This is a genomic window from Mogibacterium pumilum (assembly GCF_002243385.1).
GTDB classification, from domain to species: domain Bacteria; phylum Bacillota; class Clostridia; order Peptostreptococcales; family Anaerovoracaceae; genus Mogibacterium; species Mogibacterium pumilum.
Genome location: NZ_CP016199.1, coordinates 629,393 through 677,490, shown reverse-complemented (window position 1 = coordinate 677,490; position 48,098 = coordinate 629,393). Strand labels below are relative to the sequence as shown.

The 48,098-nt window shown below is 42.3% G+C and carries 46 protein-coding genes and 1 pseudogene; 4 read left to right on the top strand and 43 right to left on the bottom strand.

Translation table 11 applies throughout. The features are described 5' to 3' along the window. Window positions 1-325 precede the first annotated feature (325 nt). The 10 genes and pseudogenes from AXF17_RS03300 to AXF17_RS03255 form a co-directional block, all read right to left on the bottom strand. Window positions 326-1,264: a TIGR03943 family putative permease subunit gene (locus AXF17_RS03300; RefSeq protein ID WP_094233790.1), complete on the bottom strand. Its 939-nt coding sequence runs from the start codon at window positions 1,262-1,264 to the stop codon at window positions 326-328. After that, window positions 1,261-2,376 carry a CobW family GTP-binding protein gene (locus tag AXF17_RS03295; RefSeq protein WP_094233789.1) on the bottom strand — a complete coding sequence of 372 codons (1,116 nt, stop codon included), beginning with the start codon at window positions 2,374-2,376 and terminating at the stop codon, window positions 1,261-1,263. The genes AXF17_RS03300 and AXF17_RS03295 overlap by 4 nt, the downstream gene beginning before the upstream one ends. A 248-nt stretch (window positions 2,377-2,624) precedes the next feature. Further along, window positions 2,625-3,950 carry a replication-associated recombination protein A gene (locus tag AXF17_RS03290; protein ID WP_094233788.1) on the bottom strand — a complete coding sequence of 442 codons (1,326 nt, stop codon included), beginning with the start codon at window positions 3,948-3,950 and terminating at the stop codon, window positions 2,625-2,627. A 359-nt stretch (window positions 3,951-4,309) separates the two neighbouring features. Next, complete coding sequence (locus AXF17_RS03285) at window positions 4,310-4,957, bottom strand: hypothetical protein (protein ID WP_094233787.1); 648 nt, start codon at window positions 4,955-4,957, stop codon at window positions 4,310-4,312. After that, window positions 4,942-5,469 (bottom strand): annotated as a pseudogene (locus AXF17_RS03280) (DUF3114 domain-containing protein); the annotation flags it as partial. The pseudogene AXF17_RS03280 and the gene AXF17_RS03285, both read right to left, overlap by 16 nt. A 128-nt stretch (window positions 5,470-5,597) precedes the next feature. Beyond that, window positions 5,598-6,242: a hypothetical protein gene (locus tag AXF17_RS03275; protein WP_094233785.1), complete on the bottom strand. Its 645-nt coding sequence runs from the start codon at window positions 6,240-6,242 to the stop codon at window positions 5,598-5,600. Next, window positions 6,239-7,591: a DUF3114 domain-containing protein gene (locus AXF17_RS03270; protein ID WP_094233784.1), complete on the bottom strand. Its 1,353-nt coding sequence runs from the start codon at window positions 7,589-7,591 to the stop codon at window positions 6,239-6,241. Before AXF17_RS03270 ends, AXF17_RS03275 begins: the two co-directional genes overlap by 4 nt. Before the next feature lie 66 nt (window positions 7,592-7,657). Next, window positions 7,658-8,041, bottom strand: coding sequence for a hypothetical protein (locus tag AXF17_RS03265; RefSeq protein ID WP_094233783.1), 384 nt, complete (start codon window positions 8,039-8,041; stop codon window positions 7,658-7,660). A gap of 242 nt (window positions 8,042-8,283) precedes the next feature. Then, a complete protein-coding gene (locus tag AXF17_RS03260) occupies window positions 8,284-9,336 on the bottom strand; it encodes a SpoIIE family protein phosphatase (protein WP_330398537.1) in 1,053 nt (350 codons plus the stop codon). Window position 9,337: 1 nt separating this feature from the next. Then, window positions 9,338-11,008, bottom strand: a complete 1,671-nt coding sequence (locus AXF17_RS03255) for a [Fe-Fe] hydrogenase large subunit C-terminal domain-containing protein (protein ID WP_094233782.1) — start codon at window positions 11,006-11,008, stop codon at window positions 9,338-9,340. Between the two features lie 197 nt (window positions 11,009-11,205). On the opposite strand from AXF17_RS03255, the gene AXF17_RS03250 reads away from it, so the two are divergent. After that, window positions 11,206-12,033, top strand: coding sequence for a hypothetical protein (locus tag AXF17_RS03250; RefSeq protein ID WP_094233781.1), 828 nt, complete (start codon window positions 11,206-11,208; stop codon window positions 12,031-12,033). Between the two features lie 120 nt (window positions 12,034-12,153). On the opposite strand, the gene AXF17_RS03245 is transcribed toward AXF17_RS03250, so the two are convergent. The 20 genes from AXF17_RS03245 to AXF17_RS03155 all read right to left on the bottom strand — a co-directional run bounded on the left by AXF17_RS03245 (window position 12,154) and on the right by AXF17_RS03155 (window position 29,490). Continuing rightward, window positions 12,154-12,351 (bottom strand): PTS ascorbate transporter subunit IIC, encoded by a 198-nt coding sequence (locus AXF17_RS03245; RefSeq protein ID WP_094233780.1) that lies wholly within the window; start codon window positions 12,349-12,351, stop codon window positions 12,154-12,156. 109 nt (window positions 12,352-12,460) lie between these two features. Next, window positions 12,461-13,453, bottom strand: a complete 993-nt coding sequence (locus tag AXF17_RS03240; protein ID WP_094233779.1) for an SPFH domain-containing protein — start codon at window positions 13,451-13,453, stop codon at window positions 12,461-12,463. A 243-nt stretch (window positions 13,454-13,696) separates the two neighbouring features. After that, window positions 13,697-13,945 (bottom strand): heavy-metal-associated domain-containing protein, encoded by a 249-nt coding sequence (locus AXF17_RS03235; protein ID WP_094233778.1) that lies wholly within the window; start codon window positions 13,943-13,945, stop codon window positions 13,697-13,699. Between the two features lie 50 nt (window positions 13,946-13,995). Next, the gene (locus AXF17_RS03230) at window positions 13,996-14,166 is read right to left on the bottom strand and encodes a FeoB-associated Cys-rich membrane protein (protein ID WP_094233777.1); all 171 of its coding nucleotides are present in this window, start codon (window positions 14,164-14,166) and stop codon (window positions 13,996-13,998) included. A 213-nt stretch (window positions 14,167-14,379) separates the two neighbouring features. Continuing rightward, on the bottom strand, window positions 14,380-16,536 hold the full coding sequence (gene feoB / locus AXF17_RS03225) for a ferrous iron transport protein B (protein WP_094233776.1): 2,157 nt from the start codon (window positions 16,534-16,536) through the stop codon (window positions 14,380-14,382). A 99-nt stretch (window positions 16,537-16,635) separates the two neighbouring features. Next, window positions 16,636-16,866, bottom strand: a complete 231-nt coding sequence (locus AXF17_RS03220) for a FeoA family protein (protein ID WP_094234729.1) — start codon at window positions 16,864-16,866, stop codon at window positions 16,636-16,638. Between the two features lie 74 nt (window positions 16,867-16,940). After that, the gene (locus AXF17_RS03215) at window positions 16,941-17,153 is read right to left on the bottom strand and encodes a FeoA family protein (protein WP_094233775.1); all 213 of its coding nucleotides are present in this window, start codon (window positions 17,151-17,153) and stop codon (window positions 16,941-16,943) included. A gap of 228 nt (window positions 17,154-17,381) precedes the next feature. Next, window positions 17,382-17,534, bottom strand: a complete 153-nt coding sequence (locus tag AXF17_RS08955) for a hypothetical protein (protein WP_157682548.1) — start codon at window positions 17,532-17,534, stop codon at window positions 17,382-17,384. Between the two features lie 24 nt (window positions 17,535-17,558). Beyond that, complete coding sequence (locus tag AXF17_RS03210; protein ID WP_157682547.1) at window positions 17,559-18,536, bottom strand: hypothetical protein; 978 nt, start codon at window positions 18,534-18,536, stop codon at window positions 17,559-17,561. Between the two features lie 64 nt (window positions 18,537-18,600). Then, window positions 18,601-19,293: a LytR/AlgR family response regulator transcription factor gene (locus tag AXF17_RS03205; RefSeq protein WP_094233773.1), complete on the bottom strand. Its 693-nt coding sequence runs from the start codon at window positions 19,291-19,293 to the stop codon at window positions 18,601-18,603. Next, the gene (locus AXF17_RS03200; RefSeq protein WP_257789618.1) at window positions 19,290-19,739 is read right to left on the bottom strand and encodes an RrF2 family transcriptional regulator; all 450 of its coding nucleotides are present in this window, start codon (window positions 19,737-19,739) and stop codon (window positions 19,290-19,292) included. The genes AXF17_RS03205 and AXF17_RS03200 overlap by 4 nt, the downstream gene beginning before the upstream one ends. Window positions 19,740-19,885: 146 nt before the next feature. Then, the gene (gene cysK / locus AXF17_RS03195) at window positions 19,886-20,818 is read right to left on the bottom strand and encodes a cysteine synthase A (RefSeq protein WP_094233771.1); all 933 of its coding nucleotides are present in this window, start codon (window positions 20,816-20,818) and stop codon (window positions 19,886-19,888) included. Window positions 20,819-20,971: 153 nt separating this feature from the next. After that, a complete protein-coding gene (locus tag AXF17_RS03190) occupies window positions 20,972-21,766 on the bottom strand; it encodes a 5'-methylthioadenosine/adenosylhomocysteine nucleosidase (protein ID WP_094233770.1) in 795 nt (264 codons plus the stop codon). Continuing rightward, entirely contained in the window at window positions 21,750-22,226 is a 477-nt protein-coding gene (locus AXF17_RS03185; protein ID WP_330398535.1) for an S-ribosylhomocysteine lyase, read from the bottom strand. Before AXF17_RS03185 ends, AXF17_RS03190 begins: the two co-directional genes overlap by 17 nt. 132 nt (window positions 22,227-22,358) lie before the next feature. Then, window positions 22,359-23,549: a pyridoxal phosphate-dependent aminotransferase gene (locus AXF17_RS03180; RefSeq protein WP_094233769.1), complete on the bottom strand. Its 1,191-nt coding sequence runs from the start codon at window positions 23,547-23,549 to the stop codon at window positions 22,359-22,361. Window positions 23,550-23,622: 73 nt separating this feature from the next. Beyond that, window positions 23,623-26,280 (bottom strand): heavy metal translocating P-type ATPase, encoded by a 2,658-nt coding sequence (locus AXF17_RS03175; RefSeq protein WP_094233768.1) that lies wholly within the window; start codon window positions 26,278-26,280, stop codon window positions 23,623-23,625. Window positions 26,281-26,299: 19 nt separating this feature from the next. Continuing rightward, window positions 26,300-26,593: a metal-sensing transcriptional repressor gene (locus AXF17_RS03170; RefSeq protein ID WP_094233767.1), complete on the bottom strand. Its 294-nt coding sequence runs from the start codon at window positions 26,591-26,593 to the stop codon at window positions 26,300-26,302. 291 nt (window positions 26,594-26,884) lie between these two features. Beyond that, complete coding sequence (locus AXF17_RS03165; RefSeq protein ID WP_094233766.1) at window positions 26,885-28,015, bottom strand: aldo/keto reductase; 1,131 nt, start codon at window positions 28,013-28,015, stop codon at window positions 26,885-26,887. Between the two features lie 95 nt (window positions 28,016-28,110). Then, window positions 28,111-28,686 carry a uracil-DNA glycosylase family protein gene (locus tag AXF17_RS03160; RefSeq protein ID WP_094233765.1) on the bottom strand — a complete coding sequence of 192 codons (576 nt, stop codon included), beginning with the start codon at window positions 28,684-28,686 and terminating at the stop codon, window positions 28,111-28,113. A 15-nt stretch (window positions 28,687-28,701) separates the two neighbouring features. Then, window positions 28,702-29,490: a ZIP family metal transporter gene (locus AXF17_RS03155; RefSeq protein WP_330398534.1), complete on the bottom strand. Its 789-nt coding sequence runs from the start codon at window positions 29,488-29,490 to the stop codon at window positions 28,702-28,704. 113 nt (window positions 29,491-29,603) lie between these two features. Here AXF17_RS03155 and AXF17_RS03150 point away from each other — a divergent pair, with 113 nt between their 5' ends. After that, on the top strand, window positions 29,604-30,974 hold the full coding sequence (locus tag AXF17_RS03150) for a BaiN/RdsA family NAD(P)/FAD-dependent oxidoreductase (RefSeq protein WP_094233764.1): 1,371 nt from the start codon (window positions 29,604-29,606) through the stop codon (window positions 30,972-30,974). A 331-nt stretch (window positions 30,975-31,305) separates the two neighbouring features. On the opposite strand, the gene AXF17_RS03145 is transcribed toward AXF17_RS03150, so the two are convergent. From AXF17_RS03145 to AXF17_RS03135, 3 genes are all read right to left on the bottom strand, one after another. Beyond that, complete coding sequence (locus tag AXF17_RS03145; protein ID WP_094233763.1) at window positions 31,306-31,818, bottom strand: nitroreductase family protein; 513 nt, start codon at window positions 31,816-31,818, stop codon at window positions 31,306-31,308. Window positions 31,819-32,009: 191 nt separating this feature from the next. After that, a complete protein-coding gene (locus AXF17_RS03140; RefSeq protein ID WP_094233762.1) occupies window positions 32,010-34,268 on the bottom strand; it encodes a Tex family protein in 2,259 nt (752 codons plus the stop codon). A gap of 1 nt (window position 34,269) precedes the next feature. Then, on the bottom strand, window positions 34,270-34,902 hold the full coding sequence (locus tag AXF17_RS03135; RefSeq protein ID WP_094233761.1) for a hypothetical protein: 633 nt from the start codon (window positions 34,900-34,902) through the stop codon (window positions 34,270-34,272). 229 nt (window positions 34,903-35,131) lie between these two features. Here AXF17_RS03135 and trxA point away from each other — a divergent pair, with 229 nt between their 5' ends. Continuing rightward, complete coding sequence (trxA, locus tag AXF17_RS03130) at window positions 35,132-35,440, top strand: thioredoxin (RefSeq protein ID WP_094233760.1); 309 nt, start codon at window positions 35,132-35,134, stop codon at window positions 35,438-35,440. Between the two features lie 89 nt (window positions 35,441-35,529). On the opposite strand, the gene AXF17_RS03125 is transcribed toward trxA, so the two are convergent. Next, window positions 35,530-36,411, bottom strand: a complete 882-nt coding sequence (locus AXF17_RS03125; RefSeq protein WP_094233759.1) for a hypothetical protein — start codon at window positions 36,409-36,411, stop codon at window positions 35,530-35,532. Window positions 36,412-36,614: 203 nt separating this feature from the next. Between AXF17_RS03125 and AXF17_RS08950 the strand changes: the two genes are divergently transcribed. Then, window positions 36,615-36,788 (top strand): hypothetical protein, encoded by a 174-nt coding sequence (locus AXF17_RS08950; protein ID WP_157682546.1) that lies wholly within the window; start codon window positions 36,615-36,617, stop codon window positions 36,786-36,788. 100 nt (window positions 36,789-36,888) lie between these two features. Here the strand turns inward: AXF17_RS08950 and AXF17_RS03120 are convergent, their stop codons facing one another. From AXF17_RS03120 to AXF17_RS03080, 9 genes are all read right to left on the bottom strand, one after another. Then, window positions 36,889-37,677: an NYN domain-containing protein gene (locus AXF17_RS03120; RefSeq protein WP_094233758.1), complete on the bottom strand. Its 789-nt coding sequence runs from the start codon at window positions 37,675-37,677 to the stop codon at window positions 36,889-36,891. Window position 37,678: 1 nt separating this feature from the next. Then, window positions 37,679-39,379, bottom strand: coding sequence for a phospho-sugar mutase (locus tag AXF17_RS03115; protein WP_094233757.1), 1,701 nt, complete (start codon window positions 39,377-39,379; stop codon window positions 37,679-37,681). Between the two features lie 120 nt (window positions 39,380-39,499). Continuing rightward, the gene (gene glmS, locus AXF17_RS03110; RefSeq protein ID WP_094233756.1) at window positions 39,500-41,332 is read right to left on the bottom strand and encodes a glutamine--fructose-6-phosphate transaminase (isomerizing); all 1,833 of its coding nucleotides are present in this window, start codon (window positions 41,330-41,332) and stop codon (window positions 39,500-39,502) included. Between the two features lie 99 nt (window positions 41,333-41,431). Next, on the bottom strand, window positions 41,432-42,787 hold the full coding sequence (gene glmM / locus AXF17_RS03105; RefSeq protein WP_094233755.1) for a phosphoglucosamine mutase: 1,356 nt from the start codon (window positions 42,785-42,787) through the stop codon (window positions 41,432-41,434). A 109-nt stretch (window positions 42,788-42,896) separates the two neighbouring features. Beyond that, window positions 42,897-44,096 (bottom strand): CdaR family protein, encoded by a 1,200-nt coding sequence (locus AXF17_RS03100; RefSeq protein ID WP_094233754.1) that lies wholly within the window; start codon window positions 44,094-44,096, stop codon window positions 42,897-42,899. Beyond that, window positions 44,086-44,934, bottom strand: a complete 849-nt coding sequence (gene cdaA, locus AXF17_RS03095; protein WP_094233753.1) for a diadenylate cyclase CdaA — start codon at window positions 44,932-44,934, stop codon at window positions 44,086-44,088. The genes AXF17_RS03100 and cdaA overlap by 11 nt, the downstream gene beginning before the upstream one ends. A gap of 188 nt (window positions 44,935-45,122) precedes the next feature. Next, a complete protein-coding gene (locus AXF17_RS03090; RefSeq protein WP_094233752.1) occupies window positions 45,123-46,448 on the bottom strand; it encodes a HAMP domain-containing sensor histidine kinase in 1,326 nt (441 codons plus the stop codon). Further along, window positions 46,445-47,101 (bottom strand): response regulator transcription factor, encoded by a 657-nt coding sequence (locus tag AXF17_RS03085; protein WP_094233751.1) that lies wholly within the window; start codon window positions 47,099-47,101, stop codon window positions 46,445-46,447. The genes AXF17_RS03090 and AXF17_RS03085 overlap by 4 nt, the downstream gene beginning before the upstream one ends. A gap of 14 nt (window positions 47,102-47,115) precedes the next feature. Further along, window positions 47,116-48,098: ABC transporter permease (locus AXF17_RS03080; protein ID WP_237049074.1), on the bottom strand; the 983-nt coding region annotated here is incomplete at its 5' end.

Genomic DNA, 48,098 nt, shown 5'->3' with positions numbered 1-48,098 from the left:
CCTCCGGATTTACTGTCTCGGTGATACGTTTACCTTTTGGGCTTCGGTTTGTGTAGCAACCTCACCCACCGTTTAGCCTTGTATCCGGTTTCTGTTCGTAGGCTCGATGGCTTTGCTACACCGCTTCCTTCACTTGAGCATTACTGCTTTCCGCTTGCGGTTCGCTACACTTGGCGGTAAATACCCGTGACTGGACTCTCACCAGTAAGAACTGTGCCATGCCAGGCACACTACATAATCAAAATGCCACTATGTAAAATAGTGGCATTTTGCGTCCAAAAGATTGTATAAAATTGTTTTGTCTAATATAAATGATATTACCTTGTTAAAATGTCGCAACTTCAGGGTTACATGGCTCGCACGCCTCTACCGACTTACAATGAAGCACCGGTCCCTTCTCACCGTAGGCATCTACATACTCGATTCTAACCTTGGCTTTAATCTGAACCCAATCTCCATTTTTAAAGTCATCGATTCTATCATAAATGCCCATCAGTGCTGCAAACTGCATATCCTCTACACAGCATGTCATGAGGTGGCGTCCAAATCCAAACTCTCCGTGCTTCATGTCTCCGCCCTTAACGACTCTCCCCTTTAGAATCAGAGTCTTGTTCTTGTACTCATCCTGATTTTCGTTGATGTCACGATACCAGTCAGCATACATATCGTCGGCGATTTCAATCGTGCTTGCCTTCTTATCGAAAGGCAACTCATCCACTATGTCATCCACCTCGATATCGTGCGGACCGAACTCGTAAACAATCTGAGAACGTCTATTCGCTACGCGCACTTCCTTGTGAAACGGCATCTTGTCGGCACCCTTCTCGAATCTGTTAAATACTACAAGCTCTGCATTCTGCATCTTGTTAAAGCAGAGCTGCCTCATATTCTTATTGTACAAGTCGAACATAGTCGCGTCGAAGAATGTCATCTCCTGTGCGATTATCCAGTTACGAGGCATATTCTCAAACAGCGTCTGTGTCATCCACATACCGTTATACTCTACCATTACTCTGTCAAATACATACCTCGATGCGATGCCGTTGAGTTTTGCTTCTGTGAGATCTGTCTCCTTCTCGATTCTTTCAACGTATACCTTGTCGGCAAATTTGCTTTCATCATAAGACACTTCACCTGATTCACACACTAGAAGCAGTGTGTTTACACCTTCACCGAACTCAGGTGTCTCTAGAGTATCCTGTATGAATGTTGACTTGCCCGAACCTAGAAATCCTGTAAATAGATAGACCGGTTTCTCTCTCATATTCCGAACAGCTCCTTGATTTTATCCTTGTTGAGTCCAACTCCGATTACGCAGATTACTCCTGTTGTCTCCGCCTCACCGGCAGTTCTAACTTCTGGCTCACCTGGGATATAGTCGAACTCATACCATTCGCCGTCTGTACCTGCTACGAATCCCTTCGCTCTCAGCACCTGCCCGCACTGCTCGGAATCCATGAGGCCTGCTAGAGCTTGCTCGAGCTGGCTGCGTTTGAAGCGGTGGGCAGTCTCCACGCCCATTTCGTCGAAGACTTCGTCGGCGTGGTGGCCGTGGTCATGATGGTGGTGCTCATGGTCGTGGCGGTGTCCGTGACCGCAGCACTCATGTTCTTGGTCATCGTGGTGATGATGCTCATGGTCGTGGTGGTGTCCATGATTGCAGCACTCATGCTCTTTGCCATCATGATGATGGTTGTGATCATGATGGCGATGCTCTGCCTCGTGAGCTTCCTGTTCTCTATAAGCCTCTTCTCTTAGTCGATCAAGCTCAGTTGAGAGAGTCTTTTTCTGCTCCATAATCTCTAGGATTTTAGCCCCGTCAATTTCCTTCCAATCTGTCGTAACGATTGATGCTTCCTTGTTGTGTTCACGGAGAAGCGCGATGCACTTATCGATATCTTCCTGAACCATTCCCGCTGTATGACTTAGAATGATTGAGCTTGCATGCTCTACCTGATTCTCATAGAATTCACCGAAGTTACTCATGTACATCTCAGCTTTCTTGGCATCTACGACAGTCGTAAATCCATTTAGCTCGATTTTGTCATTCTTAAGATCCTGCACCGCGATAATTACATCTGATAGCTTTCCAACGCCTGATGGTTCGATGAGTATTCTCTCTGGATTATACTTCTCGATTACTTCATTCAGTGCCTTTCCAAAATCGCCAACCAGGGTACAGCAGATACAGCCAGCATTCATCTGGTTAATCTCGATTCCAGTATTCTGAAGAAATCCCTTATCTACTCCAATCTCACCGAACTCATTCTCGATGAGAACTATTTTGTCCGTTCCATATGCTTCCTCAATCAGCTTCCTAATCAGAGTGGTTTTGCCTGCCCCTAGGAAACCTGAGAAAATATCCACTTTAGTCATGTGTCTCAATCCTTTCTATATATAAATAATTATTTCTATTGCCTAATTGTCAGTATGAGTTAACTAACTATATCTTGAGATTATATCATACAAAACCATATATTTTTGACACTGGTGTGTTAATTTGAGAAAATAAATAAGCCACGTGCAAAGTCATGTACTGACTGTACTCGTGGCCATTATTGTATATGAATGTCACCGTTCAATTCCGCATTTGTTCTTGGCAAATTCACTATTCATTCACGCATTTACTTATGTGATTTCTTCCATTCCTTGATATTCTTCAGGCGTTCCTTAAACCTTCCCTCAACGCCCTGTTCAGTCGGCTTATAATACTCACGACCAACCAGAGAGTCTGGTAGGCACTGCATAGATGTAATCTTATCATCATAGTCATGAGCGTACTTATACCCCTTGCCGTACCCGATGTCTTTCATGAGCGAAGTAGGTGCATTTCTGATATTAAGCGGAACTGGCTCTGCCATGTGCTCCTGCGCATCGTCCCTCGCCGCAAAATATGCAATCTCCATTGCGTTAGACTTCGGCGCCAGCGCCATGTAAATCACTGCTTCTGTGAGATGAACCGAACATTCAGGCATTCCTATAAAATGACACGCCTGGTAAGCCGCTATCGCTATCTCAATTGCCCGAGGATCCGCAAGCCCTACATCTTCCGAAGCAAATCTGGCAACTCGCCTCGCCACATAGAGTGGATCTTCGCCAGCTTCGAGCATCCTCGCAAGCCAATATACAGCTGCATCAGCATCCGAGTTTCTCATCGACTTGTGAAGTGCGGATATGATGTTGTAATGCTCTTCACCATTCTTATCATAAAGTAGCGACTTCTTAGAGATGCACTGCTCAAGTGTATCTATTGTTATATCTATCGTTCCGTCAGCTTGGATATCTCCGTTGAGCACCACCATCTCTAGTGTAGTTAGCGAGCTTCTTGCATCGCCGTTGGCAAACTCGGCAATCATGTGAATCATGTCGTCAGTTATATTGACTCTCTCATCGCCGAAACCTCTCGGATCCGTAATTGCCCGCTTTAGAAGCTGCTCTATATCGCTAGTCTCGAGATTCTTGAGCACAAAAACCTTGCAGCGAGATAAAAGCGCGCCATTTACCTCAAAAGACGGATTTTCAGTAGTCGCCCCTATCAAGGTGATGCTGCCCTTCTCTACAAAAGGTAGGAATGCATCCTGCTGTGCTTTGTTGAACCTGTGAATCTCGTCGATAAACACTATTGTTTTTTCGCCGAATCTTGTATACCTGTCAGCCTGCTGCATTACTGTGCGAATTTCTTTGATTCCGCTAGTAACAGCAGAAAAAGTAATGAAATTTGCCTTGGTTTTACTAGCGATAATCTGTGCGAGTGTCGTCTTCCCTACCCCTGGCGGACCCCAAAAAATCATCGATGGCACCTTGTCCGACTCGATAAGCTTGCTGAGGATTTTGCCTTTCCCAACCAGATGCTGCTGACCTGCGAATTCGTTGAGATCCCTCGGTCTCATACGTGCAGCTAACGGCTCATCTTTATTATTCTCATTTTCAAATATCGAAATTTGTTCCATTTAATATCCTTTCATCATAACACTTTACAAACTATAGACATACATTCATAACCTAATAGTAGTTACTGCACGCTTTGCCACATGCACTCTGCAATTTCTTCTCTTTTTATCCGCTATTGTTCCGCCTTCTTGTCCATCTGTATACTGCTCCCCATTGTTATACGACTTCAGATGCAGTCTTGTAGATTCCTCCGCTGTCCAGTTTCAGATTTTCTCTTTTACTATATAGTTGATTAGTTTTTCTTCATTTGTACGGCTGTACTATCTCCAATACTAAATGGATTCTTTGTAGTATTTTCTATATCGTAATTCCTTAATAAGAAATTAGAAAGCTCGAATGCGAGCTTTCTGAAAATCATCTACTGATTTTGCCCCGTTAGACGCTCCTGCTCAGCCTTCTTGTCCATCTTGAACTGTTTGCGGAATTCCTCTACGGAGCTAGGTAGTTTCTTGATGTCTGATTTGTTGTATAGCCAGTAATAAAATGAATGTTCATCATGTGATTTGCCTGAACTATCTAGGTAACCGAGCAAATAGTTTCCTTTTTTTGTTAATATAACCATTAATTTTATCTTTTTCCCATCTTTGTATTTTTTATAACTAAACTTATTAATTTTCTTGTTTTTTACTGCTTTTACATCTTTAAACTCTACACCTGCTATGTCTATCATTGTAAGTACATAATTACCATTTTTTATCTCATAACTACCAGATAAGAATTCAATCTCTGGGCAGCTTCCATCACCATCCTCATTATAATTTTCTTGATGTCTTCTGCTATCATCTTTCATCAATATATATGTTTTATCATCTTTAAACTCAATATAATATCTTGAAAAATTACTTTTAGGATAATATTTTCCACTTCCTCCAATATATACCATATTAGTTTTAATTTCTCTGACTGGTTGTGGATCTATCACCTTTTTCTTTATTACGATAATTGACACAATTACTATAATCGCAATTATAAATATTTTAGACTTTAAGTTCATTGTTTTATGCATGCAAATACCTCTCTTTTGAAGTTATCTTGTCTACGTTTTATATCTTTATTATATTTCCACATATCATCAAGTTTTGGTGCCTGAAATACTCCACTATTTCCCTTATTATCTTTTACCTGATTCCCACTATTATCAAGCACATTTTTAGCTTCCTCTCTAAACTGAGGTTCATACTTGCATCTTGGGTCAGCAGGATCTACATCTAGCACCGTATGTACTTTGTCATTGCTACGTGTATAGTTAAAGCTAGAACAGTTTACTTTAGCATCCTGTGTAGCGCCTTTGTCCAGGAGTGTAAGAAATTTACCATCTCCATTAATTATAAACTCTGAACGAAATCTACCATTTGTAACAACTTTGAGATTGATTTCTCCATTTGCTGTACTGTGTCCATTTGGATAAATATATTTTTCATTTTTTGAATCGTAGTATGACTTCAGATGCAGCCTTGTAGACTCCTCCGTCGTCCAGTTCCAGATTTTCTCTTTTACTATATAGTTGATTAGTTTTTCTTTATCTGTTCGGCTGTACTATCTCCAATGCTGAATAGGTTCTTTGTGGCATTTTCTATATCATAATTCCTTAATAAGAAATTAGAAAGCTCGAATATGAGCTTTCTGAAAAGATATCACAAAATAGGTTATTTATTCTGTTCCGCTAGGCGCTCCTGCTCCGCCTTCTTGTCCATCTTGAACTGCTTTCGGAATTCTTCCGGGCTACTAGGAAGTTTTTTTATGTCGGATTTGTTATATATGTAATAGTACCATTTTTTATCTATGGCTTTAGTGTCCATAGATGTTCTTGACAATATATAGTTCCCTTTATTATTTATAAAAACCATTTCTGACATAACTTCATGTTGATTGAATGTTCTTGTATAGTAGTAATTAATTTTATTTGTGTTAACCGCACCTACATCCTTAAATTCAACATATGCAGTTTTAGTTTTAGATAAAATATAGGTCTTATTCTTAACTACATATTTGCCATAGATAACCGATATATACGGATGACTTCCATCTCCATCCTGATCATAATCATCATTAGCTCCTCTACTATCATCATCCACTAATATAAATGTTTTATTCTTCCTAAATTCTATATAGAATCTCTGTTCATTCTTTTGTGGATATCTACCATAGAAACCACACACATACACATTATCATTCTTAATTTCATTAATATATTTGGGATTTAAAAAAACAGTTCTTATAATAAAAAGAACAATCAGTACTGTAATGCTTGCTATGAAGTAAATTCCTCTTTTTTTATATTTATTACTCATGATTGCACACGTTCCTTAAATTTTTTCTGAAAGGTATTAACATCATTTTCATATTGTTTCATATTAGATGCTTTGGGTGCAGTAAACTTTTTATCTTTACCTGTATTTATATCAATTATTCTGTTGCCATTTTTATCATGTACATATAGAGACTCACACCTAAACATTGGTTCATATTTATATTTTTCACTAGCAGGATTCACATCCAGGACTTGATGTATATAATCATTTCGCCTTGCATAATTGAAGCTAGAGCAGTTTACTTTAGCATCTTGTGTTGCATCTTTGTCCAAGAGTGTAAGGAATTTGCCATCCCCATTAATTATAAACTCTGAATGGAATTTACCATTAGTAACGACTTTGATATTCACGCCTCCATTTGCGTAGCTATGTCCATTTGGATACAGCTTGCTTTTTCGATTTACTTTTAGATGAAGTCTTACAGATTCATCAACTGTCCAATCATCATGTCCATTTTCTTTCAGGTATCTTATTAGTTTCTCTTCATCTGTCCCATCAGGATATTTATTTCTTATGTATTCAGCCTGTTGATAGGATATTACATATCTGAATAGATGCACCCGTTTCCCAAGCGTTCCTGTCATCTCATTTTGTGAATATATGCCTTTAGCAGCCTTATCAACTTCAAATGCAACTCCATAAAAATTTGTTTTAGGTGGTGAATAATATGCTGTTTCTACGGTACCTGCTAGGCTACGCCAAAATTTATCGTCGGGCTCAAGATTAGGATCAATTTTGTTTGCAATACGCCTTAAATCGTCAGCTGATGAATTCTCATCGATACCGTCCATACCAGTAACTTTCATTAGCATATTTAATTTCTTCTTGCTTTCTGATGCAGATAATCCTTCCGCTTTCCATGCATACCACATCTTTTTAAAGACTTCACTACCAACTAGTTGAGTTTGTTTATTGCACTTATCTATCTCTACAAGCACATTACCGGATGGAATCTTTTCTGCTATATTCTTGTTAATATATTTGGCGTAAGCCTTTATTCCATCGACTGCCCAGCCTTGTTTTTCTAGCAGAAGTACATTTGTCGTTACTTCACCCTGGTATTTTTCCCATGTTTCATCATCTATGGATATAGGTCTCTTTATACCGTAAAATATTATAACATCCAGCTCCTTTACCTCTTCGTTTAGCTTTGCTCGCCACGAAACTGCCATGTTTGGATGGAATGCTCCCGCTCTAAATGATTTGCCGAGATCCGACAGGGCTGCGTTTATCTGTTCGGCTGTGCTGTCTCCGGTGCTGAATAGGTTCTTTGTGGCATTCTCTATATCGTAATATGCCTGCTCTTTTTCTTCCCAAATTTCAAGCATTCTGCGGCTATTATTTGCTAGATGATCATAAAGCGATGTACTTATAATTTGACTTTCTGAATATACTTAAATTGCGGCATACGTAACCGTATTTTCTCGGCAAAGTTTAGCCCTATCCTCATATGCATGTATCCTATTTCTTGCAAATTCTTGTCCTTTAAGGATTTTATCTCCATCTAGAACTTTGTCACCGACGCTGCTCATAAGGGTTTTATATTCACTTATGTTGTATTTGATAAGTGACATGATACTTTGTAGTACTGTCTTGTAGTCCGCAATCTGCTGTTTTAGAGCATCGAAGGCTTTCCCCTCGAGTTCGTTGTTATTGATAAATGCATCTAGCTTCTGCTCTACATTAATGGTCTTCATGGATACATCGTTTAAGTTCTCTATAGCTTCTCTACATTGGGCTTTGATTTCTGCCGGGTCTAAGTAAAAACTTGCACTCATGCTATTGCTTCCTTTCGTGGGATATTTGAATTATCTAACATCTAGGGATACTGTAATTATTTTATTGATGCTCTCGTTATTATAGGTTGTTGATATAGCTTATTTGTTGTTTTATTCTTCATATTAAAAATAACTAACCTTTACATGTTTACCCATTTTCTCGAGGGAAGCCGAAAGTTCTTCTATCATGTTCATCTTAACACTGAAATTGAGCGGCATATCTGCCTCCTGATGTGCCGGGTTTACAGCCTTCCGACAAAAAAGTTGATATCTGTAGCCTCTTCAAACAGAGTACGGCTAACGAGCGATGCCGCATCGTGCGAAACACTCCACTCTGCGAAGCCTTCGTCATTTGCAAGGTAATCGCGAGCATTCTTCACTACATGATCAATTGTAACAATTCCTTCAGTTACTAGCTCTACGCCCTCGATTTCTGACATCGGAGGTCCGCCGAGGCTTGGATTCACCCTGTTAGTTTTGATCGGCTTACCCAGGTAGTCAGCTGCAATTGATGCCGTTGTGCCTCCACAGATGATATGCTTTCCCGCCTTAGAGAAGAATAGTGACATCATGCGGTCACAGTCTTCGCGGTTTGCAGGCGGACCGAATAACAGGTTCACCTGTGCACGCTTTATAACTTTCAGGATACAAGCTGTCGCATCATCGATTGGCTTGCCCTTGTATAGCTTGTTGCACTCCTCAACCAGGATAGTCGCTAGAGTCTTAGCTGGATAGCCAACAGGTGCAATGGTTTCCATAAATGAAGCGATATCTGCCTCCGTCCACTCCTTGTTATATGATAGCTCTGAATTTGCGCCCGGACAGCCATCGCTCATAGCGATGAACATATCGTCTTCTTGTAGCTTAATCTCAGAGCGATAAATCTTCTTTCCGTCGATTATATGCTCCACCATATCGTATTCTGTAGCAACAAAATCCCTAATAAGAATTACTATCGGATTCTCATACTGTATAAGCTCAAGTTCTTCGTTATCCTTGATGTGCATAATCGTAAATGTCGAATATGCTACATCGTACTCTGAACTTATAGGTAGAGTAGCGGCAATTGTGTGCACACATTCCTCAAGAGGCATTCCTTCGGCCATCATAGTAGAAATGATTTTGGAAGTAAGTGTCGAAAGTATACTCGCCTTTACTCCGCTTCGAAGCCCATCAGCGAGAACTACAATTTTATTGCCGTTTGCCTGCTCTGCAACTGCAACAGTGTCACCGCATAGCGGTTCACCGAAGTGATTAATACTCTTGTAACCGATATCTATACTGAGATCGTTCATACTAATCCTCCATCGTATCTTTCAGCTTAGTTAGAGCAATCTTCGTCTCAGCAGTCGTCTCACCGAGCAGCGAAGCGATTTCCTGAACTATTCGCATCTGCTTCTCAACCATCTGGTCTGCGATTGCAGTGGTTTGCTGTCTTATCTTAGCCTTCTTGGATCTCTCATTCGCCTCATCTGTCACGTCTTCAATCAAGCAGAACAGCATATGATAGTTGTTATCATACAGAATGCTCTGCTCCACATATCTGTCATACTCAGCCAGATAAGCGCATTGGAACGAACTCTTCTTGCTCTGAAGTACATCCATGAAAGGCTTTGGCTCGAGCAGCGTAACAATCTGTGCACCGAGTACGTCCTGTGCTCTTCTAATATTCATAATCTTACAAGCAGCAGGGTTGATTTCTTGAATCTCTAGGCGCTCGTTAAGCACAAGCAGACCGTTAGGTGTGTTGTCGAAGATAATATCCGAAAAATTCTCCGACTTCTTTGCGAGCAGCGGCTGGCACACCTTAATCTCCGCCTTGTTCTGGTACACGGCAATTGCCTTCTCCCTGCAAGTTTCATATCCGCACATGCCACAGTTGAGCTCATCTCCTGGCTTGCTCTTGCCCATCTGCATCATAATCTCACGAATCTTATGTTCATTAGGCATTACCTTCATGCCCTGCATTATCTCAAAGTTTCTAGTTATCGCAGTCAGTTCAGGCTGCTCGACATCAAAGTGTTCATCGCCTGCATAAGCGCTGACAGCTTTGTAATTTCTCACCGGCGTATTGTGGTACTTCTCGAATGAAGGCCCACCCACGCAGCCTCCGGCACATGCCCACAGCTCGATGAAACATTTTTCAACCTCACCGTTTTTGATATCTTCGAGCACGTCAATGCATTTATTTGCACCATCGACCGACAGATACGCATAACCGTGGTCATCGCCCTTCATGCACTTGGATATACCACCGCTCGCTGCAAACAGTCTCTCCTTGGACTCTGCGCACTCGTCCATGCCTTCACTCATTTCAACCTGCTTGTCCCTTAACAATTGATCGAACTCCTCGAAAGTAAGTACCGCATCGAATGTTGATCCCTGGCGGTTGGCTTCATCCTTACGCGCGATGCAAGGACCGACAAATACTACCTTAGCCTCCTCGTCGCGAGACTTGATATCTGCGCTGTGTATCTGCACGTATGACATCGCATCGGAGAGATGTTTGATAAGGTCTGGGTAGTGCTTCTGAATCATAAGATTTACCGATGGGCAGCACGAAGAAATTACCACGCTCTCACGCTCATTTTCGATAACAGCCTCATACTCACGCTTTACAACCACCCCAAACTTGGCGGCCTCTTCAGCCACTACGAAACCGAGCGTCTTAGCAGCCTCTTGGAACTTCTCAATGCCAGTTCCCGCATAATAAGCGACGAAGGAAGGGTCCACGCTTAGGTATACTGGCGCATCTCCATCTAGAAGCATCTCAACTCTCTCGACATCGCTAAGAATCTTCTGTGCATCCTGTGGACAGACAACATAGCACTGACCGCATAGCATACATTCATCTGCGATTACGTGTGCAAGATTGCCTGAGAATCTAATCGCCTGCACAGGGCAGTGACGGACACACTTATAGCAATTTTTGCAATCGGATTTTTTCAAATAAATAGGATGAGCCATTTCATTCCCTCTCTTTTCTCCAAAACAGTATCATCATTAGCCACAATTCCGACTAATCATACGTATCGTTTGTATCATACCTATGATTATAATATCCCAATTTGTTCGTTTACAAAAGGCGGTATTTCAGATAAGATTGATTCATCAGGATATATGCATATACAATATCCTAAATTTACCTTTCAGGGAGATAACAAATGGGTTCTACAAGCTCGATATGGAAGCGATTATGTTTAAGACTTTTTAATCGCAAATCCATAATCAATTACATTATTATATCACTTAGCTCAGCGGCAATATTATTCGGATTGATGAACTACACCCCTTCCGTAGATAGGATGCGTGCCAAGGCTCTGGAAACTATAGGAAAGATGGGTACATCCGAATATTTCAAAGAGGATGTTAGTGCTGTCAACGACATTAAAGCTGAATACCAAGATAAGCTCAGACAGCAGGTTCTAAAGCATGATTTGAGCAAGACTGTAAGCAAGTTCAACAAGGCGGTTGCTAAGGTCAAAACTAAGCCTGAGATGATAAAATCTCTGGTCAAGAAGCTTGAGAAGTACAGAAAAAACATTTATAGCGATGATGATAAGAGCTCTGCAAAGGAGCTGATTCACAAGTTCAAAGTCGGAGCGAAGGAAGATTCTTCCAAGGAAGCTCTGAAGGCTAGATATCTCGATATCGAGGAACAGATTCTAAATTTCAAAACTGTAAAGCAGCATGAAGAAGAAGAAGCTCGTAAGGTTAAAATTGCTGCGCGATGGACTGTTGCAGGATCAAGCGAATACCCATTTAAGCTCGGCTCTGACGGTAACTTCATCATGCCGATAGACATGAATGGTTCTCATGGATACCTGACCGGTAAGTGGGAACTGGATAACACTACAGTAACTGTTCATATCCTTAAAAATACTATCGACGAAACCTATAAGCCATACGACTGGGTTTTCAACTACGATGAAGAAGCAGACGCTCTCATGGGCACTGGTCAGTTTGCAGGCTGGAAGTATACTAAGTACTAAGCCTGTAGGTTCAAGTCATAAGTTTGAAGCTGTATGAACGATATTCACTGAATTAAATAGGATTATCAAATATTCGAATGAAAAATGCGGTTGGAGTAATATCCAGCCGCCTTATTTTACTTATTCTATCTCGATATCTAGAGGCTTATCGATTTCCTCACCGACATACTTGCCGTTCTTGCGCCTCTGACGGACGCACTCCGAGAGTAGATATTCGATCTGTCCATTTACAGAACGAAAATCGTCCTCTGCCCAGGCCTGTATGTCCTGGAACAGCTTTTCAGATATTCTAAGTGGAATTTGTTTCTTATTTGCCATGAGCCTTGTGTACGCCTTTTCTTATTACTAGTCCCTCTATAATTTTAATACATTGCCGCACAATAATCTGCAATTTATGCATTTAAGTGCAATTTATCCATATACTTTATTAATACAATGATCCAGAATTCACTATTGGCTGAGCATCGTGACTCCCACACAGTACAACCATGAGATTAGATACCATTGCCGCCTTACGTTCTTCATCAAGATCTACAATTCCATCCTCATTGAGCTTCTCAAGAGCGAGCTTCACCATGCCTACTGCGCCATCAACGATCATCGCTCTAGCATCTACTACTGCACTGGCCTGTTGCCTCTGTAGCATTACTGCAGCGATTTCTGGAGCATATGCGAGATATGTGATACGAGCTTCAATTACTTCGATACCAGCATCCGCAACTCTCTTCTGGATATCTTCCTTGATGCGCTCTGCAACCACATCGCTTGAACCGCGAAGCGATCCTTCGTCAGCCATGCCATCACCAGTTGTATCGATATTAGGAACGACATCATATGGGTATAATCTTACCACATTTCTTAACGCTGAGTCACTCTGTAGCGAAAGATATTCTTTGTAGTTATCTACGTTAAATACAGCCTTAGTCGTATCGGTAACTCTCCACATAACAGCGATTCCAATTTCGATAGGATTTCCGATTGCGTCGTTAATCTTCTGTACCGAGTTATTTAATGTCATGATTTTGAGAGAAATTCTCTTACCCGATACAGAATCGCTATCTACACTTGCTGAAGCCGCAGATACCTTACCCTTGATATCTCCGGACTGTCCGAGCCTTGTATTTGCAGCAGGATTAACCGCTGTACAGAATGGATTCACATAGTAAAAACCCTCTCCCTTAAGAGTTCCATAATATTTTCCAAACAATGTGAGTACTAGAGCCTCCTGAGGCTTTAAAGTCTTTAAACCTGCAAAAGGAATCCCTCCGAGAGCCAGATATACAACGCATACAGCCATAAGCGCTATGTTACCATTAGCTGTGCTATGAATTATTCCAAATACTGCAGTTGCGTATAGAGCGATGAGCAAAATCAGCACTGGAATTCCATGCTTTTTATTGGTTAAAAGTTTCTCTGTCATAATAGCGACCTCCTTATATTTAATTGTTTTAATCGCTTGCTATATAGTTTGATGATATCATTTTAATATCATCTGTCAAGTTGTTTTTAATTATTAAATAAATACAACTTTAATGCGTAAACTGCAAAAGTAAAATGAGATACATAGGCCTTCCTACGCATCTCATTTATTTTAGAACAAATTATAATTTTAAATGCATGTCATATACGTGTACCGAATTAAGCAATCGGCACACTACATAAATTAGAAACCAAATAGCCCTTTTCTGACATAAGTTTCAGACTCAAAATCAGTAACCTTATATCCCATCTGTCCGAGCTCAAAAGTAAGCTCGCTTCTCGAAATCTCATCAGGTGATACGATAACGCATTCACCATTTACATGAGATGCCTTTATCTTCTTGACATCAAATTTTTTTCTAATTATATCTTTTACATGTGTCTCACACATGTTACACTGCATGCCATCAATCTTGACAGTAGTCTTAATCATGTCACGCGCCTCCCTTATTAAATTATATGACTATATGCCACTTAAGTGATTTATTCTTCTTTATGGTCATGAGGGTGCGCTCCGCATCCCGAGCAACCGCCACAACCGCCTCCGCAACCACAACTTGTAATGCCTTCTTTTCGCTTTTTTACAACATTTCTAATAATTAGATACGTTATTATAGCGATACCGGCAACAATAATTATATCGATTATTCCCATATCTCTACCTCCCTGTTAATTACTTACAGCTCTCTTCTGTGATATTTCTGAGCTTATTTGAAGAAACTAATTAGCACCTTCACAGCTCCTATGAATATTACTGCAACTAGAGAGAGCACAATAACATCCACTAATTTCATAAACTATCCTTTCCAGAAATCATAGCTTGAGCAAGTGTTGATACTCACTCAAGCTATGTATATACTTAGTCGATTATTCTATTCCGTTTGAACCGTCAAGCATTCTTTTTTTGTTCGGATCCGGTCTAAACAGCAAGTATAGAATCACTATAGCAATTATGCCGGCAATGATGGTCCAAACACTAAATGCAACTTGACCAATAGCCAGTCCAATCAGCTGATACACCATCAATGCGATGAAATATGCCGATACATTTTGGAATATGATTGTGAACCAAAAATATCTTTTATTGTTCATTTCTTTTGCAACTGTCGATATTGCCGCCAAGCAAGGTGAATCAAACATGTTGAACATTAAGAACGAAACTGCAGCTATTGAAGTTGGGAAGAACGAGTCAAAAGCTGATTTCATGGATACCTCATAATCTTCAATTGCACCCAATCCTGATAGCACGCCCATTGTGGAAACAATTCCTTCCTTAGCAACGAACCCTGAAATCGAGCTCGCTACAGCTTGCCATGTTCCGAAGCCCAGAGGTTTGAAAATGAAAGCAAGAGCTCCACCTATAACAGCCATTAAGCTGTCATCCGGTTCAACAGCTCCAAAGGATCCGTTCTTGAATCCATAGCTTGAAAGAACCCACATTACTACAACGCATAGGAACAGTATCGTTCCGGCCTTCTTGACAAACGCCCATACTCTCTCCCATACATGAATCAGAACACCTTTGACAGATGGCAAGTGATAATTCGGAAGTTCCATGATAAACGGTGCAGGTTCTCCCGCAAAGGACTTTGTTTTCTTAAGAATGATACAAGAGCAAATAACCACGAGTATTCCTACGAAATACATCATCGGTGCAATCCACCATTTCCCACCTACAAGGTAAGCTGAAATGGCTGCAATTACCGGCAATTTAGCTCCACAAGGAATTGAAGAGGTGGTCATCATCGTCATTCGACGATCCTTTTCATTCTCAATCGTTCTGGTCGCCATAATTCCCGGAACAGCGCATCCCGAAGATATCAGGAACGGAATGAAGGATTTACCTGAAAGACCAAACCTCCTGAAGATTCTATCCATAATAAACGCAACTCTTGCCATATATCCACAATCTTCAAGAATTGATAGAAATAAGAATACGCAGGCCATCTGTGGTGTAAATCCGAGTACTGTACCAATACCATTGAGAATACCGTCTACCACTAGTGACACAATCCATGCCGACACACCAAGACCCTCGAGCCCTTTTTGTGCTCCCGGAATTATCCATTCTCCAAACAACGTATCATTAGCCCAATCAGTTGCAGGTGTACCAAGCTTAGTTAAAGCCAAGTAGTATACTACGAACATGATTACTACAAAGATAGGCAATGCTAAAATTCTGTTAGTAACGATTCTGTCTATTTTGTCAGAAGTCGTCATTTTTTCATGATTTGCTTTTTTAGTAATCGCTTTAGGTGCTATCTTATTGATATATGCATACCTCTGGTTGATGATTATACTCTCGGCATCGTCATCCATTTCAGTCTCGCAATCTACAATATGTGATTCGATATGCTTGTTCAGTTCAGCATCAAGTGCCAGTTCCTCGACAATCTTCTCGTCTCTCTCAAATAGCTTAATTGCATACCATCTGAGGTTATCCACACTAACGATATTATCAATTGACTCTTCAATATGCGCGATCGCATGCTCAACCGATCCGTTGAATACGTGTGGAAGTTCTCCCGGCTGATGAGCTTCTGCAACCTCCAGTACCTTCTTGATTAGCTCCTTGGATCCAGAACCCTTAAGCGCACTGATAGGAAGAACAGCACATCCGAGTTCTTCACTTAGCTTATCTAGATTGATAGTATTTCCACTCTTCTCAACGAGATCCATCATGTTAACTGCAATTACTACAGGAATGTTGAGCTCAAGTAACTGAGTTGTAAGATACAAGTTTCTCTCCAGGTTAGTTCCATCGATGATATTGATAATGGCATCAGGTTTCTCATTAACGAGATAGTTTCTGGAAACTACTTCCTCCAGTGTGTATGGAGAAAGAGAATAAATTCCAGGAAGATCCTGAACGATTACATCCTTATGTCCACGGAGTTTTCCGTCTTTCTTCTCAACAGTTACGCCTGGCCAGTTACCAACGTACTGAGCGGAACCAGTTAAAGCATTAAATAGTGTGGTTTTACCACTGTTAGGATTGCCCGCAAGGGCGATCTTAAGTGACATGTGAGTACACTCCTTTCACGGTACTTAATATATAGTTAGTTCAGTTCAACTAATCTATGATTAAAAAAATATAAACCTATAGAAGTTCGCTAGTCAAAATTACTCTTCTATTTCAACATCAATTAGAGCTGCATCTGCCTTTCTAACAGAAAGCTCATATCCTCTAACAGTTAGCTCGATTGGATCACCAAGAGGCGCAACTTTTCTCACATAGACATCAGTTCCCTTAGTGAGCCCCATATCCATGATTCTGCGCTTAACTGCTCCGGCACCGTTGATCTTCTTAATAGTAGCAGTCTTACCAACTCTAACATTATTAAGAGTTCCCATCTGAGTTGCCATTTCGTTCTCCTCCTTAAAAATAAAATCATTTATTGCTGAAGAATTATCCGTCGATAGCCGTGCTATACCATAATTCGTCTTGCCATTGACTCATTGAGTGCAATCTTCGCTCCGTGAACCTGTAAAATAACGTTTCCGTTGAACGCACTTACAACCTTCACATCTGCATCCACTACAAATCCTAGTTCTGCGAGGTGCTGTCTAATCGCATCGCTACCAGTTATCTTCTTGACTGTAACAAGCTCGCCTTCATTAACAAGTGTAATTGGAATCATCCTACATCTCCCCCCCCCCAATAACTAAAATACGCGGTACATCGCCGCGCTGTCAGCTAAATAATCTAACATCGTGTTAGGCTATATTAACTTAAATTAGTGTACATTAACTGTATTATTTTGTCAATAAAATTGGTTAGTTAAATTGAATTTACCTGCTATATAATTCAATAGAAAACCGGTTATGAATTACATTCATAACCGGCTGGTTTTTCAATACATATACAATTATTTATTAATCGCGTCCCTCTTGGCCTTATAGACTTCTTCTCTTGTAGTTATCCCGCCGAAACCATCGATATTTTGAATACGCTTCTTAGTATAAAGTTTTACAACTATCGCTACCGCGAAAATCACCCATATAGCTATTTTAAATACCATTTAATCATCTCCTATCACAGTGGATTACGCTGCAGATTTTCTCTTGGCTTCTTTGAGCTTCTTATACCATAGTAGTAGTTTAACATCGGATATTATCAAGACAGTCAGCCAGAACGATCCAACGCCAGCTCCAGCAGTTGCCGCATTAGCCGTGATATCTAAAGCCCTATTTGAACCAGATCTGCCTACGCCATTACCAACTCCACCTTGAGACAAACTTGCACTTGAACTAATTGAGCTGTTCTCATTATCTGAATTACTTGCATTATTAGCTGAGTTTGAGGCATTTGCACCAATTGTGCCATTGGTATTAGCCTGACTTGCTCTAGCGGTCAATGCACCTCTGCCTCTCGCTTTTGGCCTTGCAGTTGCAGAAAGTTTCTTTGCTAGGTCACGCACCTCGCTGATACCAGGTATCTGAACATTGTTATTAGGCTTATCTGCGTTATCAGCGTTCGTATTGCCGCTGTTGCCACCATTATCTACGTTACCAATCGTCACAGTTGTAGTTGCAGCATTCTTAAATTCGCTGTTATTAGCAACTTCTAGCTTATAGCTTCCAAGCAGAGTCTCCGGTATTATATTGGTCGAGCCATTGATTCGCACAAAATAATCTCTACCATATACTATGTCTGGTATGTTAGTAGTATTTGGGTCAGTGTAGAACGTCATGCTCTTATTAGCGATGTACTCTAGCGCCTGATCGCTATCCATACCGCTTATCTCTTCTGGTAAAATTTTCGCACTTCTTACCACGTATCCTATGGTGTAAGTTATACCATTCTCTGTTACCTGAATCGTGTAGGTGCTTCCTGGAATATTATTGACCGCCCCGGTTCCAGCAGGTTTTAGGTATGCGTCTGGATTTTCGATCTCTCCTTCTACCTCATGAGTGATGATGCCATTTCCGTTGCCTGCATCGGGCTTATCTTGATCTTCCACAAGCGCAAAAGCATTCATACCACACAGCATCACAGTCAAAATCATTACAGCAATCATCACTGTGATACACTTTCCTCTTCGTCGATTATTTAAGTTTTTGTTCAATTTCCTATTACACATCTTTTTAGTCTTCTTTTATTTTTTTAATATAGTTTCTACCTGCCGGAAGTTCAGTTCCGTCGCGGAGTGTCACATCACGCATAGTCTTTTTGGCGATGTAATCTGCATTTACGAGATAAGCTCTGTGGATACGAACGAAATTCTTACCCTCGAGTTCCTCACACAGTTTCGCTAAAGGCGAATAAAAGCTGAAGGTTGAATCACCGTAGTATACCGTAGTAAGTCTTTTAAAGACTTCAAAATACTTAATCGAAGATAGATTGATAACCCTAGTCTCTCCCGCACAGCGGAGAATTATAACCTCGCCACTACGCTCTCCTTTACGGATAAGAAAATGTCTCAGAACCTCACTGAATCTCTCGGATGAAGTCTTACCTTTAATCAGATATGCAAGCGCCTCGTAATCGTAGCCGTTTACTGCATAGTCTATAGTTCCAGTGGAGAAAACAATCTCTCCGTTATAGTTCATATCACGCAGCTTCCTTGCAACGGTTATGCCGTCAAGTCCCGGCATCATGATATCTAAGAAAATAATGTCGACATCAATATCTAAATCAGGATACTTAAAAAGCAGTTCGTTGCCCGATTCATACTCAAACACTTCCAAACCGTCCTCAAAATACCCTTCATTCTTGAGCAGCTCCTTGTGGCACCACTCACGTTCTTTGGCGTTGTCGTCACAAATTATTACATTCATACTAAAGCGTTATTCCGCACCACATCAGATACGTAGTTGTTAGCGGCGTTCCCCTCCATCAAATCAGCTATAGTTATTCCATCTAAATATTCGCTAATCAGCTTATCAAGTTCATTCCACATCGGCCTCGTTCGACATTCATACGCTCTGTCACACTTGCAATCTGTCTCATCTATACATGCCACAGGTGCCAGCGTACCTTCTGTAAGGCGAAGTATATAACCAGCACAATATTCGGCTGGGTCTCTGCTGAGCTTGTAACCTCCACCTTTGCCGTGCTGACCATCGAGCATTCCCGATTTAGTTAGAACCTGTATGATTTTGGTCATATACTTGAGTGACACATCTTGCCTGTCGGCAATTTCCTTCGTCGGGATGTACTTGCCGTTCATATGTTCAGCAAGGTCAATCATCACCCTTATTGCATATCTACCTCTTCTTGAAATTAGCGCAGTTTCCTCCTGCTTTTTTCAAATCCACTATATTTTACATTAATTTTATAGGAAACGCAAAAATGCGAGGCAAGAAAGCCTCACCCCTCATATTTATACTAATTCATCTTACAGTCTTGCTATGACTTTTTTCATCTAAACTATTCCTGGAATAGTGGTGTTGATAGATATCTATCCCCTGTATCAGGTAGTAGAACTACGATGTTCTTACCTTCATTTTCAGGCTTCTTAGCTAGTTCAATAGCAGCCCATAGCGCTGCTCCAGAAGAAATACCCACTAGAATTCCCTGCTTCTGTCCTAGAAGTCTGCCTGTCTCAAAAGAGGCTTCGTTAGTTACAGGGATAATCTCGTCATAAATATCTGTGTTGAGCGTTTCAGGAACGAAACCTGCACCGATTCCCTGAATTTTGTGCGGAGCTGCTTCACCCTTTGCGAGAGTCTGGGATGCTTCAGGCTCAACTGCGACAACCTTAACATCCCCCTTCTTTGACTTTAAATACTCTCCAACTCCAGTTACGGTACCGCCAGTTCCCACTCCCGCTACGAAATAATCAACCTTTCCGTCAATATCTTCCCAGATTTCAGGGCCAGTAGTATCTCTGTGTGCCGCTGGATTAGATGGGTTTACAAACTGACCAGGAATAAAGCTGTTCTCAATCTCATCTGCAAGTTCCTCAGCCTTTGCGATAGCGCCCTTCATACCCTTTGTGCCTTCAGTGAGAACGAGTTCTGCACCATAAGCCTTCATAAGCTGCCTTCTCTCTACAGACATAGTCTCAGGCATTACGATAACAGTCTTATATCCCTTCGCTGCAGCAACAGCTGAAAGTCCGATTCCAGTATTACCAGAAGTGGGCTCGATGATGGTTGCACCTGACTTTAACTTGCCACTAGCCTCTGCATCTTCAATCATTCTCTTAGCGATTCTATCCTTAACAGATCCAGCTGGGTTTAGGTATTCGAGCTTAGCGAGAACCTTAGCCTTTAGTCTGAATTCTTCTTCGATTCTTGTAAGTTCAAGAAGTGGTGTCTTGCCGATCAGCTGATCAGCAGATGTATAAATGTTAGCCATGATGCAACCTTCCTTTCATTTCCTCACTATGGAATTAATAACACTGCCGTTATCAACCTTCTATTTATAACATCTGCACGGTTTACCAGGCGCATATACCATGGTATCTCCGCACTACATACGATATATGATTTGAATATATGATTTCATTTACTAGTGCTTCGAAGGCGCGAGTTTAGTTAGCTCGATGATTATATCAGCCGATAGCTTAGATGCCTTCTTCTCAAATACATCATACGACTCGTTGTTAGTTCCATCTGCCATATCAGAGATTACTCTAAGTACTGCACAAGGAATATCTGCACAGCTTGCAACATATGCAAGAACTGCACCTTCCATCTCTGCAGCATCGCCGCCAAAATCATCTCTTAGTTCAGCCTTAATCTCAGGGCTGTTGATGAACTGATCTCCGCTCACGATTCTGCCAACGAGAACCTTGCCTGCTTCTTCATGCTCTCCGGCAATCACTTCAGATACATCAGTCAGCAGTCTAACCATATTGTCATCTGCTTCTACGATTGTCGGCTTCGAGCGGTCACCTGTAGCGAGACAACCTTTAGCATATCCAATCGGACTGAGATCGAAATCATGCTGTATGAAATCTTTTCCGACAACGATATCCATAGGCCTGAGTTCCTTATTGAGCGCACCCGCAACTCCGCTGTTTATTATATAGCTTGGTTTGTACTTATCTATCATCAGCTGAGTGCCTCTAGCTGCATTAACCTTACCGATTCCGCATCTAACTAAAACCACCTGCGCCTTCTCAAGTACGCCTTCATAGAACTTAAATCCGTATATTTCTTCAACGGATACGCCTCTCATCTGGTCCAGCAGATCCTGCATCTCAACATCCATCGCACAGACGATTCCAAGCTTTGCGCTACCACCGATTACCGCTGCCGCATCACAGAATGCTGCTCCTATACTCTTATCCTTCATAGTCATAATTTAACTTCTCCTCATTCCAATCCTTGAGAACTTCTACCATATCTACCGCCACTGCTCTCGCCGCTTCAAGGTCATGCTCCTCGCTGTTGCCGCACTCGTTCTTTGCTGCTCCGGGTATCTCACCTTTGTACTCGGCTATGAATTTAAACGACTGCCTCGCTAGGTTAATAGCCTGCTGTCCAGTAGCTGTATCTCTCATCAACAGATAGAATCCAGTCCTGCAGCCCATAGGTCCGATATATATTATCTTGTCTGAAATCTCGCTATTCCTAGCATATGTTGCAAATAGATGTTCAAAGGTATGTAGTGCCTCGTTTGAAACGTAGTCACCCATATTAGGTCTCTTCATTCTGATATCGTAAGTTACCACATCTCCATCTATTCTCGAAACGTACATTCCTTTCTGAAGGGTATCATGATTTACGTTAAAACTGGCAATTCTCTCCATCTTTTCCATCGGAGCATCCTCTCTTCATAATAATAAGCGCGCGAAGCACCGCCTCGCACGCTTATTTTATCACAATTCTGAAGTTTTCGTCTATAACGTAGGTTTATCGAAAGTTGCTGTGCCACATCTTCGTGTCAAAGTTTACCCGAAGTACTTCTTTCCTAGCTTTGCAAATGATTCAGCTGATCTCTGGATAGTCTCGTTTGCGATACAGAAAGAAAGTCTGATGTATCCAGGGCAAGCAAATGCGCTTCCAGGTACTGCAAGAATTCTCTCCTCTTTAGCTGCAGCGACAAGCTCCTTCTCATCTGCAACTGGTGACTTAACCCATAGGTAGAATGCACCCTGTGGTACAACTGCTGTGAAACCTGCTTCTGTTACGATTTTGTATAGATCTTCAGCATTCTTCTTGTAGTATGGAATATCAACCTGTGCATCTAGGCATCTCTCAACTGCCAGCTGAATAATCGACGGAGCGTTAGTATCTCCAGAGATACGGTTAGCAACAGTTGCAGCTGCCATGAACTCCTCAACGTTGTCAGACTTTGGAGATACGGCGAGGTATCCTAGTCTGTCTCCAGGAATCGAAAGTGACTTCGACCAAGAGTAAGCGATGATAGTGTTGTCATATAGGTCTGGAATGAATACGATTTCCTTATCTACGTATACGAGCTCTCTGTATGGCTCATCAGTGATTATGTAAATTGGGTGTCCAAATTCCTTCTCCGCTTCCTTGAGAACCTCTGCGATTTTCTCGAGAGTCTCGCGGGAGTAAATTGCTCCTGTTGGGTTGTTAGGGTTGTTGATGATTACTACCTTAACCTTTGGATCAAGAGCCTTCTTGAGCGCCTCAGGATCTGGCTCGAATCCACTTTCCTCATTCGGAGGAACAACTACTGTCTCTGCGTGATAGTTGCTAGCCCAGTTTGCATACTCAACGAAGTAAGGTGCAAATACAACCTGCTTATCGCCCGGGTCAAAGATAGTCTTCATGATTACGTTGATTGAAGAACCTGCTCCAACAGTCATGATAATATTTTCTGCAGTGAACTCGGATCCGAATCTCTTGTTGAGATTCTCAGCTACTGCTGTTCTTGTCGACTCAAATCCAGCGTTAGGCATATAGCCATGAACTAGATGTGGATCCATCTCGTTGTTAACGTAGTTGATAGCTTCTCTGTATTCCTTTGGTGGGTGTAGTCCAGGGTTTCCAACACTGAAGTCGTAAACGTTCTCTGCTCCGTACACCTTTGCCATCTTCTTGCCCTCTTCAAACATAGCTCTGATAACTGAGCTACCCGCTAGAAAGGGTTCCATACTTTTTGCGATCATAATTACCTCTCCTCTTACCTTTAATGTCTAACGACTTTAGCCGTATACAAGCTAATTGTAACACACCAGATTATTATTCAATAGATAGAACTTTATAATCTTTATCTTCTACAGCTTTCTGCAGTACATCATCCTGAACCTCTTCTTTTAACTCGACTACAGCATTACCTGTCTCATGACTAACCTCCGCTGCAGCGACTCCTTCAAGTGTCTCAAGCGCCTTCTTTACAGTCGCCTCACAGTGTCCACACATCATACCTTCGATTTTCATAGTCTTCTCCATAACTATATCCTCCTTTAAATTTTCTTTAACTTCATGTAAATTTTTACCTTTGTCATCTCCCGGATTCTCGTCACTTTCTATGCTTTCGGCCGTTATACCGATAATAGAATTTAGCTTTGCCCCATCGATTACATGTTTACTTCTTTTATCGTGGTGAGAATTGTGAACCTTGAACATGTTTAGTCTAAGTGCATTCATGCACACGCAGAAGCTTGATATACTCATCGCGGCTGCTCCCCACATCGGATTCATCGACCAGCCTTTCATGAAATGAACGTATGCACCGGCTGCAAGTGGAATCAGCAGAATATTGTAGAAGAATGCCCAGAATAAATTTTCGTGAATGTTTCTGAGCGTTGCCCTGCTTAGCCTGATTGCAGCCGCCACATCGGAGAGCCTGCTATTCATCAGTACTACATCCGCCGCATCAACCGCAACATCAGCGCCCGCCCCAATAGCGATTCCTACATTAGCCTGGGTTAGTGCTGGCGCATCGTTTATTCCATCTCCTACCATCGCGACTTTGCCAAGCTCACCTAGTTCTTTGATAAGTTTCTCCTTGCCATCTGGTAGCACTCCTGATGCGACATAGTCTATGCCAGCCTGTTTACCTATTGTTTCTGCCGTTCTCTCATTGTCGCCTGTAATCATCACGACCTTGAGTCCTTGCCTCTTCATATCAGCAATTGCGCTTCTGCTGTCGTCCTTAACCGTATCCGCTACGGCTATCATACCTATGAGCTTCCTCCCGCCTGCAAATAACAGCGGAGTCTTGCCCTGACTCGCAAGCGATTCAGCCTCTCTCTTCATCTCTTCAGGAACTTCCACGATTCCAGAAATATATCTTACGCTTCCTGCAAAGAGCTCACCCTTCGAGCCAGCTCCCGCAAGCCTTGCATAGATGCCTTTTCCCGATACCGCTTCGAAGTCCTCTATCTCAATATCTGCCAGCTGATGCTCATCGCGATTCTCGTTAAAGTAGCGAGTTATAGCTAATGCGAAAGGGTGCTCGCTTCTAGCTTCGAGAGCATTTGCAATGTTGATCAGCTGAGCTAATGTTACGCCCTCTGCAGGTTTTATATCAGTAACTGTTGGTTCTCCCTTGGTGATAGTTCCCGTCTTGTCGAGAGCGACTATCTGAATTCTCCCCGTCTCCTCGAGAGAGCTAGCAGTCTTGAATAGTATTCCGTTCTTGGCTCCGAGACCGCTGCCAACCATAATTGCTACTGGCGTTGCCAGGCCCAGCGCACAAGGGCAGCTCACGACGAGAACAGCGATTCCCCTAGCTAGGGCATATCCAAATGGCTGTCCTGCAAATATCCAGATTAGCGTCACAATCACCGCAGTTATGATTACTAACGGAACGAATACGCCCGATACCCTGTCTGCAATCTTTGCAATTGGAGCCTTTGTAGCCGCAGCATCACTCACCATCTTGATGATCTGCGATAACGTAGTGTCTTCTCCGACACGAGTAGCCTCAGCCCTTATAAATCCCGTTCTATTTATCGTAGCTGCCGACACCTCGTCGCCTATCAACTTATCGATTGGAACACTTTCACCGGTGAGTGCCGACTCGTCTATCGCAGTACCACCCTCAATAATCACTCCGTCTACAGGGATGCTTTCTCCAGGTCTTACTGTGAAAATATCGCCAATTTTTACTTCCTCAATCGGCACTTCGACTTCAGCTCCATCACGCTCTATAATTGCAGTCTTTGGAGCTAGCTTCATCAGGCTCTTTAGCGCATCAGTAGTCCTGCCTTTAGATAGAGCTTCTAAGAGTTTTCCAACAGTAATCAGCGTCACTATCATCGCCGCCGATTCAAAGTACAGGTTGTGCATACCAGCCATAACCGCTTTGGTATTACCGTCTGTTACGTCCCTTGTCATCTGCATGAGCATATAGAAACTCCATAGGAACGATGTCATAGAACCCATAGCGACAAGTGTATCCATATTGGGTGCACCTGAACGAACGCTCTTCCAGCCGCTGACAAAGAACTTCTTGTTGATAAACATGATTATCGCTGCCAGCACCATCTGGATAACTGTAATTCCTATATGATTTCCATCCAAGAATTTAGGCAGCGATAGATGCAGCATGGTGTGTCCCATCGAGAAATACATGAGTACAACCAAAAAAACTACCGATGACACCAGTCTTCGTTTAAGTAACGGGCTCTCCTTATCCTCGAGAGCTTTTTCCTGAGCCTCAAGATGATTCACAGAAGACTTAGCCTCCTCTGCTGCTTCTCTGCTTGCTCCATATCCCGCATCTTCTACAGCCTTTATTACATCTTCACTCGTTGCACTTCCCTCTACACCCATAGAGTTGGTGAGCAGGCTTACGGAAACAGATTCTACCCCCGGAACCTTGCCGACCGCCTTCTCCACATGCGCTTGACAAGCAGCACAGCTCATGCCTGTGATATTATATTTATCCATCAAAATTCTCCCTTTTACTCTATTTCATCAGCTTCTGCATGACCTTAACGAGTTCGTCAATGACTTCATCGTCACCGTTTCTTATGTCATTGGCAACACATCCCCTAATGTGACTCGCCATCAGTTCTTTATTGAAGCTATTGAGTGCGCTGTTTACAGAAGACACCTGAATCAAGATATCTGGACAATATGCATCCTTCTCTAGCATGCCTTCGATACCCCTGATCTGACCTTCGATCCTCTTCAGCCTATTCATCAGATTCCTGTATTCCATGTGTGACCGCTCACGGCGACGTTCAGATAGTTCGGCCATATCCCCTCCTAGTATGATAAATTCCCATCTTCAAAATCATCATGTGTTCATTCGCAGAATCTCGATTATTCGCAGTGGGTTGCATTTTTACATCGTTTATTGTTGCTGTACTATGACTTGAGCATATACCCCATACCCCTATATGTCAAGGAACTCTAACTATCTTTAAAATGTGTTTTTCTCCATACTTCTCACATATGCATTCATGCAAAAAGCCGACGACACAATCTACTATCGGCTTTACTGCATTTTTTAATAACTATTAGTGTTTTGTCATAACAACGAAACCACTTACTCTGTCTCGAAGTGCTCCGCCACCATCTCAAGGTTCTTGATTATAGGTAAGTGCTGTGGACAGATTGCCTCACACTGACCACAGGCGATACAGTCACTCGCTTTGCCAAAAGTCATCGCCGTTCTCTCATAGTACTCGCACTGCGGCGTCCACTCGCTATCGCTACTCTCATACATATCCGTGTTATATAAAGAGAAGTAACGTGGAATAGGAATATTTACAGGACATCCCTCAGTGCAGTAAGAACATGCTGTACATGGGATACTGATAGAGCTGTTGATTATCTCAACAACCTTATCTATAATCTCGTACTCCTCTAGAGAAAGTGGTTCAAAAGCCTTCATATATGAAGTGTTATCGAGTAGCTGCTCCATACTGCTCATGCCGCTAAGAACTACTTTTACATTTTCAAGGCTAGCAACGAAACGGATCGCCCAAGAAGCGACGGACATATCGGGACGGTGCGCCTTGAGGAGAGCTTCGGCTTCAGGAGGAACATTTGCAAGGATTCCACCCTTGACCGGCTCCATCACCACAACATCCATTCCATGTTTTACCGCCGCCTCATAGCAGCGCCTCGACTGGACTCCCTCGCTATCCCAATCGAGATAGTTGATCTGCAGCTGGATGAACTCAAATTCTGGATATTCAGTGAGAAACTTGTCCACATGCTCCGCATCCTCGTGTGACGAGAATCCTAGGTGCTTGATGATGCCCGCTTCCTTCTTCGCCTTAAGGTATTCGAAACAGTGAAGCTCCCTGAATTTATCGATGTTCTCGCGTCCTACGTCATGGAGCAGGTAGTAATCGAAATAGCCTGCACCAGTCTTTTCGAGCTGCGCCTCAAAGTATGCATCACGCTCCTCTTCCGTATTAAAAAATCCCGCATGCATCTTGGTAGCAAGCGTGTACTCGCTTCTATCGTGTCGCTTAACTAGGAATTCTTTTGTCGCTGGCTCGCTCTGCTTGTTGTGGTACATCCACGCCGTATCAAAGTAAGTAAACCCCTGTTCAATAAATGAATCTGCCATGCGTCCGCTTTCATCAATATCGATGCTTCCCGCATCGTCCGGGTTAGTCATCGGCAGCCTCATAAGGCCGAAGCCTAGCTTGTATCTAACGTCCATTTTACCCTCCGTACATATATATTAGTCTTATTAAATGTCAATCTATAAATCAATGAAGCTAAGAAGTTAATCTAAGTCAATCAATTTGCTTAATGTTATCCCAGTATATCCGCAACTCTTCTCTCAAGTGCTGGCACAACCTCTTCCATAAACCACGGATTTTTTGCCTGCCAACGAAAGTTGAGTGGACTCGGATGAACTATTGGGAAGTAATTTGGCAGGTATTCCGCGAAGCACCTTACTGTCTCAGTCAGATTGCACTTCATATCGCCTTTCAGATAATAAGCCATCGCATACTTTCCAATCAGAATCGTCATCTGCACATCACCTAGTTCAGCTAAGAGATCACGGTGATACTCCTCAGCAATAAACTTTCTTGGAGGTAAATCTCCCGTTTTGCCCTTTCCTGGATAGTAGAAGTCCATCGGTAAAATCGCAATTTTGTCGGAATAGAAAGTTTCCCTATCTATGCCCATCCACGTGATTAGTTTCTCTCCCGACTTATCGTCAAAAGGAATCTGCGATTCTTCCACCTTGCGACCAGGAGCCTGCCCGATTATGAGAATCTTTGCTCCCTCATTGAGCTGGAAAATAGGCGGAATACCTCGCTCTGTATATTCAACATTTCTCTCATCTGATTTTATCTTCTCTACAATACTTGAAATACTCATGTCTCCCACCCTCTCTTAAGCGAGTGTCACGTCAAGAGTCATCATGATAGAGAATCCCACAGCGAACATCAGTACCCCGCTATGCGAGTGTTCTCCCTCTGACATCTCCGGTATCAGTTCTTCTACTACTACATAGAGCATCGCACCAGCCGCAAAGCTGAGCATATAAGGAAGTATCAGCGTAAGCGCCTGTGCAAAAAGTATCGTCAATATCGCCCCTATCGGTTCAACCACGCCTGATAGTACGCCATTTCTAAATGCACGATGTCTCGAGGATCCCGCAGAATAAAGCGGCATAGAGATAATCGCACCTTCAGGAAAGTTTTGAATTGCAATTCCGATTGCAAGCGCAAGTGCACCACCAAGTGTGATTCCAGAATTACCAGTCATCCAGCCAGCAAATACCACGCCGACCGCCATTCCTTCAGGTATGTTGTGAAGCGTCACTGCGAGTACGAGCATGGTCGTCTTGGACAGTCTGCTCTTGGGACCTTCAACATCATTAGTTACAGCATGCATATGTGGAATCACGTGATCCATAAGAAGGAGAAATCCTATTCCCACCCAGAAGCCTATAACCGCAGGTAGAAAAGCTAGTCTGCCGAGCCCTTCACTTTCCTCCATCGCTGGAATAAGCAGACTCCATATGGATGCGGCAACCATTACACCTGCGGCAAAACCGCTGAGCATACGCTCAACACTTTTGCTGAGGTCTTTTTTCATAAAATAAACGCAAAATGCGCCAAGTATTGTCCCGAGAAACGGAATCATAACTCCGTATATAACATTGATATTAATACCCACATTACCTCCTATTTAAATTCACCCCCCGCACTGCTGTGCCAATAACGAGTGAAACTTATGCTATAATTATGTGATTCTCATTATACACCTAGGAGATGAAATTGAAATAAGCTATGAGTTTAAAAAGCACAGATAAAATACTTAATACTAAATTCGGAACCACCGGCGAGACTACTCCGTCCATCGCTTCGTCTATACCCGTCACTGGAACATTGATAATCGGGGCTGGCGCCGCTGGACTGATGTGCGCTACCAATCTTAAGACTGGCGGCATCATACTCGAAGGTTCATCTCGAATTGGAACTAAGCTTCTGATGAGCGGTCACGGACATTGCAATATCACACATGCAGGCAGCATCAAGGATTTTCCTAGTTGCTACGGTGCCGCCGGAAGGTCAATACGCAAGATTCTATATAAATACAGCAATACTGACCTTGTGGATTTTCTCGAATTGCGTGGAGTCAAGACGGTGACTGATGAGGATGGCCGAATATTTCCAGAATCGATGCGAGCACAGGATGTGAGGGATGCATTCTTAGAGGCAACTGAATCAAATGGGTTCAAGGTAGTTACTAATAGAAAGGTAATTGAAATTCATGTAGCTGAAGCAAGTTCAGAAGTTTGCAAATACATAGTTGTAGCCGAAGCTCCAGACGGTCAGAGGTTTCATTATGAAGCCACTAACCTAGTAATTGCAACTGGCGGAAAGTCATACCCTAGAAGTGGTTCAGATGGCTCGATGTTCGATGTCATATCTGCAGGTTTAGGAATTGAACATACAGAACTAAAGCCTTCACTTGCACCACTCGAGATAAAGGGATATCCGTATGGCGAGCTGTCTGGAATATCGTTTGACAAGGTGGAAATCAGCATATATCCGAAGTCCGGCAAGCGTCTTGTACTACTAAGCGGTGGTCTGCTTCTTGCCCATGATAATTTCACTGGACCAGTTATTCTCAATTCATCCAAATACGCTGAGTCAGGCTGTTGGCTACTGATTAACTACATAGGTATGGGTAGAGATGACGCACTGACTAGGCTCACTTCGAATGACTGTTCTGGAGCAGGATCCTCGCAAAGCAGAAACTCTGGAACCAAGTCCGCGCAAAGCGGCGAACTCGCGTCTATCATTGCCAAAGAGTTCGCCCTGCCGCGCCGCTTCGCCAAGGAAGTGGCGAAGCGTTCCGCTTGCAGCGCACGCAAGGCCGCCATCCTCCTGACGGAGGATCGATTCGAAATCGAATCGCGCGGTGACTTCAGCAAAGCCATCGTCACCGCCGGCGGCCTCCGCCTCGACCAGTTTGACTGCAAATCGATGCAGCTCAAATCCGTCCCAAACACCTACTGTATCGGAGAAATGCTTGATGTAGACGGCATCACGGGCGGCTACAACCTCCAGTTTGCCTGGTCTTCGGCGCGAGCAGCAGCTGCATCAATCGAATCAAATATAAATAATACAGTTCCTACCCATACGGAAGATTAGCCGTATAGATTTGAAGCAACACAGTATCTCTAGCTGATGCCTAAACTTAAAATAAAAATATAACCGCTGTATCCATTAAGTTTTCAATGGATACAGCGATTTTTACCAACACGTTTTGTCCTATAACTATGCACTATGTGGTTTTAAAAATTTTGTTCTTATCAAAAGCTCCAGCGATTTCTCGCTGGAGCCTTCTGCATCTAATTATTTAAACAGTTCAATATTCCACATTTTAGACATCTCATTATTAAAATGATTCAATATTCCGCATTTTAGTTCAGCCTCTGGCGCATTTATGTTCGCAGAACTTTGCACTTCACCCTTTATCAAGCTACAGATACGAAACCGTTTCACAGAGTTCCTTGCGGCTAAAGTGATTAGGTAGCGGCTTTCCTTCCTCTGCCGCATATCCTAGATCCATAGCCATCAAGATTTCTTCATTCTCAGGAAGTTCAAGTGCCTTATGCAGCTTGTCTGGATCAAGGAAATTAATCCAGCAGCTATCTAGTCCAACATCAGTTGCCGCGAGCATCATGTGAGTCGCAACGATTGAAGCATCCTCAATTCCCGAATCCCTCTTTTCGCCTGGATATATGTACACATTGTTCGTATCGAACGCAACCACTAATACAGTCGGTGCACCGTATCTGCAAGGTGTTTCGATATCAAACTTGTCTAGTGCCTCCTTTGATTCGAGGACATATACATGCTGCTCCTGTAGATTCTTGGCAGTTGGTGCAAGTCTTCCTGCCTCTAGTATAGCCTCGAGTTTCTCATGCTCTACCTTCTTGTCTGAGTATTTTTTGCAAGAATATCTGTTTTTTACAACTTCCTTAAAATCCATAACGTCCTCCTATTTATCGATATAATATAGCTACTATAGCCATTAATATGCTGCTACTGTAACCCTTACTATATCATTACTATAACCGTTACTATGCCGCTACTATAATACTACTATCCGCTACCATGCCGTACCTATGCCGTTAGCCACTAGTTGCCTGCACTGAAGCTGATCATAAATCTGCAACTTTACTATCTCTTTTTCTTCATCGATAGTGCAATCTTCTTGCGCTTTTCATCTACAGATAGGACACGGACATTTACGATATCCCCTACCTTTACCACGTCGAGTGGGTGCTTTACGAATCTATCCGATAGCTCAGATATATGTACGAGACCATCCTGATGAACACCAATATCTACAAATGCTCCGAAGTCAACGATGTTACGAACTGTTCCCTTGAGCTCCATATCTGGTCTCAAATCGCTTATCTCCAGCACATCGCTTCTTAGTAGCGGCGCCTCGGCCTCTTCTCTAGGGTCTCTTCCTGGCTTTTCGATTTCACTCAAAATATCCTTTAGCGTATATTCGCCGATATTTGCCACCTCTGCTAGCTGTTTCATCGATGGCTTATCCGACTTATTATTAGTGTGCTTGCTGCCGAACTTCTCCTGCAATTTGTTCTTGGAGATCAGGCTATCTGAAACCCCCTTAGCCGCACCAGTGATGATATCAGCAGGCTTGTATCCCATAATTTCCAAAATCTTACGTGCTGCATCATAGCTCTCCGGGTGTACCGCTGTGCAGTCAAGTGGCTCCTTGCCATCTCTGATGCGAAGGAATCCGGCACACTGCTCAAAGGCCTTAGGACCAAGTTTGGCAACCTTAAGCAGTTGCTTTCTGCTGTCAAATCTACCATTTTCTTCACGATACTTCACGATATTAGCGGCAATCGGCTTACTTATTCCCGATACATACTCGAGAAGAGAAGCTGAAGCGGTATTTAAATCTACACCGACATTGTTTACACAATCTTCTACCACTGCACCAAGGGCTTCCGCTAACCTCTTCTGATCCATGTCATGCTGATACTGACCAACTCCGATTGAGCGTGGGTCGATTTTAACGAGCTCTGCGAGTGGATCCTGCAGCCTTCTAGCAATCGACGCGGAGCTACGCTCACCTACATCGAGGTCTGGATATTCATCTGTCGCCAGTTTACTAGCTGAATATACGGAAGCGCCAGCCTCATTCACGATTACATATTGGAGCTTTTTCTTAGGATTTGCATATAGCCCCTGCTCGTATTCCTTAATAAATTCAGCGATAATCTGCTCCGACTCACGAGAAGCCGTACCATTTCCAACGGAGATGATATCTATGTCATGCTTCTTTACGAGCTCCGCTACGACCATCTTGGCTTCTTTGATCTTATTCTGCGGTGCAGTCGGATAGATGACAGTGGTGTCCAAAATCTTTCCTGTAGCATCTACCACAGCTAGCTTGCAGCCAGTTCTAAATGCCGGGTCCCATCCGAGAACAGTCTTGCCGCCAATAGGTGGCTGCATGAGTAGCTGTTCGAGGTTGCTGGCAAATATCTTTATCGCCCCCTCCTGTGCTCCGAGGGTCAGCTCATTTCTGATTTCAGTTTCGATAGATGGAGCAATTAACCTCTTGTACGCATCTACAGCCGCTTCTTCGATATACTGCTGAGTCACCTTGTTAGCAGAACTCTTGAGGTCTTTGAACAACCTACCTTCTATCTTCTCTACCGGCGCCTCCAGTTTTACGCTGAGAACCTTCTCATTCTCACCTCTGTTGATAGCAAGAATTCTGTGACCAGGGAGTCCGGACACCTTCTCTGCAAATTCAAAGTAGTTCTCATATACGCTGCGTTCTCCGCTAGCCTCGAGTTCTGCCTTAACCGCAGGTACTACCGCTGTGATTAGCACACCTTCCTTGGCCGTCAGCGCTCTAATCCATGTTCTTATATCCGCATCATCCGATATATCTCCAGCAATGATGTCTAGTGCTAGTTTAATTGCAGTGTCAGCATCATTTACTTCATGCTCTTCGCTCAGATACTTTAGAGCCTCTTCTCGTACAGGCGATGCCGCATCGATTGACATAATATATGTAGCAAGTCCTTCAAGTCCTTTCTCCCTGGCGATCATCGCACGAGTACGTCTCTTCGGCTTGTATGGTCTATATATGTCTTCGACAGCAACGACTGTCTCAGCTTGCTCGAGTTTTGCAAGAAGCTCGGCAGTGAGCTTGCCCTGTGATTCAATAGAAGCTATTACTGTCTGCTTCCTCTCCTCAAGTGAACGCAGATACTTAAGTCTCTCATCGAAGTGTCTTAATATTTCATCATCAAGCGCACCAGTCGCTTCCTTTCGGTATCGCGCAATGAACGGGATGGTATTTCCCTCGTCAATAAGCTTGATTACCGCCTCGGATTGCCAAGATTTTATTCCTAATTCCTGGGTTATCTTCTGTGTAATATCCATATTAATTCAGCATGCTGCTATCTAGTATCAGCATTATATCCCCTTCATTGTCATACGCGCGGAAACGCACCTTCTGCCCTGGTTCTAGGCCAAATCCCTGCTTCGGTGGATTGTGAAGTGTTCCGTAGAATTCGTTATCGCCAAAGTCTGTCGTTCTAACCCACACAACCTCCGGCAAAAATCCCTTCTTACCCACCGTCACACTCACGAAGTCCGGAAGTTCCATGTTACGTCCACCATCCAGCATCTCGAGTTCTCTGAGCATACTCATCTTTTTATCTGCTGACTCAAAATTCTCTCGGATATCTTCTGGAACGTCTAAAAACCCTGTTATGTCTGCCTCTAGATTTTTTACAAGTTCAAACTCATAATCTCTAACATCGCTAAATCTAACTCGTGCATACTTCTCTGTGCTTCTTGGTCCAATCTCCAGTGTACCATTCTCTTTTCTTTTTGCCGAGGCCAGCAGATTAAAGTTAGTGCCTACAAGGTCTTCACAAAAGCAGTATGCGAGCACGCCTGTCGCTCCATCGATTATCTCGAGCGTATCAGATAGTTCCTCTAGCGCATCTGGGCATTCGATATAGATAAACTTGTGAAATATCTCTCTGAAAGTAGCTTCATCAATATACATGTTCATTCTCCGATTTCTAGTTATGTCATTTTACTTATGGTTCTACCGTGTATCCACAGCTTACCAAAAGGCATTTACCAGCTATTAATTATACCACGATATTGTTTTTTCTCACAGAATCATCACACAGAGACTCCCAAAAATGGTAAAGTGGAATCAATAAGAATTGTATGCAATTAATCAGACGTTTCACGTTCTGATTTTTGAGTAATATCAGGAGGATAAGAAAATGGCAGCAATTGAATTGACAGCAGAAAATTTCGAACAGGAAGTACTACAGGCAGATAAGCCGGTTCTAGTTGATTTCTGGGCATCATGGTGCGGACCATGCAAGATGCTTTCACCAGTTATTGAGGAGATCGCTGAAGAGAGAAGCGACATCAAAGTTGGAAAGGTTAACATTGATGAGCATCCAGAGCTAGCTCAGAAGTATGGCGTTATGAGCATCCCAACCGTTCTTGTACTTAAGAACGGAGAGGAAGTAAATAAGTCCGTAGGAGCAGTTCCTAAGAAGGCTCTCCTAGATCTTATCGGCTAATAGCGTTTATCGCAGGGCGGTACTCAATTTAAAACCAGCAAAAAGACCTCACTGGATTAATCCAGTGAGGTCTTTTGATTTCCCTAGTATTATGCTTCAAAAGCTTCTTGTACTGCCTGCTTATCCTCGAGCAACACCGCTACTTCCTCTTCGTTAAGTTCATGCTTTGATAGATCCACATATGTCTGTGTGAGCCTGATTGCGAATATCGTTCTGATGATAAATACTATGATATACGCTACTATCAGTAAGAAGAAAAAGCCTTGCATACCTCTTAACGCGCTGTAAAGTGCGACAAAGACATCTGCTCCTTCGCCAGCTATCTTCAGGAAGTATTTCTTGAGGACAAATGTCATACCAGTGACACCAACTACTTCCATCACCGTTGTTACAATCATCGCAATCCTGTATATGCGTTCCGTTATAGTTAGATTATAAGCTAGGCCCTGCCCGCCTAGTACATCGACTACTCGTCTTGTTCCAAACAAAATATTGCGCATATAAATGATATTTATCGCGTTACCAGCAACCTGCATCGCGAGCATAGTAAATACTACTATCCAACTCAATACATTCATTGCCGTGTTATTGATACCACTCGTTTTAAATACTAAGAAAATGAATTCACCAGCTGTAACTAATACTACAAATATTGTGATTACTGATAGAACTAGGAAAACGAGATATCCAATATAAAACTTAAAAGCTTTTTTGTAGTATGGATTTAGTTTACCAAGCCCGTTTAGTCCCATAATATATAAAATTGTATTCGCTATAAAAATAAGTAGTATTATATCTGGTGCGACCTTCGTCGTGAACAGTAGAGCGCCTTGTGATATCTCAGACATCGCTGCAATCTGCAGAAGGGTAAACAATCCTGTCATGCCGTTTATCAATATATATCCAACTTCTAGCCAAATCGCGATACTAATATATTTAAGGCCATCAAAATTAATTTCCTGCTTACCCATAACGCCCTCCTTTCTTGTTTTTTATAAAATGTTTAACCTTTAATTGTTATGAATATTCATGTTGAAATTCGTTAATGAAGTAATATTTATGGATATAATTCTTTTATTTAAATTCATTATATTGGTGAACAAGTTGAGGAAACAACAGATATAATGTAAAATAATAAATAATTAAGAATTAAAAGTTAGGATTAGGAGGAATTATGGACGGTAAGAAATATCAAGAGGCATTCAACAACAACGTGCCTGATGGCTACGATGCTGATACATATATTATCGCATGTCCTGTATGTAACAAGGAATTTCAGGCATCACCTGGAGATGCAGTTTGCCCAGAATGCGGAGCTGAACTCAGCTTTACGATTGAGGACAAATAACTGGAGCTGGTGGAGCCAGCTTTACGATTGTAATAACAGCTATGTAAAACCTCCCATGTCAGCATGATGCCAATAGGAGGTTTTTCATTATCTTTATTTTTTATCTTATAGTAACGTAGATGCCGCGATCTCCGCTCACTTCTACCTTGAGTGACTTGAAGTCACTTACAAATTCCTTCAGATACTTGTAACGCTTTCCGCCCTTCATGCTGTAATATCGCACGTCGAAGTTCTTGTACACTCGGTTGAGTTCATTGCCAATAAGACCTAAATCTGTAGGCTTACCCTTATCGTTGTTCTCCATGATGATCTGTTGAATCTTAGCCTCGATAGCCTTTTTACTAGGCGTATTAGCTGTATTTTCGGAAGTATCCTTACTAGGTTCCTGTTTCTTCTGCTTCTTATATTCAGCCTCGAGAGCCTCTTCAGCAAGGCGCTCCTCCTCTGCCTGCTTGGCGAGAAGGTCGATATAGATGAACTTATCGTATGCATTTTCAAGAGCCTCTGTAGCCTTATCAGACTCTCCCATACCTAGTACGAGGCAACCTGACTCACTAAGTCTTCTAGCCAGTGATGTGAAATCGCTGTCCGAAGACACTATGCAGAAGCCTTCAACATTACTGCCATAAAGGATATCCATAGCATCGATAATAAGTGCCGAATCGGAAGCGTTTTTTCCCCTTGTATTGTTGACTTGCATCATCGGCTTGAGTGAGTGCTTTCTGATTTCTTGTTCCCATCTCGTCTTGACGATTCGTTCCCAGTTTCCGTAAATTCGCTTGTAAGAACAGATACCATACTTCTCAATCTCATCGATTATGTAGCCAGCATACTGAGCCGAAATGTTTTCTGCATCTATGAGTAGCGCAATTCTTACTTCATCTGTCATCTTAAATTTCCTTATATTTGTTTACTTCAGCAATTACAGCCTTTGAGATTCTCGCAAGTCTGCTCTCTGCTGCTGACTCTGTACCGTAGAAGCCGAAATATATCTTGAATTTCGGTTCAGTTCCAGAAGGCCTGAATGCAATCCAGTCTAGTCCATTAAGTTCATAGAGAATAACATTTGACTCAGGCATGTAGTCAGTGTAATTTTTTACATCTAGTACCCCTAGCTCAGTTCCATGTTCACCCAGCTTGCCTCCAAGCGCCCTTAAGTGTTCCATGAACCTTTCACCAACTCCTGCGCCATCTACACTAACGCTTGATTCAGCAGCGTATCCATACAGTTTGTGCAGCGACTCAAGTTGGTCGATTAGTGTTACACCATTTGCCTTAGATAATGTTGCAATCTCAGCGATTGCTATTGCTGCCATCACGCCGTCCTTATCACGAACTGCCTGGTTGAGCATGTACCCATTGCTCTCCTCGAAAGCGAACAGGAATTTTTCTGTTCCTTCGTCGGAGTGTTGTCTTATCTGGTCAGAGATGTTCTTGATACCAGTTAAAGTCTCGTATAGATTCACCCCATATCTAGCGCAAATAGCTCTTGCGAGGTGAGTCGAGACTATTGATGTTACAGCATATCCATTATCAGGAAGCCTGCCGAGTTTCTTTGACTCAGATAGTAGGTATTCCAGAAGGATTGCTCCAATCTGGTTACCTGATAGTTTCTTATAATCACCCTCATCGTAAACAGAAACTCCCAGTCTGTCAGAATCTGGATCCGTTACGATTATAATATCTGCAATCGACATATCAGCGTACTTCTTAGCTAAATCATACGTATCGTCATATTCAGGGTTAGGCACTCTGAGACTTGGGAAATCACCGTTTGGGCGGTCTTGCTCATTTACCGCATATACCTTTTCATATCCTAGCTCACGAAGAGCTCTTCTTACAGGTTCACGGCCTGATCCATTGAGTGGAGAGTATACGATACGTAGTGATGCTCTTGCTCTTCTACTCACACTGCTGCTGTTAAATGAGTCCATAATCATCGCGTTGTAGCTATCGTCAATCTCTCTACCGAAATACGTGATCTCTCCAGACTTAACTAGCTCCTCAAAGGAGTCTGAAGAAGCCAGAATCTCAATTCCATCAACTGCAGCCCTGATACGACTCTTAATCGTTTCAGTTTCTTCATCAATCATCTGCGCACCATCGGCTCTATACGACTTGAATCCATTATATTCCTTAGGGTTGTGTGAAGCTGTGATCATAATTCCGCCATCAGCCGCATAATTTCTTATCGCATACGAAAGCATCGGCACTGGACGTAGTCTATCTGAAAAGAGAACTTTCACACCAGCTGCGCAGCTCGCTAATGCCGCTGCTTCTGCAAACTCTCTGGAATTATTGCGCGAATCGTACGAGATAACGATTTTCACAACCTTGCCTTCGTGCTGTTCCACCAGCATCTCACCCATCGCATATGCCGCTGTCGCAATGGTGTATATATTCATGCGTGCAGAACCAGCACCCATGGTTGCTCTCATTCCAGCTGTACCAAAATCAAGCTCCTCACCAAAGCATCTCTCTATTTCGTCTGGATGAGATATCATGTTCATCAGATACTGTCTCATATTGGGGTCGATTCCCTTGGCGTTAATCCATTCGGTATAATTCTTGATTGCCTTGTTCTCTTCCATATCAATTCTCTAATTCTAAATAAAATACATAGTCTATAATTTTTTAAAATATAGTCTCGAGCATGCACGCCAGTCTGCAACTGTAGGCCACGTACACGCTCGTACTAATAGATATTAATTTTATTCTACAGTTACGCTCTTTGCGAGGTTACGAGGTCTGTCGATTTCACAGCCCTTTTCTTTTGCAACGTAGTAAGCGTATATCTGTAGTGGAATTACGCTGAGAAGTGGTGAAACTTCATCCATGCACTCCGGGATATAGAAAGTTTCATCTGAATGCTCTTCAATAGCGGTGTTTCCTTCTTTAGCGATAGAGATTACATGTGCATTACGCGCCTTAACCTCCTGAATGTTGGAAACCATCTTGTCAAATAGTTTGGACTGTGTCGCAAGTGCCACGAGGATAGTCTTTGGCTCCATAAGAGCGATAGTTCCGTGCTTAAGCTCTCCTGCTGCGATAGCGAAGGAGTTGATGTATGATATTTCCTTAAGCTTGAGCGAGCCTTCGTAAGCAACACTTGCATCCATGCCTCTTCCGATGAAGAATACCTGATCTCTATCGTAAAGCTTCTTTGCCAGCTTCTCGATGTCACCTCTGAGCTTGAGAACCTCTTCGAGCTTATCAGGAATAGCCGATAACTCGCTAATAATCTCACTATAATACTCTCCAGAGATAGTTCCGCGTAGGTCTCCTAGATATAGAGACAGGAGGTATAGCGAAAGAAGCTGAGTTGTGTAAGCTTTTGTCGATGCTACTGAAATTTCAGGGCCAGCCCATGTGTAGAACACATCATCAGATTCACGAGCAACTGTGCTACCCACTACGTTGACGATTGAGAGCACTCTTGCACCCTTTCTCTTCGCCTCACGAAGAGCCTCAAGTGTATCCGCAGTCTCTCCAGACTGGCTGATTGCGATGAATAGGGTCTTCTCATCTACGAAAGGATCTCTGTATCTAAACTCAGAAGCCACATCAACTTCAACAGGCAGCTTGATCAGCTTCTCGAAAATATTTCTTCCAACTAGTCCAGCATGATATGCAGTTCCGCATGCTACGATACAAATCTTATTAAACTTAGCAAAGTCTTCCTTGGTGAGGGTCATATTGTAAAGCGACACTCTACCATCTTCACCAAGATTACGATCAAGAGTCTCCTTGATTGCTGTTGGCTGATCGAAGATTTCCTTGAGCATGAAGTGCTCATACTTGCCCTTTTCAGCAACACTCTCATCCCAGCTGATGTGCATTGTCTCGCGCTTGATTTCCTTGCCGGACTCGTCGTAAATTGTAACGCTGTCTGGTGTTAGCACTACTGTATCACCAGTCTCTAGCAAATAAACATCCTTCGTATACTTGAGAAGCGCTGAAAAGTCGGACGCTACGAAATTGCACCCGTCTCCCTTTCCTACGATTAGCGGAGCGTTTTTTCTATATGCAACGAATGTATCCGGCTGATCTTCAGCTATTGCAGCGAGTGCAAAAGTTCCAGTCATCTCGTGAGTTACCTTATCCATGGTAGCCTTGAGATCACCTATCTCGTTATAATATTTTCCGAACAGAACTGCAGCAACCTCTGAGTCGGTATCACTCTTAAATGTGAATCCCTCTTTCTCGAGCTCGGTTCTGATTTCTACATAGTTTTCAACTGTTCCATTATGAACGAGAGCAATTCTATTATCGTTACTCATATGTGGATGTGAATTAACATCAGATGGAGCACCGTGAGTAGCCCATCTTGTGTGGCCGATTCCTACGTGACCACCTAGATTCTCTTTTCCGATTAGCTTCTCCAGATTAACGATAGCACCAACGTGCTTTCTTAACTGGATCTTGCCGTCGTTTACAACAGCGATACCTGCTGAGTCATATCCTCTGTACTCTAACTTCTTAAGTCCTTCGATAATTATGCCCTGAGGAGCATCGTTACCTACATAACCTACAATGCCGCACATATTATTTCCTCCAAATGTATTATTTCAAATAGCACTCCCACAGCTCACCGCGAGTTGCTACAACGATTCGCAATTTTAGTTCGAGTAGTTACTCTTACACTACTTTCCGAATTTCTCCGAGATAAGATTCGCTATCTGTTCAGCGTAGCCTTGAATCTCGTCGATATCCTCGCCCTCGAGCATAACTCTGATAAGTGGTTCGGTACCTGAAGGTCTTATCAGAACTCTACCTGAACCCTTCATCTTAGCTTCAATCTCAGCGATGAACTTCTTAATCTCTTCATCTTCAAGAGCAGTTGCCTTGAGAGCGTTATCCACTCTCGCATTTACTAATGCCTGTGGGTAAATCTGAATCTCATCTCTAAGCTCACTGAGCTTCTTGCCCGAATCAAGATATGCCTTCATGAACTGCAGGGATGATAGAACACCATCTCCAGTAGTTGTGTAGTTCAAGAAAATCATGTGTCCTGACTGCTCTCCGCCGAGAACAGCCCCTGTCTGTTTCATCGACTCTAGTACGTATCTGTCACCAACCTTAGTCACATCAACACCTATACCATATCCATCCAGATATTTATGAAGTCCAATGTTGCTCATAACTGTAGCAGTTATCTTGTCGGTTACGAGAAGTCCATTGTCTTTGAGATACTTTCCACAGATGCATAGTACTCTATCTCCGTCTATAATGCGGCCCTGCTCATCTACGACAATCAATCTGTCAGCATCTCCGTCGTACGCAAAACCAACATTAGCACCGAGCTCTATAACCTTCTCTTGTAGGTTCTCTGGGTGTGTGGATCCGCATCCGTCATTGATATTGATTCCATCCGGCTTATCGCTGATTACTGTAACTTCAGCGCCTAGAGCTTCGTACACGATGTGAGCAGTCTCAAATGACGCACCATTTGCAGTATCGAGAACCACCTTGATGCCATCAAGTCTCTTGTCGATGGTAGTAAGCAGAAAGTCTGTATACTGCTTAATCGCATTAGCGTCATCCTCGCGGCAGGTTCCGAGCTTCGCACCTGTGAATTCATCTGTGCTGATCTCCTTCTCACCTAGTATGATAGCCTCAATCTCCTGTTCAACACTGTCGTCAAGCTTGTAGCCTTCTCCGTTGAACAGCTTAATTCCATTATATTCAAATGGATTATGAGATGCCGAAATGACTACTCCCGCATCTGCATTATATTTCCTTACTAGGTAAGCAACCGCCGGTGTAGGAACGACTCCGAGTTTAACCACATCTCCGCCAACCGAAAGCACTCCTGCCGTCAAAGCGTTTTCCAGCATATCGCCAGAAATTCTAGTATCACGTCCGATTACCATAACCGGTCTCTTCTCGGTTTCTCCCAGCACGAAAGCCGCTGCTCTACCTATATCGAATGCAAGCGAAGCTGTTAATTCTGTATTAGCAACTCCTCTTACACCATCTGTTCCAAACAATCTGCCCATTAACGTCTCCTTAATTCCTTAATATAACCTGCAAAATATAAAGTTCTTCCTTAAGATTCACCTAAAAGATTCCACTAATATCGTTTGCATGACTCAACATCAACCGATATTACTGAATTGTTATATTTATCTGTGCACTCTCAAGTGAAGCCATCATACCAGAATTGTTGGTTAAGTATACAGTAACAGTGTGCTGTCCTGCCCCAAGGCCACCTGCATCTGCACTTATCACAAATGATCCTGCTGTGATATTTACCAGCTTCTCTTTGCTACCCGTCACGATAACATTAACTCCACTATTAGCAGTTGCTGTATGCCCGCTGGCAACGTTGTTAATGTTGATTGATCCGGCAGGCACATTCACGGTCTTTGATGCACTCGTGCTGACCTTGACCCTAAGCATAACATGTCTGGATTCGTTGGCAATACTTACCCCTTCCGGTAGGTCATAATCGATATTTACATCTTTAGTTTCAGTTATTGAACTGATATCCATATCCTTGGATGTGATTTCTGTTACACCCTTGATATCCTTACTCCGACCTTTAATAACGATGGTGTTTGGCGCAGAATATGTGCGTGATACGCTTCCATCTTGATTATTAGTAACCTTGATCTTGAGTTTAACTACTTTAGTCTCACCCTTATATGCGGTTACTGAAATTTTCCCCGGGTCTGTCGTCAAATAATCTATCTTGTGACCGCTTCCGTCTACAGGAATAGCAGGTACACTAAATTCCTTCGCTTTATCTGTAACATTGTTAGCGTCAAGCTCTAGCTTTACAGAGTCTACGTTCTTGATCAGACTCGCAGCTCCCTGAACCTCAACTTCCTTATTGGAGTTTTTCTTAACTACAGGTTCGCCTTCCTGACCGTCCTTGTACGTGGTATATGAACTAACTTTCTTTACTTCTAGATCCTCGACTGTAACCGAAATGCTACTCTCGCTCTGAGATTTGACCGTGACTGCTCCGGGTGCAGCAACCTGAACAGCTATCCTGTTCTCGCCCTTGTCCGCATTAGCAGCATTCACCGTTGCAGAGACCTCTGACTTCTTCAGATCATTTATCGCTGAACGTCTGCCGACAAGTGTTACTGAAATCTTCTCTGTATCCATCTTACTAACAGCTAAATCGTTTTTAGCGAGAGATCTAGAATTAACAACTGTTACTGGAATATTTGAATAGGTTCTTGTTATTGTGGGGTTAATACTGTATACAACGTATAACCATGCGGCAAATGCTATCGCAATCGAAAGAGCCAAATTGATTTTGTTGATTTTCTTTTTGTTAGAATCGTTATTTTGCATCGCGCTTTCCCCCCTTCCGGCGTACTAGCTTCGCAACCTTACCATACATTCCTCTATCAGACGGTAAGTACATGTTGAGAAGCATCTTCTCAATAGTCTTGAGGTCAACGAACCTGCGTATCTTGCCATCTTCAGCGATTGATACTACTCCAGTCTCCTCAGATACTATTATGATTAACGCGTCACAGACCTCGCTAAGACCGACACCTGCACGGTGCCTAGTTCCGAGGTTTCTGCCAATGTTCTTCTTCTCTGTTAAAGGGAATACACATGATGCAGCGTGAATTCTTGCTCCACGAATGATTACACCACCGTCATGAAGTGGTGAGCCTTCGTAAAATAGATTTCCAAGAAGTCTAATTGAAATTTCCGCATCTACAACTACTCCCGTCTCAATGATATCGTTGAGCATAGTATCACGCTCAATAGCTATAAGTGCTCCCGTTCTTGTCGCAGAGAAATCGTCAATTGCGCTCACCAGTGCATCTACCGTCTCAACGGCCTTGTTCTTGTCGATGTTGCGGAACGAGTTTGTGTTCATAAGATTCTTACGCCCCACCTGTTCGAGCGCCCTACGGAGCTCTGGTTGGAACAGCACAACAACTGCAAAGAGCCCCATTGTGAAAAGACTCTTGAGCAGCCAGTTAAGTAGGTATAAGTTGAATATGTCCGATATAAAAAATGCAACTACAATTATTACTAGTCCTCGAATGAGCTGCATTGCTCTAGTTTCCCTGATAAAACCAATCATCTTATATACAATATATGACACGATTGCTATATCCAGGGCGTCTTCCAGTCTGAAATTAGATATAATACTTTGAATCGAGCTCAACATATCGGCATCCCTTCCCTCTCATAATAGTCCATTTTACATGGCATAAGTCATATTATTATACTATTTCGAGCGGGTTTTATCAATAAGAGCGAAAGTGTGGTTTTGATGTGAATTATAAGAATAAGAGGCTTACGCCTTGATGGCATATGCCCCTTATATGCAAGTGTATTCCTAAAACAGGCCCTTCGTTATCGTTTAATTTTAATCATGAATGCAACACTTTTTTCATGACGTTCAAACTTATGCTCTATCCCATAGCTGAGCAAGATATTTCTAACTATATATAGCCCTAAACCACTACTATTCTCTTTTCCAAGATCAAAGTTAACTTCAAATAGCTTATCGCAGTCTAGCTGTTCAGCATTCTCGTAAGAATTTTCAATATAAAACCAGCCATCGCAGGCACCAATATTAATACACCCCGCTTCGTCCGAATACTTGATGGCATTACTTACCACATTAGACATTACAACCTTAAGCGCAGTCCTTCCTACATAAATCTGTTCTTCTCCTAAATAGTTATTAATTGTGATTCCTCGCTGAGTAGCCATTACAGAGTACTTTTCCAGTATCTCGCTCAAAATTTCTTTTATATTAAGCAGCTCCTCCTCATCACTAAGATGTTCAAGTGAAGACACTGACAGTATTTGTGAAATATTTTGAGAAAGGTTATCGACTATATCAATACAACTTCCAATATATTCGTCATGATTCTTATACTTGCCAATGTTATATTTCATATTTTCAAGAATAATTTTGAGGCTGGCTAATGGAGTTTTTAGTTCGTGAGAAGCACCTCTAAAGAAGTCGAATTTTAGCTTTTCTAGCTTTATAATCTCTTCATTCTTGACCTCAAGATCATCTATCAGTTCAAGTAAAGCTACATACAAGTCATTAATTTGCGCTTTGAGCTGTCCTATCTCATCTGATGATTCGATAGGCAAAAGAGCGCTTCTATCAAGCTCCATCATTCGAGTTGTAACTTCTTTTATTTCTTGAACATTTCTTGTCAAAAGTCTTGCATATATCAATGATACTAAAACTGATATCGCTAGCGAAACTGCCAAAGATAAGGGCAGAAACTTTAGGATTAATCCCTTAGCCTCTTGTCGCATATCAGCAGTTGAAACAAAATTCACTGACAATTTACTGCCATCAGCTAGCTTAATATTACGAGTCTCTATAATTAAAGAATTGTTATCGCTCGACTTGTCAATGCTATTTTCAGCATTCTCACCGATTTTCACCTCTCCCGAGTCACTGTTTGAATCAATGAAAGCCTTAATTTCACTGCTTCTCGAATAGAAGGTCAAATACTGCTCAACAAACTGTTCATCCTTTCCCTGCAAAGCTGCAGAAACTTCATTAGCCCTGATATTTATTTTACTCTTTCTATTCTCAAGGTACACTTTAGGGAACATAAGAAATACTACGAGATGGACAACTATAATCAAAATTCCGAGTATGGCGAACGTTTGGACAAATAATTTGGGGAATATCTTCAAGTTTCTCATTTTCTCTCCAGTTTATATCCTACATTTCTAATAGTCACTATGCAATCTAGTCCAAGCTTCTTACGAAGCTCCTTGATATACACATCTATCACGCGATCGAATGGCGGTTCTTCTGTCGCTTTCCAGACATTATCTATTATCTGCTCTCTTGTCAGTGCTCGCCCCTCGTTTTCAACCAAATATTTTAGTATATCGACCTCTTTAGCATTTATATCTACCGGCTCATTACCTAGCGTAGCCGTATAACTGTCAAAATCAACATCAACATTGCCATAACAGAATTTGTCATGCATACCATAATGACGTTCAATCAACGAATCTACACGAGCACGTAATACCGGTAACGAAAACGGCTTCTCTAAATATCCATCCGCCAAACTCGTATATGCATCAATTTTATACTCTTCATCGCTAAATGCCGTAAGCATAAGAACAGGTAATTTGCTTCGTTTTCTAATCTCCTTTAGAACTTCTAAACCATTAATATATGGCATCTGAATGTCGAGAATTACAAGACTGATATCTTGTTCATCAAATTTTGCGAGAGCCTCCCGTCCATCAGGTGCTTCAATCGTATTATAACCAAACTCAGAGAGGAAGTCTGCGACTCCCTCCCTGATATTCTTATCGTCTTCAACTATAAGAATCTTCATTGACCCTCCAGTCTTTATTTCACATCTATCAGCAACTCCTTAGGTCTCTTGCGAAGGATGCGATATGTGGATATGATTAGCGAAATTGCCAGTATCACCGTCATGAAGAGCACTACATAAATGAATGCCCTTGTATTGATGATAACATCTAAACTTGTCAGAGTCTTGTTAAATCCGTCAACTTCTGCTCCACCTCCGAGCCCTGATGAAGCGGATTCTTTAGCTATACCATCAGCAATGCCTCCCGTTACACCACGGAGAACCTTATTACCAATAACCTTGCCGAGTGCTCCGGCTGCAAAGAAGGATATAATATAGGCCGGAACGGCTACAAATATAAGTTCCGCTGCAAACTGTATCGCAATCTCCTTCTTGGTTCTGCCGATTGAAAGAAGAACGGCTACCTCTTTCTTCCTTGAGTTCATCCAGAGGAACAACAATAGCGAAACTACTATCCCTGCAAATATAATTCCGCCAACAAATAATTTGTTTGCAGATGAGTATATTCCCGAAATCGACTGTTGTAGTGCCGGATAGTTCGAAGTGCTCTTAACTAAAGAATATTTATTCCAATCGACATCAAGTCCTTTAATATTCTTAATGACCTTATCGAGGTTTTTATCTCCTTTTACAAAGAAGGTTGCGTCTTGGTACACCGCTGATTGCTCTGTGTTTCCATACAGCTTTGCGGCCGTGTCTATATCACTGATTATGTTGTTCTCATACAGTTCAACAGCTGCACTTGCACCACCTTTATTGTGACCGTCAAAAATTCCCTTTATTTCAACTTCTATGGTTTCGTCTGCCTGTTTCTCGTTATCGGCATCATATTTATTAGACTTAATCTTAATCTTATCACCGACCTTGAGATTATTCTTTTCAGCTAAATCTTTATGAATCAGCACCTTGTTCTTATCAGTCTTCTCCAGATGTTTTCCATCTACAAGTCTAAAGGCACCCGATACAAACTTCGTCTCTTTGGATGAATCATTAACTC

What these genes read in the sequence shown, in the direction of transcription:
- AXF17_RS03240 (WP_094233779.1), bottom strand. Translation starts at nt 13,453, where the DNA reads ATGACAGAGAAACTTTTAACCAATAAAAAGCATGGAATTCCAGTGCTG.
- AXF17_RS08950 (WP_157682546.1), top strand. Translation starts at nt 36,615, where the DNA reads ATGGACGGTAAGAAATATCAAGAGGCATTCAACAACAACGTGCCTGAT.
- AXF17_RS03205 (WP_094233773.1), bottom strand. Translation starts at nt 19,293, where the DNA reads ATGAATGTAATAATTTGTGACGACAACGCCAAAGAACGTGAGTGGTGC.
- AXF17_RS03160 (WP_094233765.1), bottom strand. Translation starts at nt 28,686, where the DNA reads ATGAGTATTTCAAGTATTGTAGAGAAGATAAAATCAGATGAGAGAAAT.
- AXF17_RS03150 (WP_094233764.1), top strand. Translation starts at nt 29,604, where the DNA reads ATGAGTTTAAAAAGCACAGATAAAATACTTAATACTAAATTCGGAACC.
- AXF17_RS03180 (WP_094233769.1), bottom strand. Translation starts at nt 23,549, where the DNA reads ATGATCGCAAAAAGTATGGAACCCTTTCTAGCGGGTAGCTCAGTTATC.
- AXF17_RS03295 (WP_094233789.1), bottom strand. Translation starts at nt 2,376, where the DNA reads ATGACTAAAGTGGATATTTTCTCAGGTTTCCTAGGGGCAGGCAAAACC.
- cysK (WP_094233771.1), bottom strand. Translation starts at nt 20,818, where the DNA reads ATGGCTAACATTTATACATCTGCTGATCAGCTGATCGGCAAGACACCA.
- AXF17_RS03250 (WP_094233781.1), top strand. Translation starts at nt 11,206, where the DNA reads ATGGGTTCTACAAGCTCGATATGGAAGCGATTATGTTTAAGACTTTTT.
- AXF17_RS08955 (WP_157682548.1), bottom strand. Translation starts at nt 17,534, where the DNA reads ATGGTATTTAAAATAGCTATATGGGTGATTTTCGCGGTAGCGATAGTT.
- AXF17_RS03120 (WP_094233758.1), bottom strand. Translation starts at nt 37,677, where the DNA reads ATGACAGATGAAGTAAGAATTGCGCTACTCATAGATGCAGAAAACATT.
- trxA (WP_094233760.1), top strand. Translation starts at nt 35,132, where the DNA reads ATGGCAGCAATTGAATTGACAGCAGAAAATTTCGAACAGGAAGTACTA.
- AXF17_RS03220 (WP_094234729.1), bottom strand. Translation starts at nt 16,866, where the DNA reads ATGGGAACTCTTAATAATGTTAGAGTTGGTAAGACTGCTACTATTAAG.
- AXF17_RS03270 (WP_094233784.1), bottom strand. Translation starts at nt 7,591, where the DNA reads ATGCTTGAAATTTGGGAAGAAAAAGAGCAGGCATATTACGATATAGAG.
- AXF17_RS03190 (WP_094233770.1), bottom strand. Translation starts at nt 21,766, where the DNA reads ATGACTATGAAGGATAAGAGTATAGGAGCAGCATTCTGTGATGCGGCA.
- AXF17_RS03275 (WP_094233785.1), bottom strand. Translation starts at nt 6,242, where the DNA reads ATGAGTAATAAATATAAAAAAAGAGGAATTTACTTCATAGCAAGCATT.
- AXF17_RS03090 (WP_094233752.1), bottom strand. Translation starts at nt 46,448, where the DNA reads ATGAGAAACTTGAAGATATTCCCCAAATTATTTGTCCAAACGTTCGCC.
- feoB (WP_094233776.1), bottom strand. Translation starts at nt 16,536, where the DNA reads ATGTCACTTAAGATCGCCCTTGCGGGCAATCCTAACAGTGGTAAAACC.
- AXF17_RS03245 (WP_094233780.1), bottom strand. Translation starts at nt 12,351, where the DNA reads ATGGCAAATAAGAAACAAATTCCACTTAGAATATCTGAAAAGCTGTTC.
- AXF17_RS03265 (WP_094233783.1), bottom strand. Translation starts at nt 8,041, where the DNA reads ATGAGTGCAAGTTTTTACTTAGACCCGGCAGAAATCAAAGCCCAATGT.
- AXF17_RS03100 (WP_094233754.1), bottom strand. Translation starts at nt 44,096, where the DNA reads ATGCAAAATAACGATTCTAACAAAAAGAAAATCAACAAAATCAATTTG.
- AXF17_RS03290 (WP_094233788.1), bottom strand. Translation starts at nt 3,950, where the DNA reads ATGGAACAAATTTCGATATTTGAAAATGAGAATAATAAAGATGAGCCG.
- glmS (WP_094233756.1), bottom strand. Translation starts at nt 41,332, where the DNA reads ATGTGCGGCATTGTAGGTTATGTAGGTAACGATGCTCCTCAGGGCATA.
- AXF17_RS03300 (WP_094233790.1), bottom strand. Translation starts at nt 1,264, where the DNA reads ATGAGAGAGAAACCGGTCTATCTATTTACAGGATTTCTAGGTTCGGGC.
- AXF17_RS03145 (WP_094233763.1), bottom strand. Translation starts at nt 31,818, where the DNA reads ATGGATTTTAAGGAAGTTGTAAAAAACAGATATTCTTGCAAAAAATAC.
- AXF17_RS03260 (WP_330398537.1), bottom strand. Translation starts at nt 9,336, where the DNA reads ATGAACGATCTCAGTATAGATATCGGTTACAAGAGTATTAATCACTTC.
- cdaA (WP_094233753.1), bottom strand. Translation starts at nt 44,934, where the DNA reads ATGTTGAGCTCGATTCAAAGTATTATATCTAATTTCAGACTGGAAGAC.
- glmM (WP_094233755.1), bottom strand. Translation starts at nt 42,787, where the DNA reads ATGGGCAGATTGTTTGGAACAGATGGTGTAAGAGGAGTTGCTAATACA.
- AXF17_RS03175 (WP_094233768.1), bottom strand. Translation starts at nt 26,280, where the DNA reads ATGGATAAATATAATATCACAGGCATGAGCTGTGCTGCTTGTCAAGCG.
- AXF17_RS03215 (WP_094233775.1), bottom strand. Translation starts at nt 17,153, where the DNA reads ATGATTCCAATTACACTTGTTAATGAAGGCGAGCTTGTTACAGTCAAG.
- AXF17_RS03235 (WP_094233778.1), bottom strand. Translation starts at nt 13,945, where the DNA reads ATGATTAAGACTACTGTCAAGATTGATGGCATGCAGTGTAACATGTGT.
- AXF17_RS03170 (WP_094233767.1), bottom strand. Translation starts at nt 26,593, where the DNA reads ATGGCCGAACTATCTGAACGTCGCCGTGAGCGGTCACACATGGAATAC.
- AXF17_RS03085 (WP_094233751.1), bottom strand. Translation starts at nt 47,101, where the DNA reads ATGAAGATTCTTATAGTTGAAGACGATAAGAATATCAGGGAGGGAGTC.
- AXF17_RS03285 (WP_094233787.1), bottom strand. Translation starts at nt 4,957, where the DNA reads ATGCATAAAACAATGAACTTAAAGTCTAAAATATTTATAATTGCGATT.
- AXF17_RS03125 (WP_094233759.1), bottom strand. Translation starts at nt 36,411, where the DNA reads ATGGGTAAGCAGGAAATTAATTTTGATGGCCTTAAATATATTAGTATC.
- AXF17_RS03140 (WP_094233762.1), bottom strand. Translation starts at nt 34,268, where the DNA reads ATGGATATTACACAGAAGATAACCCAGGAATTAGGAATAAAATCTTGG.
- AXF17_RS03165 (WP_094233766.1), bottom strand. Translation starts at nt 28,015, where the DNA reads ATGGACGTTAGATACAAGCTAGGCTTCGGCCTTATGAGGCTGCCGATG.
- AXF17_RS03135 (WP_094233761.1), bottom strand. Translation starts at nt 34,902, where the DNA reads ATGTATATTGATGAAGCTACTTTCAGAGAGATATTTCACAAGTTTATC.
- AXF17_RS03185 (WP_330398535.1), bottom strand. Translation starts at nt 22,226, where the DNA reads ATGGAAAAGATGGAGAGAATTGCCAGTTTTAACGTAAATCATGATACC.
- AXF17_RS03230 (WP_094233777.1), bottom strand. Translation starts at nt 14,166, where the DNA reads ATGGGAATAATCGATATAATTATTGTTGCCGGTATCGCTATAATAACG.
- AXF17_RS03115 (WP_094233757.1), bottom strand. Translation starts at nt 39,379, where the DNA reads ATGGAAGAGAACAAGGCAATCAAGAATTATACCGAATGGATTAACGCC.
- AXF17_RS03255 (WP_094233782.1), bottom strand. Translation starts at nt 11,008, where the DNA reads ATGGCTCATCCTATTTATTTGAAAAAATCCGATTGCAAAAATTGCTAT.